This is a genomic window from Streptomyces sp. NPDC088747, assembly GCF_044751025.1.
Lineage (GTDB): Bacteria > Actinomycetota > Actinomycetes > Streptomycetales > Streptomycetaceae > Streptomyces.
Genome location: NZ_JBIVKZ010000012.1, coordinates 112728 through 169942, shown reverse-complemented (window position 1 = coordinate 169942; position 57215 = coordinate 112728). Strand labels below are relative to the sequence as shown.

The window sequence follows — 57215 nt, the reverse complement described above, 5'->3', positions numbered from 1 at the left end:
GTGCAGTGCGGAGAGAAGCCCGGCCCAGCCGCCGTCGCCGCGGCACCGCTCGGCCAGCTCCGGGACCCGCGCCGCGTCCTCGGGAATCAGCAGGTCGGCGGCGGGCCGTCCGAGCACTTCCCCGGAGGTGTAACCGAGCAGCCGTTCGGCGTCCGCGGTCCAGCTGGTCACCGCCCTGCGGGCATCGAGCAGCAGGGGCACGGCGTCAGCCATGTCGAAGCGCTGCCGGGCCGCCACATCCCGTTCCTTGCTCGAAGCCACCGCGACCCTCTCCGCTCTCCGAAGGTGGTCCTACCCCCTCGCAGCCATTCTTCACGTTGTACGACTGTCGCGCGGGCTTTAGTGAGACGCACGGTGGAGCAGATGAGGGCGGAACACGGCTTTCGCTCGGCTATCGAGGTATCCGCGCCACTCCATGTCAGTCACTCTCCGTGACTGTGTAGGGATGTGCTTGCGCGCGGCCCCCGCGTGCCCGCTGCCGAGCGCCGGGCGGAGAGAGGGGCCACGGCTGAACTCCCGTGCCGATGGCTCCGTATCTCTCCACAGGGATGGCGGGAGACCGCGCGCACGGAAGGAGAGCAGTGTGTCGACACCGCCCGAAGGCGGGCAGCCTACGCGCCGCCCGGCGCTCGAACCCACCTATGTCCAGCGCCGCCGCCGGACCGAGGCACTCGCGGACCTGCTCAGGGAGTTCCGTGAGGATCAGCAGAACGCCGACTCCGGCGAAGGCTATGAGTCGATCAAGCTGTCGCCGACGTGGGACAGCGAGACGGAGGAGTTCTCGCCGGTCCTGTCGGGCGAGGACTACACGGCCGGTGGCGAGCGGCCGAAGGCCGCGGCACGGCCGAAGCCCGCGGAGCCGAGACGTGAACCGAGCAGGCCGCGCTCACTCTCCACGGGCCTCTCCCCAGGGCAGCGCCGGGCCGCGGTCGCCGTCGCGGTGGCGGCGGCAGCGCTGACCGGATTCGGCCTGGCCATGCTGCTCCCGGGCGACGGTGGGGACGGCGGCGGTCCGTCGTCGGCCGCCGCCCCGTCCGCGACGGCGCCTGTCGCCCAGGACCCCTCCCGCGCGGCCGACCCGGACGGCCCCGGCACTCTCCGGGAGGGTGACAGCGGCCCCGAGGTGACGGAGCTCCAGGAACGGCTCCTCGGCATCCCGGACGTGTACCGGAGCGGCGGCACCAGCGGCACCTACGACCCCACGCTCACCGCCGCGGTGGCCCGTTTCCAGCTCTGGTACGGGATCCGGGGCGACGAGACGGGCGTCTACGGCAACGACACCCGGGCCGCCCTGGAATCCCGCACGTGACGACAGGGCGGCTTCACAGACTCCGGTGGAAGGCGGGGTGCGCGTCGAGGCGTCGCACGTAGTCCTGGAGGAGCGGGTACGCGGACAGGTCGTCCGTCGCCTCCAGTTGGACGAGGGCGACCCAGAGGTCCACATCCGCCGCGGTCAGGTCCTTGCCCAACGCGTACGGACCGGCGGCCAGTTGGCGATTCAGCAAGTCAAGTGCCGCCGACCGCACGGCTGATGGCGTACCCGGCGTCAGCTCCCGGTCCAGTAGGTCGCGCAGGTCGTCGACGTCCGCGGCCAGTTCCGGCGGGCGGAGCGGGGAGTTGTGGGATCCGGCCCCGTCGGTGAGGAGGTCGCCGAGGTCGCGCAGGATGTCCGGCGTGTGGTTGCTGACGACGCGTCCGCTCCACCGGTCGCACAGGGCGGGCGCGGTCAGCGGGCCGTCGTAGTGGTGCCAGGTGGCCTCGTACGCCCCGCGCAGTGCGGCGAACGCGGTGGGGGTGTCGGCGGGGAGCGCCACCAGCGTGGTGGCGACCGAGTCCCTGAGGCCCAGCAGGCCCAGAGTGATCGAGACACGCAGCGAGAGGGGACAGCGCGCCGACAGGTAGAGCTCGTAGCGGTGCGGCGCCGGGTAGAAGCCGCCGGCGAGGCCGACTCCGATGCGGCTGCGGAAGCGGTGCGGGCGGGCGGACGGCGCGGCGGAGATCCGGGGGTGGGGGATCGCCTCCAGCGAGCCGGGAACGCACGAGGTCGGGGTACAGGAGGTGCCGGTGTTTGAGGCGTGCGACATTGTCTCGGACATGACTCTCCATGGGGCGAGGAGGCCACGGCCACCTTGTGGGCACCGCGGCGGAACGGAGTGACTGCGCTGCTTACCGGTCCGGATCGCTCGGACTAGTACGCGCTGGAGACACGCAACAGATCGATGTGCAGGCGCCTCGTCAAACCGCTCTTCGTCATTCCCACCGGTTCCGCACTCGGGGCTCGCGAGACGCGAGACCACGCTTGTCCCGCCGCACCGGCGGAACCCGGTCGTCACCCGGGGCACCCCGTCGCGGTGGAAGGGTTGCCTGCCAGCGAGCCGGGGCCGATGACCTCACGGACAGGGAGAACCTGCCCGAAGGGCGCTGACAATCGTGACCGTCCCCGACAGTGTCGGCGCGCTCCGTGAGGCCGTCAAGAAGGCCTTCGCCGCAGTCTCACCAGATGGTCATCAGGTCTGTCGCAACCGCCACTTGAGAGGTGGAACAGGCGTGTCAGCGCCCTGATATGCGACGCGGAACAGATCGCGCGGCCCAGTGGTTGTCGTTGTCGAGGGCACGCGGCGAAGTGTGCGGCGAGTGTGAGAACGGGCATGATCCCCGGGCATTGCGCACCGCTGTGGCCTCCCGTAACGTCCACAGCAGGTTATGAGCGTCAGCGTCAAGCCCTGGCTTGCTGACCGGCAACCCTCCTCCGCGGCGGGGTGCTCCAGGTGACGACCAGGCGGCACCCGTCCCGTGGTTCCGCAAGCGCGACGCCGGCGCGGCCCCTGGCCCGCCGAGCCGAAAGGGTGGAGGTGACCGACGTGTGGGACGCACTCCGCCTCCATGTCATGGTCCTCGCCCCGCGTCGGCGCGTGCATCTCCACACCCGGCCGCACATCGACCTCCAGCGCGTGGCCGGCGCGCTCTGTCGTCCCTGACCCGTCACCCAGCCGCCGCACCCTCCGCACCGAGGCCCGGCGATCTCGTACGGTCGATCAGGAAGGCACCCTTCTCGTGTCCTCGTCACCTTCGTTGCCCTCGTCCTCCTCCCCTTCCTCCGCCCCGCTCCACCTGGCCGTCGCCCTCGACGGCGCCGGCTGGCACCCCGCTGCCTGGCGCGAGCCGGTGGCCCGCCCCGACGAGCTGTTCACCGCCGGGTACTGGACGGACCTCATCACCGAGGCCGAGCGCGGTCTGCTCGACTTCGTGACCATCGAGGACGGACTCGGCCCCCAGTCCGCCCGCCTCAGCGAACCGGACGCACGCACCGACCAGGTGCGCGGCCGGCTCGACGCCGTCCTCATCGCCGCCCGCGTCGCGCCGTTGACCAGCCACATCGGCCTGGTGCCGACCGTTGTCACCACCCACACGGAGCCCTTCCACACCTCCAAGGCCATCGCCACGCTCGACTACGTGAGCACCGGCCGGGCAGGCCTGCGCGTCCAGGCCTCGGCGCGGCAGAATGAGGCCGCGCACTTCGGACGCCGTTCGTTCCCGAAGCTCCGCATCGAGGACCTGGAGACCCCGGCGCTACGGGAGTTGCTCGTCGACCTCTTCGAGGAGACCGCCGACTACGTCGAGGCGGTGCGCCGGCTGTGGGACAGCTGGGAGGACGACGCGGAGATCCGCGACGTCGCCACCGGCCGCTTCGTCGACCGCGACAAACTCCACTACATCGACTTCGAGGGCAGGCACTTCAGCGTCAAGGGCCCCTCGATCACCCCCCGTCCGCCGCAGGGGCAGCCCCTGGTCACCGCACTCGCCCACGAGTCCGGGACGGGCGCGCCGTTCCGGCTCCTCGGCCGCAGCGCCGACCTCGGATACGTCACTCCGCACGACGCCGAGCAGGCACGCGCCGTCGTCGCCGCCGTATGCACGGAACAGGCGGCCGCCGGACGCGCCGAGGAGCCGTTGCACCTCTTCGGGGACCTGGTGGTGTTCCTCGACGACGACCCCGCCGCCGCGACGGCCCGCCGGGAGCGCCTCGACGCCCTCGCGGGCTACCCGTACACCAGCGACGCACGGGTCTTCACCGGAACACCCGTCCAACTGGCGGACCTGCTCCAGGAGTTGCGCGAGGCCGGGCTGACCGGCTTCCGGCTGCGCCCCGCCGTCGCCGGCCACGACCTGCCGGCGATCACCAGGGGCCTGGTCCCCGAACTCCAGCGGCGGGACGCTTTCCGGCGCTCGTACGAGGCCGACACCCTGCGCGGGCTGCTCGGACTGGCCCGCCCCGCCAACCGCTACGCCGCCCACGTCTGAGCCGGAGGGACCCCACTCATGAGCAGGTCGACCGACAAGCCGCTCAAGCAGATCCACCTCGCGGCACACTTCCCGGGCGTCAACAACACCACCGTGTGGAGCGACCCCGAAGCCGGCAGCCACATCGAGTTCAGCTCCTTCGCGCACTTCGCGCGGACCGCCGAACGCGCCAAGTTCGACTTCCTCTTCCTCGCCGAAGGCCTCCGACTGCGCGAACAGGGCGGCAAGATCTACGACTTGGACGTGGTCGGACGGCCCGACACCTTCACCGTCCTCACCGCGCTCGCCGCCGTGACCGAGCACCTCGGCCTGACCGGCACGATCAACTCCACGTTCAACGAGCCCTACGAGGTGGCACGCCAGTTCGCGAGCCTCGACCACCTCTCCGGCGGGCGCGCCGCCTGGAACGTCGTCACGTCCTGGGACGCCTTCACCGGCGAGAACTTCCGCCGGGGCGGCTTCCTCCCGCAGGAGGAGCGGTACTCCAGGGCCAGGGAGTTCCTGGCCACCGCCAACGAACTGTTCGACTCCTGGCACGGCGACGAGATCATCGCCGACCGGGGGAGCGGCACCTTCCTGCGCGACGCCCAGGCCGGGGCCTTCGTGCACAAGGGGCAGCACTTCGACATCCAGGGGCAGTTCAACGTGCCGCGCAGCCCGCAGGGCCGCCCGGTCGTCTTCCAGGCCGGGGACTCCGACGAGGGACGCGAGTTCGCCGCCGCCGGCGCGGACGCGATCTTCAGCCGGTACAGCACCCTCAAGGAGGGGCAGGCGTTCTACACGGACGTCAAGGGCCGACTGGCCCGCCACGGCCGCACCCACGACCAGTTGCTGATCCTGCCCGCCGCCACCTTCGTGCTCGGCGACACGGACGCCGAGGCGGAGGAGATCTCCCGCGAGGTGCGCCGACTGCAGGTCAGCGGCGCCACCGCCATCAAGCACCTCGAGTTCGTCTGGAACCGCGACCTGTCCGCGTACGACCCGGAAGGACCGCTCCCCGACATCGACCCGGACCTCGGCGAACACACCATCGCCCGGGGCCGCGCCCAAGTGCGCATGTACCGCGACCCGTTGGCCACGGCCAGGGAATGGCGGGAGCTCGCGGCCGCCAACAAGTGGTCGATCCGCGACCTCGTCATCGAGACCGGCAACCGGCAGGCGTTCGTCGGCTCCCCGGCCACCGTCGCCCGGACCATCGACGACTTCGTCCAGTCGGACGCGAGCGACGGCTTCATCCTCGTCCCGCACATCACCCCGGGCGGCCTCGACTCCTTCGCCGACACCGTCGTCCCGCTGCTCCAGGAACGCGGCGTCTTCCGTACGGAGTACGAGGGCACCACCCTGCGCGACCACCTCGGCCTGGCCCACCCCGACGCCGACGCGCCGTCCGAGCGAGCCGCCTCGTGAGGTTCCTCGCGATCACCCTGATCGTGCACGCGCCGGACCCGGTGACCGGCGTACGCAAGCCGACCCACGCACGATTTCGCGAAGTGATCGACAACGCGCTGCTGGCGGAGGAGCTGGGCTTCGACGGGTTCGGCGTGGGGGAGCGCCACGAGCGGCCGTTCATCTCCTCCTCGCCGCCCGTCGTCCTCAGCCACCTCGCCGCCCTCACCTCGCGCATCCGCCTGTTCACCGCGGTCACCACGCTCAGCCTGCTGGACCCGGTGCGCGCGTACGAGGACTACGCGACCCTGGACCATCTGTCCGGCGGACGACTTGAGTTGATCATCGGCAAGGGCAACGGAGCCGCCCAGCGGGAGCTGTTCCACGTCACGCCCGAGGACCAGTGGGAGCGCAACGCCGAGAGCTACGAGGTGTTCCGGCAGATCTGGCGGCAGGACAAGGTCACCGCCGCGACCCGCTTCCGCCCCGCGCTGAGCGGGGCGGAGGTGTGGCCCCGGCCGTTCCAGCAGCCCGTCCGGGTCTGGCACGGCAGCGCGACGAGCAAGGAGTCGGTGGACCTCGCCGCCCGCTACGGTGATCCGCTGTTCTCGGCGAACGTCACCAACCCGATAGAGCCGTATGCCGAGTTGATCAGTTACTACCGGGAGCGGTGGGAGCACTACGGCCACGATCCGGCCCGGATCGCGGTCGGCGCCGGGTCGGCGGGCTACTACGCCGCCCGCACCTCGCAGGAGGCGGTCGCCGCCTACCGGCCCGTCTTCGAGGGGCAGTTGGCGTTCCAGAAGGCGCTGGGCCTGGAGCCGGTGTTCCCGACCCTGGAGGACTTCGTGGAGCGCAGTTCGGCGCTGATCGGCAGTCCTCAGCAGGTGATCGAGAAGGTGCACCGCTACCACGAGCGGTTCGGGCACACCGTGCAGCACCTTCAGGCGGACGCGAGCGGCCTGACCGGGGCCCAGCACCGCGCCTCCCTCGAACTCTTCCAGTCCGACATCGCGCCCGTGCTGCGACGCGAGATTCCCGAACCGCCGTTCGCGTGGGGACCGGTGTTCGCCGAGGCGCCGCCGGCCTTGTCACCGGTCACGTCCGTGCCGACGCCGGAGCGGGAGCCGCAACAGCAGCCGCAGCCGGGGCCCCGTCCGGCGTCGTCCCCGTCCCCGTCCCGTCCCGCACCCGCCGACCGCTGAGGAGCCCCGTTCCATGTCAGACATCCCCCTCGGCGTCCTCGACCTCATCCCCATCTCGTCCGGCTCGAACGCGACCGAGGCACTGCGCAACTCCATCGATCTGGCCCAGCGGGCGGAGCGGTCCGGCTACGCCCGCTACTGGTTCGCCGAGCACCACCTCAACCCGGGCGTGGCAGGCACCTCACCGGCGGTCGTCCTCGCCCTGACCGCCTCCGCGACCTCCACGATCCGGCTCGGTTCCGGGGCCGTGCAGCTCGGTCACCGCACCGCTCTCGCCACGGTGGAGGAGTTCGGCCTGGTCGACGCGTTGCACCCGGGTCGCCTGGACCTGGGGCTCGGCCGTTCGGGCGGCCGTCCGCCGGCAGGACCGGCCACCCCGTCGACGACCGCGACACCGGTCGTCGACGGCCGGACCCCGAACGGGCTGCGGATCCCCCCGCGGTTCTCCTTCGAGCACCTGCTCGGCTCGCCCCGCGTCGCGCTCCACCAGAAGCTGCTCCAACTGCCGAACGCCGAGTCGCAGGACTACGGCGAGCAGATCGACGACGTCCTCGCGCTGCTGGCCGGCACCTACCGCTCCGCGGACGGCATCGAGGCGCACGCCGTGCCGGGCGAGGGAGCCGACGTACAGATATGGATCCTGGGCAGCAGCGGCGGACAGAGCGCCGACGTCGCGGGCCGGAACGGACTGCGTTTCGCCGCGAACTACCACGTCAGCCCAGCGACGGTGCTGGAGGCGGCGGAGGGGTACCGGGCGGCCTTCCAGCCGTCCGAGGTGCTCGACAAGCCCTACGTCAGTGTCTCCGCGGACGTCGTCGTCGCCGAGGACGACAGCACCGCACGCGAACTCGCCACGGGCTACGGGACATGGGTCCGCAGCATCCGTACGGCCGAGGGGGCGATCGAGTTCCCGACACCCGAGCAGGCCCGAGCCCATGTCTGGACCGACGCCGACCGCGCGCTGGTCCAGGACCGGCTCGACACCCAGTTCGTCGGCTCCCCGGGGCACGTCGCCGACCAGCTGGAACAACTCCAGGAGGCCACCGGCGCCGACGAGTTGCTCATCACCACCATCACCCACGGCCATGCCGACCGGGTGCGTTCCTACGAGCTGTTGGCGCAGGAGTGGCGGCGCAGGTGACACCGCCGCACAGGGTTGTCGGACCGTCCGCCGGACGGTCCGACACCAAGCCCCGCCAGGGACTTCAGCTCTCGAGAAGTTCGCTCACGAGCCCGGCGACCTGCTCGACCTCGATGAGGAAGCCGTCATGACCGTACGGCGACTCGATCACCCTGAGGTGGTCGGCGCGAGGGATGCCCGCCGCCAACTCGGCCTGTTGGGAAGGCGGATAGAGGCGGTCGGAGGAGACTCCGGCGACCAGCGTCCTGGCGGTCACCCGGCGAAGGGCGGCGCTCGCCCCACCCCGGCCGCGGCCGATGTCGTGGGTGTTCATCGCCTCGCTCAGCGCGACGTAACTGCCCGCGTCGAAGCGGTGGACCAACTTGGCGGCGTGGTGGTCGAGATAGGACTCGACCTGGTAGCGGCCACCGTCCCACGGGTCCTCCGAACCCTGCGGCGAGCGTCCGAAGCGGGCCTGTAGTTCGGGCTCGCTGCGGTAGGTCATGTGGGCGATGCGGCGCGCCAGCCCGAGTCCCGCGTGCGGGCCGAGGCCGGGCTCGGCGTCGTGGTAGTCACCGCCGTGCCAGCGGGGGTCGTCGCGGACGGCGTGCGACTGGACTTTGGCCCAGGCGATCTGCTCCGCGCTCGCCGCCGCCGTGGTGGCGAGCAGCAGCAGCGCGTCCGTGCGCTCCGGGTACGACACCGCCCACTCCAAAGCACGCATCCCACCCATGGACCCGCCGATGACCAGGGCCCAGCGGTCGATGCCCACGGCCTCGGCCAGGTCGGCCTCCACCGCCACCTGGTCACGCTGTGTCAGGCGGGGGAAGGCGCCGCCCCAGGGGCGTCCGTCGGGGCGGGGTGAGGCCGGCCCGGTGCTGCCCTGGCAACCGCCCAGCACGTTCGGCGCGATGACGAACCAGCGGTCCGTGTCGAGGGCGAGGCCCGGTCCGACGAGCCCGTTCCACCAGCCGGGCGTCGGATGACCTGGCCCGGCGGATCCGCTGACGTGACTGTCACCGGTGAGTGCGTGCAGCACCAGCACGGCGTTGGAACCGTCCGGCGCCCGCTCGCCCCACGTCTCGAACGCCACTTGTACGCGCGGCAGTTCACCGCCCGCCTCCAGCGCCAGCGGCTTCTCCCGGATGTGCCATTGCCGGCGTCCGGGCGGGTCCCCCTCCCGCCAGGCCCCGGAGGCCGGCGGGAGGGGGACCGCGGAGGGCGTCGGCACGGTGCTCAGGACGCGCCCTTGGCCGCGCGGAAGCCTGCCTCCAGGTCCGCCTTGAGGTCGGCGAGGTTCTCGATCCCGACCGACAGCCGTACCAGTCCGGGGGAGGTGCCGGTGGCCGTCAACTGTGCCTCGTCCAGCTGGCTGTGGGTGGTGGACGCCGGATGGATGATGAGGCTGCGGACGTCACCGATGTTGGCGAGATGGCTGAACAGTTCGACCGCGTCCACGAAGCGCTTGCCCGCCTCTACGCCGTCCCGCAGTTCGAAGGCAAGTACGGCACCCGCGCCGCGCGGGAGATAGCGTTGCCCGGCCTCGTACCACCGGTTGGACTCCAGCCCCGGATAGTGGACGGCGGCCACCTCGTCGCGCTGCTCCAGCCACTCGGCCAGCGCCTGGGCATTGGCGGAGTGCCGCTCGATGCGCAGGCTGAGCGTCTCCACGCCCTGGAGGAGCAGGAAGGCGGAGTGCGGCGCGATGGCGGGGCCGAGGTCTCGGAGCAGTTGGACCCGCAGCTTGACCGCGAAGGCGCCGGGACCGAGCGCCGGCCAGTACTGGAGGCCGTGGTAACTGGGGTCCGGGTCCGTGAAGTCGGGGAACCGCTCGGCGTGCGCGCCGAAGTCGAAGGTGCCTCCGTCGACGACGACACCCCCGATGGTCGTGCCGTGCCCGCCGATGAACTTCGTCGCCGAGTGGACGACGATGTCCGCGCCGTGCTCGATGGGGCGCAGCAGATACGGCGTCGGGACGGTGTTGTCCACGATCAGCGGCACACCCGCCTCGTGCGCCACGTCCGCCACCGCCCGCACGTCGAGCACGTTGCCGCGCGGATTGCCCAGCGTCTCGGCGAACAGGGCCTTGGTGCCGGGCCGGATCGCCGCCCGCCATGCCTCCAGGTCGTCCGGGTCGTCGACGAAGGACACCTCGATGCCGAACTTCGGCAGGGTGTGCCGGAACAGGTTGTAGGTGCCGCCGTAGAGAGACGTGCTGGACACGATGTGGTCGCCGGAGCTCGCCAGCGTGAGGATCGCCAGGGTCTCGGCGGCCTGCCCGGAGGCGAGGGCCACCGCCGCGACGCCGCCTTCCAGTGCCGCGACGCGCTGTTCGAGGACGTCCTGGGTGGGGTTGTGGATCCGGGTGTAGATGTTGCCCGGCTCGGCGAGTGCGAACAGGTCGGCCGCGTGCTGGGTGTCGCGGAAGACGAACGAGGTCGTCTGGTAGATCGGCACCGCCCGTGCTCCTGTCGTCGGGTCCGGGGCGGCACCCGCGTGGATCTGCTTGGTCTCGAACGACCACGCCGAGGTGTCGGGTCCCGCGGGTTCCTCGTCGGGGGTGTGGCCTGCGGTGACGGAGTCGATCGGCTGGCTCATGGGTCTCCCTTGTACGGGTGCGCGAGTGCGTCGGTACGGAGGTGCGAGGAAGTCACCGCGGGCTCTGGACCGCGCCCGGACCGGGGCAGCGGACAGCGCGAGGCGCGGTGGGAGGGAAAGGGTGATCAGGTGCCGGGGCGCGGAGTCAGCTCACGGCCGGACAACCGGTGGTGGTGACACGCGCGTGGTCGACGTGGCGACGGGTCACGAGCACGGTCGTACGGCCAGGGGACCGTACATGCGAAAGCCCCGCGAGGAAGGGGACTTCGCGGCGGTGTACGTCCCCCGGGCCGCCGCCGGGAAGCGGTGTCGTACCGCTGGTGAGCGAGTGAGCGGGGGCGATCCACCGCACATCGACGGGGCTCACCGCCGGCGACCGACGCGGGATCGGCAGGGCGATGCCGAGGGCCGGCCGGTCGAGCGGAGCCGTCACCCCTGCCGCCACGCACACCGCCGGTACGCGTGGGGCGGCGCGGTCTTCTCCCGGGAGCATGGGCCCATGGTCACACCGGTGACCGGCCCATGTCGCCGGCCGGGCCCGCCTGTTCGCAGAACGGAAACACCGCGTTCGCAAACCGGGAGGAAGGCCGCGGCCGGGGAGGGCTCAGGTGGTCCCTGCGCGTACGGCGGTCGCCGTCAGGGTGGTGTAGTTCATTGCGCCGAGCACCGCGGCCGTGAGCAAGTTCGTGACAGCGGTGACCGCCGATGCCGTGCGACGACGGCCCGACCGGTGAGTCGCCGTCGACCGCGGCTCCCCCGTCACGACGACGCCGCGACGGCCGGGCGCGCGTTCTCCAGGTCCAGGAGCCGCTGCTTTCGCTCCAGCCCGGCCGCGTAGCCGGCGAGGGCGCCGTTCGCGCCGATCACCCGGTGGCAGGGGCGCACCACCAGCAGGGGATTCGCGCCGATCGCCGTGCCCACGGCGCGCACCGCGGCCCTCGACGCGCCGATCCGCTCGGCGATCTGGCCGTAGCTGAGGGTGGTCCCGTACGGAATGACCTCCAGGGCCTTCCACACCCGCTGCTGGAACTCGCTGCCGCCACCGACGTACTCGATGTCGAAGTGGGTCAGGCCGCCCTCGAAGTAGGTGCGCAGCTGGGTGACGATCTCCTCGAACGCGGCGGCGTCCTCGGTCCAGTCGTCCCGGACGACGGCTGCGGATCCCTGGCCGGGCATCGACAGTGAGGCGAGCGCCGTGCCGCCCTTCGCCGTGGCCGACTTCTCGCCCACGAGCAGGAGTTCGCCCAGCGGGCTGTCGATCGTGGTGTAGACCGTCATCGGTCCTGTCCTTTCCATTGTTCGGGTCGATGTGTTCCACCTCCGAGAATGAGGTGTTCCGGACGCGCTTTCCGGCGGGATTCGGACGTCACGCCTCGGCGGGCACGAGTCGCTCGGCGGCGGCGTTCCAGAAGTAGTGCATGGCGTAGCTGCGCCAGGGCCGCCAGGCTTCGGCGTCGACCGGTTCGGCGCCCGCCCGGCGCATCCCGGTTCGCAGGACGGGGTCGCCGGTGAGCAGCACGTCCGGGTCGCCCAGGGCGCGCATCCTGACGTAGCCGGCAATCCGGGAGTCGACGCCGCGCAGGTCGAGCAGTGCCTTCTCGGCCTCGTCGCGGTCGGCGCCGGCGTCGAGCCCGATGGTGCCGTCGGCGAGCGCGCGGGCGACCGTACGCACGGTGTCGCGGCGTGCCTCGGACAGGGCGAGTTCTCCGAGCGGTGCCTCCGCGAGGTCCTCGACGCCGGGGAAGACGTGGGTGAGTCCGCCGCTCGGCATCGTGAGGGGGTGTCCGTACGCGCTGACAAGGGCGCCGGCCAGCTTCCGGCCGGCGGGCACCGGGACCTCGGCCTCCAGTACCGCGCGGACGGCGAGTTCGTGCGGGTCGGCGCAGCCCGGGGCGCGCAGCCCCGGCCACCGCGCGACCAGCGGCGCGAGCGCGGGATGGGAGCCGAGCCGCTCGCCGACCGCGTACGGGTCGGCGTCCAGGTCGAACAGGCGCCGGATCCGCTGGGTGGCCGTGGTGAGGTCGCGCAGGTCGTCGAGGTGCAGGTGGCAGGTGAGCCAGCCGCCCTCGCCGAGCGCCTCGCCGACCTCGGCGACACCGGTGCCGTGGGGCAGACGCAGGGTGCGCCGGTACGTACGTCGGCCGCGCTCTCCGACGAGTTCCTCGACACCGGGGACGGCCCGCTCGCCGAGGTGGTCGAAGACCTCGGCCGCCGCGTACGGGCCGCGGTGGGCGAGCCGCAGCGGTACCCCGCCCGCCCCGTCCGCCGTACCGACCGATCCGTAGCGGGTGGACCGGGCCGGTTTCGCCGCGCGCAGCCCGCTGGGGGTGACGGCGTAGATCTCCCGGACGGTGTCGTTGAACTGGCGCACGCTGGCGAACCCGGCCGCGAAGGCGATCTCCGCGGCCTGAAGTGTCGTGGTCTGGAGCAGGATCCGCGCGGTGTGGGCCCGCTGGGCGCGTGCCAGCGCGATCGGCCCGGCGCCCACCTCGGCGTTGAGCTGCCGCTGCACCTGCCGGGCGCTGTAGCCCAGGCGTGCGGCGAGTCCGGCGACGCCCTCGCGGTCCACCACGCCGTCACCGATCAGCCGCATCGCGCGGCCGACCGCGTCCGCGCGGGCGTTCCACTCCGCGGAGCCGGGCACCGCGTCGGGGCGGCAGCGTCGGCAGGCCCGGAATCCGGAGCCCTGCGCGGCGGCCGCGGTCGGGAAGAAGCGCACGTTCTGCCGCTTGGGCGTGGTCGCCGGGCAACTGGGGCGGCAGTAGATCCCGGTCGTGGACACGGCGAAGAAGAACTCGCCGTCGAACCGGGCATCGCGGCTGCACACCGCCTCGTACCTGCTGTCGTCGCTTGTCACCCTTCCACTGTGGGCCAGTACCGGGCCCCGCGCTGGCGGAAAACGGACATCACGCTCGTGGACCGGGGGAGGTGGGCGCCGTACACCGGTACCCACCTCCGCGTCACCGGATCAGCCCCTGGTCAGCCGTACGGACAGGCCCGCGGCCATGTACACGGGCACCGCCCGGTACCCGTCCGCCCGTACGGTGACGTGACCGAACCGGCCACGCAGGGAAGGCGCCGCGATCACCGGAACGGTGGTCCCCAGAGCCGGCGGACGGGAGGCGTCCAGCCGGATCGTGAGCACGCTCCCGGTATCGAGCAGGACCCGCCGGTCCACCGTGAGCGCGGGGGAGTGCCCGGCGCGCAGCGTCACGTCCAGGGTCGCGCCGGACGCCTGGACGTAGGAGCCGCGCACGCGCGCCGCCGTGCTCGCCCGCAGCGTGCCGCCCTGCACACGGACGTCACCGCGTCCCAGCGCGCCCGCGGAACCGGCGGTCAGCGTGTCGTCCTCCACCACCGTTCCGCCCGTGTGGCTGTTGGCTCCGGTCAGGGCCAGGGAACCGCTGCCGCGCTTGACGAGCCCGCCGCGGCCGGAGATGTCGTTGCGCCAGGTGTCGGCGGCGGCGAAGCCCCCGTCGGCGGCGTGCAGGGTGACGGTCACGTCGTCGTCGAAGGCCCCGTAGCCGTCGGCGGCGGCGAAGAGGTTGAGGCGTCCCCACTGCTCGAAGCCGTCGAGCAGTACGTAGCCGGACGGCAGGGCGGTGGTACGGAGCACCTCGCGCCGCTGGGCCGCGTCGAGGTAGGGCAGCCGTGTCTCCAGCAGGACCTCGGCGCCCTTGGGCACGGTGAGGGCCCGGGAGCGGCCGTGCCGGGTCAGGACGTACGTCAGACGCGGGGTGAGCGCCCGGGAGTTGGCCGACCGGTCGGCGTAGGGGTCGGTGTGGATGTCGGCGGAGTGCGCGTAGGCGTACAGGGTGTCCGCCGTGCTGCCGGTCCGCTGCTGGAAGTACGCGGCGGCCTGGGCGCGGGCGGCGGTCTTGAGGGCCGCGTACTGCGGGTCGGCCAGGGTCGCGGCGGCCAGGGCGGTGGCCATGACGCGGCCGGCGATGACGTCGACGGGGGAGTGCATGCCCGCAGTGATCCGGGTGTCGCTCAGTTCCAGGGCCCGGGTCACGAGCTCCTGGAAGCGCTCCGGCACGGCGTACGCGAGAGCCAGGGACGCCAGGTGGAACGCGTTGGTGTGGCCGCTCGGGAACCCGGCGTCGTCCACCGGAGAGGTGCTGCGCTGGCGCAGCAACTGCGTGGCTACGACGACCTCGGAGTCGTAGACCGGGTAGCCGAGCGCGTCCTTGGCGCCGGTGTCGACCACCTCGCTGTCCTCGTTCATGCGCCACGGGCGCGGGTACTGGAAGGCGTACTTGCCGGGGTTGCCGGAGGCGTACGGGCCGCGCACGGTGTCGACGAGCCTGGCGACCTGGCCGAGCTCCGAGTCGTAGGAGCCCGCGCCGAGCGCGGAGCCGGCGGGGGCGTCGGCCGGGACGGCGTCGTTGATGGTGGTCGCGGGGGTGGTGTCCGGCGCCACGGTGATGGACGTGACGGTCTTGGCGCCGGACCTGTAGAGGCCGGCCAGCGGACCGAGGGCGGCGATCATCGCGTAACTCTGGTGCTGACGGTCGTAGATGAAGGCCTCCTTCGACTGCCGCTCCGTGCGCGCCGCGGTGATCCTGGCGCAGTGGCGCATGTTGGCGCGCAGCACCTCGGGCCTGAGCGGTGTGCCGGTGTTCCAGGCGTCGCCCGTCTTCCACACCTCGGCCATGCCGCCGAGGATCCGGACCACGGCGTTGGTCTCGGGTGTCAGGTTCGTCAGGACGTTGGTCGTGTAGGCGTCCACGAAGGCGGCGGAGGTGGTGGTCGCGGCCTTCGCCTCCGTGGCGGCGAGCCAGCCTGCCAGGGTCGGCGCGGCCAGCACGCCGGCGGTGGCGCCCAGGGAGGTCTTGAGGAATCCGCGTCGGTTCACGGCGCGTTCGGTGAGCGGTGCGGGGGGCTGCTTCCCGGCGGAGGACGGCATGGGCTGCCTCTCTTGAGTTCTTCGGCCCTGCGGCCGGCGAGTCGGAGCGATCGGTACCGGCTCGTGGGGCGCCGGGTGACACGTGTGCTGAACGCGCTTTCTGCGTGCTGCCAGCGAAGATCTACTGCTGGGTGATGTCGGATCGGAGGAGGGCCGGCGGCCGGCGCGTGTCAGAGGAGTGAACGGGCCATCGCGACGGCTCCCTTGACCGGCGGCGCTCGCAGGGGCCTCGGCCGGGCCGACGGCACGGAACTCGCGAGGGACGACACGAACGCGTCGTACAGCGTCGGTTGGGCCAGGACGGTGCTGCCCGCGACCACCACGTCGTCGACGGTCACACCGCGTGCGGCGAGCCGCGCCACGAGCCCGGCCAGTGCCCGCCCGCCCTCGGCGATCACCGTGCGGGCGAGGAGCGACCCGGCCCCGGCCGCCGCGAACACGGCCGGCGCGTGACGGCCCCACTCGGCGGAGATGTCGGTGGCGCGCTCAAGGGCCGCGCACAGCAAGGGGACTTCGGGGACGTCGAACGCGGACAGCAGGCCGAGCGCGAGCGCGTCGGGCTTCTCGCCGCGGTCGTGCGCCGCCCATACGGCCCGCACCGATTCGCGGACCAGGCCGGCCGCGCCGCCCTCGTCGCCCAGTACGGCGCCCCAGCCGCCGACCTGTACGGGGCCGCCGTCGGCGAGTCGGCCCACTGCCACGGAGCCGGTGCCGGCGACCAGCCCGATGCCGCTGTCCAGTCCCGCTGCGGGGACGAGGAGTTGGGCGTCGCCGACGACCAGGACGGGGGCGTCGAAGTGGAGTTGGAGTGCGGTGCGCAACTGCGCGCACTGGCGGGGGGTCTCGCAGTCGTGTCCGCCGACGGCGAGTGCGGAGGGGCGCACGCCCGCTGGAAGGGTGTCGGCGAGCAGTGCGGCCAGCCATCGGGCGGCGGCCACGGGGTCGTGCGGCCGCCAGCCGCCGCTCGTGCGGACGCGGTCGGCCACCAGGGTGTCGCGGGCGAGGGCGCGCAGATGGGTCTTGGTGCCGCCCACGTCGAAACCGACGACCAGGGGCGCGGATTCCTGCACGGGTTCTCTTTCGTCGTTGCGCGCTGCTGCGACGGCGGGCGAACCGCGCCTGGATGAAAGGGATGTGGAGGATCTAGGGAAGCCCCGGGACGGGCCTCTGGCGGAGCACGGCAGGCGAGTACCGTGACCTTCGTTAGGAAGTTAACTAACGAAGTACAGTGCGTCAAGAGGTGTCGCCCACCCGCCCGCCCGGCGCGGAAGGTGCGTGACGCCGACGCCTTCCGTCGCCGCATCCGGCAGAGCCGATCGACCCGGCACCGCGGCCCGTTACCTGTGGGGGAACTGTGGAACTCGACGTGGCGAACACCCCCCGTCTGACCGAGAGCGCGAGCGCCGTCTTCGCGGTGCTCGCCCAGGCGGGCACCGCGACCCGGCCGCAGCTCGCGAGCCTGGCAGGCCTGTCCAAACCGACGGTGTCCAGCGCCGTCGCGGAACTGGAGGGCGCCCGGCTCGCCGCCCATTCCGGCACGGCCTCCGGCGGCACCGGGCGCAACGCCGCCGTGTACCGGATCGGGCCGGCCGCCGGCACGGCGCTCGCCGTCGATCTCGGCCCCGCCCTCACCCGGGTCCGCGGCTGCGGCCTGGACGGCACCCTGCTCGCCGAGGCGACGGGCTCACGGGCCGACGCCGTGGACGTCGTCCGCGAGGCCCTCGCGGTACTGGCGGCGGACGCGCCGCTGCGCAGCATCGTCGTAGCGGTCGGCGACGTCACCCCGCCGGCGCGCGAGGGTGACGGGACCCGGCCCGCGACCGACAAGGCCGGACCCCTCTTCGACGCGGTGGCAGTCGCGTTGCCGCCGGGCGTTCCCGTGCACCTGGAGAACAACGTCAACTGCGCCGCGCTCGCCGAGCTCCACGAGGGTGCTGCCCGGGGCCGCGACACCTTCGGCTATCTGCGGGTGGGCGTCGGCATCGGCCTCGGTGTCGTCATCGGAGGCCAGGTGCTGCGCGGCGCGAACGGAGCCGCGGGCGAACTCGCCCGGCTGCCCTACCCGTGGGACGACGGCCTGGAACCGCGCCAAGAGGCCCTGGAGGAGTACATCGGCGCCCGCTCCCTGCTCCGACGGGCCGCCGAGGCCTGGCAGGACGGCGACGGACCGTGCCCGCGCACCGCTGAGCGGCTCTTCGCCCTCGCCGGTGAGGGGAGACCCGCGGCCCGCGCGATCGTCGACCGCCATGCCGTCGACGTCGGCCGCCTCGCCGCCGCCGTGACCGCCGTACTCGACCCTGGACTGCTGGTCCTCGGCGGCAGCACGGGCGCGGATCCCCAGGTTCTGCCCGGTGTGCGGGCCGAACTGGCCCGGCTCAGCTGGCCCACCGAGGTGATCAGCAGCACCGTCGGTGACCTGGGCACCGTCGTGGGCGCGGCCCGGCTCGCGGTCGCCCGGGGAGTCCGAACCGTGACCGAGGCCGCGCGAACGAAGGATTGACGGTTTCCGACTCGGTCTGCCAATGTCCGGACAAGCGCTTTCTAGGTCGGCCGGGACGCCGACCTGGGGTGAGCGTCCCGCCTGTGCCCCGAGAGGCACGGCAGCCACGTGAGGGCGTGCTCGCGTGACGACGGCCATGGCGGCCGGGGATCCCACCCGTCGGATGGCGCGGCCGGGCGAGGCCGCGCCACGGAAAGTGCCCTTCCCAGCAGAATGCGCCCCTGCCGTTCGACCGGCCGGGACATTCCCTCACGCACATCAAGGAGGACCCGGTGGGTCACCAGATCTCGCGCAGAACCCTCTTCCGCACCGCGGGCGGGATCGCCGTCGCCGGCGCGCTCGGCAGTGCGCTCAGTGCCTGCGCAGGCGGCACCGGCGCAGGCTCCACCAGCGCGAAGCTGACCATGACGTGGTGGGGCAGCGACGACCGGCACAACGCCTACAAGAAGGCGCTCGCCACCTTCCAGAAGAACAACTCGAAGATCAAGATCCAGGAGACCTACTCCGGGTACGACGGTTACTTCGACAAGTTCAACACCAACATCGCCGGCGGCAGCGCCCCCGACCTGCTCCAGATGGACACCGCGCTGGTCGCCCAGTACGCCCGCAAAGGTGTCCTCGCGCCCCTCGACTCCTACGTCGGCAAGACCCTGGACCTGACCGGCTTCAGCAAGACGCTCCTCGCGGCCGGCACCGTCGACGGCAAGCTGTACGGCGTCCCGTCCGGCATCGGCGTCAACCAGCTCACCGTCAACCGCAGCGGCCTGGAGAGCCTCGGCCTGGAACTGCCGGACCGCGAGTGGACCTGGGCCGACCTGAAGAAGATCTCCCAGGACGTCCACAAGAAGAGCGGCGGCAAGACCTACGGCGTCGACGACGGTGGCGGGGGCACCCTCCAGTGCTTCGAGATCTTCGCCCGGGAGAAGGGCGAGACCTTCTTCTCCGACGACGGCAAGAAGCTCGGCTTCACCTCCGCCACCCTCCAGGAGTGGTGGGAGTACTGGGCCGAGATGCGCGAGACCAACGCCTCCCCGCCCGCGGCGATCACCTCCGCCGCGCACAACGACCTCACCAAGAACGCGGTCGTCATCGGCAAGACCCTGTTCACCTTCGACTCCGGCGTCTACGGCGCCGGCGGTTCGATAACCGACGCCCAGCTCGACTTCCTGCCCACCCCGCAGGGCGACTGGTCCGGCGCCCGCGAGGGCAACTTCGTCAACGGCGGCGTGCTGCTGAGCGCCACCAAGGCCAGCAAGAAGGTGGCCGACTCCGCGAAGATCATGTCGTTCTTCGCGCAGGACGACACGGCGATCAAGGACATGCAGCTGCTGCGCGGCATCCCGCCGACGGAGAAGGCCCGCGACCTGATCGCCTCCGGCCTGACCGAGACGGACAAGCTGAACATGTCGACCGCCGACTACATCTCCCAGCGGGTCGGCAAGGCGACCGACGCCCTGGCCGCTCCCGCGCCCCCGCCCCAGGGCGCCGACCAGATCTGGGACCTGCTGTTCCAGTCGAACCTCGCCGTCGCCTTCGGCAAGAAGTCGATCAAGGCGCAGCTGGGCGAGTTCTTCGACCAGGCCGCGGGAGTCCTGGGCGCCTGACGCGCGCCGACGCACCACCGAACACCGGGAGAGGGCCAGGAAGATGAGTGTGACCACCGCCAAGACCGACGAGGTCGCGAAGGAGACGCCGGCCGAGGCGACTCCGTCCGACCAGCGGGAGCGTGAGCGTATGCGCCGCCGCCTCGCCAGACGGCGGGGCGGGGGCTGGTGGCCGTACGCCTTCCTGGCCCCCTGGTTCATCGGCCTGTTCGGGCTGACGATCTACCCGATGCTCGACTCGCTGTACCTGTCGTTCACCGACTTCGACCTGCTGACACCGGCGCAGTGGGTGGGGACCGGCAACTACGAGCACATGTTCGCCGACGACCCGGTCTTCTGGGACTCGGTGCACGCCACGCTCGTGTACGTCGTGGTCTCCGTGCCGCTGAAACTGGCGCTCGCGCTCGGCGTGGCCATGCTGCTCAACCGCGACCTGAAGGGCATCGGTCTCTACCGGGCGGCCTTCTACCTGCCGTCGCTGCTCGGCGGCGCGGTGGCCATCGCCATCGTGTGGCGCCAGGTGTTCGGCGGCGACGGCCTCTTCAACGACTTCCTCGGCTGGTTCGGCATCAAGGGCCAGGACTGGATATCCAGTCCCGACACCGCCCTCTACACGCTGGTCCTGCTGGCCGTCTGGCAGTTCGGCACCCCGATGGTCATCTTCCTCGCCGGTCTGAAACAACTGCCCAAGGACGTGTATGAGGCGGCCGCCATCGACGGTGCCTCGCCGGTCACCCGGTTCTTCAAGATCACGCTGCCGCTGCTCACGCCGATCGTGTTCTTCAACGTCGTCCTCCAGATCATCGACGCGTTCAAGACGTTCACGCCCGCCTTCGTGATCAGCAACGGCTCGGGCGGACCCCTCAACTCGACGATGCTCTACTCCCTGTACCTGTACAAGAAGGGCTTCACCGACCTTCAGATGGGGTACGCCTCCGCGTTGGCCTGGGTGCTGTTCCTGGTCATCGCCGGCTTCACGGCGGTCAACTTCATCGCCAGCCGCTACTGGGTCCACTACGACGACTGAGCGAGGAGTCCCCACCCATGTCCGCCATCACCCCTGCCCAGTCCCCGAAGTCGCCGCTCCAGAAGCTGCGTTCGGCCACCGGTGCCCGCCGCGTCTACATGCACACCCTGCTCATCGGTGTCGCGGTCGTCATGCTCTACCCGCTGCTGTGGATGCTCAGCAGCTCGCTCAAGCCCGACACCGAGATCTTCACGCACCCCGGCCTCATCCCGAACGCGCTGCGCCCGGAGAACTACTCCGAGGGCTGGAGCGGCTCGGGCAACTCCTTCTCCCTCTACATCACCAACTCGCTGATCGTCACGATCGGCGCGGTGACAGGCAACGTCATCACCTGCTCGCTGGCCGCCTACGCCTTCGCGCGCTTCGAGTTCCGCGGCAAGAAGATCTGGTTCGGCCTGATGCTCGGCACGCTCATGCTGCCCACCCAGGCGGTCCTGATCCCGCAGTACACGATCTTCTACAACCTGACCTGGATCAACACGTATCTGCCGCTCATCGTGCCGAAGTTCCTGGCCACGGACGCGTTCTTCATCTTCCTGATGGTCCAGTTCATCCGCTCCATCCCGCGTGAGCTCGACCACGCGGCCATGATGGACGGCGCCAACCCCTTCCAGATCTACTGGAAGATCATCCTGCCGTTGATGAAACCGGCGCTGATCACCACGACCATCTTCACCTTCATCTGGACGTACGACGACTTCCTCCACCAGCTCGTCTACCTCCAGCAGAACGACCGCTTCACCGTGCCTCTCGGCCTGACCCTGTTCATGGACCAGACCAGCGGCTCCTCCTATGGCGCGATGTTCGCCATGTCGACACTCGCCCTCCTGCCGACGCTCATATGCTTCCTCATCTTCCAGAAGAGGCTGGTAGAAGGCCTGGCGACCTCCGGCATGAAGGGCTGACACCATGCATCTCCCGCACCAGCGCGGCCCGTTGCACGACCTTCCGGACGACCCCGCCGCGTACGACGCCGTCCTCGCCGGCGTCACCGAGGAGGCCCTCACCCGCCTCACCCCGGAAGGCGGCCTCGAACACCCCGCCGCCCGCGACGACATCGGCGACACCTCCCTGGGCATCACCTCCCTGCTCGCCCTCGCCTGGCAGCGCACCAAGGACCCGCGGCTGCCGGAGGCGGTGCGGCGCAGCCTCGCCTTCCACCTCCGTGAGCGGGTGTTCACCGAGGACAACCCCGGCTACCCGAACCTGCGGTCGCGCGACTCCGGTCTGCCGTACGCCCGTTACGTCCTGGACGCGGGCGCCCATCCCATCGGCGACTGGCCGAGCACGGTGTGGGCGCTGCTCCAGGCGGTCAACGTCCTGGACGCGGCCGACGGCCTCATCGACGACGAACAGGTCCATGAGCTGCGGGAGTTGGCGAGCGGCTACTGGAAGTGGCTGACGGAGGCGACCTTCTTCAACCCGCAGGAGGCCGGCAACCAGGCCATCGGCTGCGTGGTCGGCGGGTTGCAACTCGCTCGCCATCTCCCCTCCGAGGAGGGGGAGCCGATCCGCGCGAAGGCGATCGGCCTGTACGTCGACGAGATCCGGGCTCGTCGCGTGCGCGGCCGGGGTGCCCTGCTGCCCCCGGAGCACGGCGGCGCGTACGACAACAACTACGGCCCGATCTCCCTCTCCTTCCTCGCCCGCGCGCACCTCGTCAGCGGCGAGGAGATCTTCGCCGAGGACGGTGACGCGCTCGCCCGCTACATCGACGCCCGGCTGACCGTCGGCGGCTTCGACAACGGCGGCCCGCGCTACAGCGAACAGCACTCCGGGTTCGAGTCCGTCCTCGGGCTGCGCTACTTCGGCCGGCGGATCGGCGCCGACCTCGGCCGCTACCGGGGCGACACCCGCTGGGGCCGGCACGCGGTCCAGCGGGACGGCGGCATCGACGGCCACTTCGCCTTCATGCTGTGCTGGCAGATCCAGGACACCACACCCTGGCACCGCGACCCCTCCAAGGACCCCCTGCGGCACCAACTCCGCGCGGGCACCGTCTCGGTGGCCTTCGAGGACAGCATGACTCCGTCACTGATCGAGGCAGCGGGCACGTACTACCTGCCCGCGGCCGTCGACCGGCAGCACGGCTTCGGCCCGGTCACCGACGGTTTCCTGCTGTGCCGCCCGATGGGCGAGACCCGGGTGCGCGACCTCCGTACCGACGCGCTGACGGCCAAGCTCGTCACCAAGCCGGTCGTCGGCCGCGACCACGTCCTGCGCCACGTCCGGTCCCTGTACGTCACGGACGGCACCAGCCTGTGGGTGACCGTCGCCGTGGAACGGCTCGACGGGACGCCGTACCTGCTGGCCGGGATGCCGTACGCGGCCGACGACGGCGACCGCGTGCGCAGGACCGCGGAGGCCGACGTGGTCTCGGCGGGCGACCTGCGCCTGACCCACCCGCCGACGGAGAGCGTGGACCACTTCGACACACGCGCGGAGCGGACCCAGGAACAGGCGGCCTTCGCGCTGGCGGCCGACCCGCGCGGCTACGGCAACCCGGACGACGGCTGGCGCCGCCTCGTCACCTCCTCCGCCCTCGAAGCGGACCCGGCGCCCGGCGCACCGGAGGAACAGCACGTCTTCGCCGTCCGCTACGGACCCGGCGGCCCCTTCGCCCCGTCCTTCGAGTCCACCCCGGCAGGACTCACGGTCCGCACCGAGGCGTTCACCGCCCTGATGGGAGACCCCGCGGGCGACACCCACGGGGAACCGGAACTGGAGCTCACTCCCCGCTGAACACCGCCTCCCCGACCACCAGGTCCGCGCGGTCCCGGGTCGCGGCGACCAGGTCGGCGTTGCGCTGGTCCGTGCCGAGCACCCAGGCCAGGGCCGTCTCGTGGTCCTTGCCGAACTCTTCGTGCCGGGCAACGAGACGGCGCAGGCGCTCGGCTTCGTCGAGTTCGCGGAACCAGACCTCGTCGAGCTGGCAGCGCACCCGGGTCCAGGCGGCGTCGCGGAGGAGGAGGTAGTTGCCCTCGGTGATGATCAGGCGGGCGGTGCGGGGCACGGGGACGGCGGCGGCGAGGGGCTGTTCCAGGGTGCGTTCGAAGCCGGGCGCGTAGACCAGGTCCTCCTCGTCCTCCCGCAGCCGGCGGAGCAGCGCCGCGTATCCCGCCGCGTCGAACGTGTCGGGCGCGCCCTTGCGGTCGCGGCGGCCCAGCCGGTCCAGCTCGACGTCCGCCAGATGGAACCCGTCCATCGGCACCTGGGCGGCCCAGGCGGGCCCGTCCCCGTTCAGCTCCCGGACCAGCCGCTCGGCGAGCGTGGTCTTGCCCGATCCCGGGCTGCCGGCGATGCCGAGGAGGGCGCGGTGCCCGGGACATACGAGGGAGGCGGCCCGCTTGAGGAGGCCGGTGAGGTCACGCGGCTCGCCGAGGGTCACGGGCGCTCCGGCCGTGCGGTGCGCGGCATCCGGACGACCGCCGTCCGGCCTCTCGGACCGACCGTCGTCCGGTTCGGCGGTGCGCCGTCCGCCTCCATCGGCACCTGGTCGAGGAACACTGGCGGGGTCCGCGAAATGACCGGTCCGGGCAGGGGCGTGAAGACGGCGAATTCCATGACTTCAGTATCCCGGCCAGAAGGTGAATTCCGGCCAGTCACGCGGCGCCCGGAGCCGATCGGCGGTGGATTCGGCTTATGCTGACGCGACTGTTGAATTCTGGTCAATATCTGGCACGGCAGCGGCCACGCACGGGGAGAACACCATGTCGCAGCAGGGCCCCACGCTCGCCCCCCACAGCTACCGGCTGTACTTCGACCATCTGCTCGGCTGCCAGAAGTGCGGCACCCCGCCGAGACGTTGCGACGCCGGCGCGGCGCTGTACCGCGCCTACCGCGCGGACCTGAAGAAGTCCTAAGTCACCCGTCCGCCGGGCCGGAAACGTGTGGCGTGCGCCACCCCGTGGGCGCGGCCGATCGGGGCACACTGCCCGTATGACAGAGCAGCTCGGTCTTCCCGAGGAAATCCAGGCCTGCCTCTTCGATCTCGACGGGGTCATCACCAAGACCGCCGTCGTCCACGCGGCCGCCTGGAAGCGGACGTTCGACGAGTTCCTGCACCGCCGAGACGGCGAGGGCTTCCGACCCTTCGAAGACGCCGACTACAACGCCTACGTGGACGGACGCCCACGCGCCGACGGCGTCCGCGCCTTCCTCGCCTCCCGCGCCGTCGAACTCCCCGAGGGGAAACCCGACGACTCGCCGGACGAGGAGACCGTCCAGGGCCTCGGCAACCGCAAGAACAGCCTGCTCCTGGAACTGATCCGCAGCGGCGGCGTCGAGGCGTACGACGGCACGCTGCGCTATGTCGAGAAGGTCCGGGCCAGTGGCCTGCGGACCGCGGTCGTCTCCTCCAGCACCAACTGCCGTGACATTCTGCGCGCGGTGGGAGCCGAGGCCCTGTTCGAGGTCAGGATCGACGGCGTGGTCGCCACCGAACGCGGCCTGCCCGGCAAGCCGCGCCCCGACACCTTCCTGGCCGCCGCCCGCGACCTCGGGGTTGAAGCGTCGCAGGCCGCCGTCTTCGAGGACGCGCTGGCCGGCATGGACGCGGGCCGCTCGGGCCACTTCGGATACGTCGTCGGGATCGACCGCGTCGGCCAGAGCGCCGAACTGCGCGCGCACGGCGCGGACATCGTCGTACAGGATCTCGCGGAACTGGGGGAGAGCGCGTGATCACTCACACGTCGTACGCCGTCGAACCGTGGACGTTGCGCGAGCACGTCCTCAACCTGGACGTACTGCCGCAGAGCGAGTCGGTGTTCGCGCTCTCCAACGGCCATGTCGGCTGGCGCGGAAACCTCGACGAGGGCGAACCGCACGGCCTTCCCGGCTCCTACCTCAACGGTGTCCACGAGGTCCACCCGCTGCCGTACGCCGAAGCCGGGTACGGCTACCCGGAGTCCGGCCAGACGGTCATCAACGTCACCAACGGCAAGGTCATCCGGCTGCTCGTCGACGACGAGCCGTTCGACCTGCGCTACGGACGGCTCCGCTCCCACCAGCGCGTCCTGGACCTGCGCACCGGTCTGCTCACCCGGACCTGCGAATGGACCTCACCGGCGGGCGACACCGTCCGCGTCCGCTCCACCCGGCTGGTGTCCTTCACCCAGCGCGCGATCGCCGCCGTCTCCTACGAGGTGGAGGCCGTCGACTCCCGCGTCCGTGTCGTGGTCCAGTCGGAACTGGTCGCCAACGAACAACTGCCGGGCCGCAACGGCGATCCGCGGGCCGCGATCGTCCTGGAGTCGCCGCTGGAGGGGGAGGAGCACTTCGCGGAGGACGGCCGCCTCAAGCTCGTGCACCGCACCCGGCGCAGCGGACTGCGGGTCGCCACCGCCGCCGACCACGTCGTGACGGGACCCGAACCCACCACCACGAGCAGCGAGAGCAGCAGCGACGTCGCCCGCCTCACCGTCACCTCCGTGCTGGACCCCGGCCAGAAACTGCACGTGGAGAAGCTCGTCTCCTACGGCTGGTCGAGCACCCGGTCCCTGCCCGCGCTGCGGGCCCAGGCCGACGCGGCGCTCGCCTCCGCCCAGCACGGCGGCTGGCAGGGTCTCGTCGACGAACAGCGTGCCTACCTGGACGACTTCTGGGCGCGCGCGGACGTCGAGGTGGACGGCGACGAGGAGATCCAGCAGGCCGTACGGTTCGCGCTCTTCCACGTCCTGCAGGCCGGGGCCCGCGCCGAACAGCGCGCGATACCGGCGAAGGGACTCACCGGATCCGGCTATGACGGGCACGCCTTCTGGGACACCGAGACCTTCGTGCTTCCGCTGCTCACCTACACCGCGCCCGGCGCGGTCGCCGAGGCGCTGCGCTGGCGCCAGAGCACCCTGCCCGCCGCCCGCGAGCGCGCCACCCAACTGGGCCTGCGCGGGGCCGCGTTCCCCTGGCGGACCATCGCCGGCGAGGAGGGCTCGGCGTACTGGCCGGCCGGGACCGCCGCGTTCCACGTCAACGCCGACATCGCCGACGCCGTCGTGCACTACACGACCGTCACCGGCGACAAGCGCTTCGAACGCGACACCGGGGTCGAACTGCTGGTGGAGACGGCCCGTCTGTGGCGCTCCCTCGGACACCACGACCACCAGGGCGGTTTCCACATCGACGGGGTGACGGGTCCCGACGAGTACAGCGCCGTCGCCGACGACAACACGTACACCAACCTGATGGCCCGGGCGAACCTCCTGGCCGCCGCGGACGTCGTCGAGCGGCACCCGCGCCAGGCGGCGGCGCTCGGCGTCGACGACGAGGAGAGCGCCGCCTGGCGCGACGCCGCGGGGGCCATGCACGTCCCCTACAACCACGAACTCGGGGTGCACGAACAGAACGCGGGGTTCACCCGCTACCAGCGCTGGGACTTCGCCGCCACCCGCCCCGACCAGTACCCGCTGATGCTGCACTTCCCCTACTTCGACATCTACCGCAAGCAGGTCGTCAAACAGGCGGACCTGGTGCTCGCCATGTACAAGTGCAGCCCCTACTTCGACGACGAGCACAAGGCCCGCAACTTCGCCTACTACGAGCCCCTCACCGTCCGCGACTCCTCCCTGTCCGCCTGCTGCCAGGCCGTGATCGCGGCCGAGGCCGGACATCCGGGGCTCGCCTACGACTACCTGGTGGAAGCCGCGCTGATGGACCTGCGGGACCTGGAGAACAACACCCGGGACGGCCTGCACATCGCCTCGCTCGCCGGCACCTGGATGGCCCTGGTCGCCGGGTTCGGCGGCCTGCGCCACCACGGCGGCACCCTGGAGTTCAAGCCCCGGCTGCCGGAGCGGTTCCACCGGCTCGCCTTCAACCTGGAACTCCTGGGCCGCCGCCTGCGCGTGGAGATCGCCCCCGCCAGCGCGACGTACACGATCCTGAGCGGCGAACCCCTGGAGATCCGCCACTACCGCGAGACCGTCACCGTCGACGCCGACAAGCCCCACAGCCTGCCGATCCCGGCTCCCAGGCTGCGCCCCGCCCCCGACCAGCCGCCGCACCGGCGGCCGAACAGTCAGGGGTGAGGCGCGGGGTCCCGGACGTCAGTCGCGGGCGATGCTCGGCGCGACGTCCTCGTACCGCTCCACCGGCTGGGCGGCCGCCGTGCTGCGCGCGGCGGCCGTGGTCTGCGGCTTACCGCAGAACGCGGACTCCAGGGTGCCGGCCATCGTGGTCAGCACCGTGCCGTTGTTCGAGGTGTTGGCGAGTGCGGTGACGCTGCGCTTGCCGTCCTTCGAGGTGAACGCGTACGTGTAGTAGCCCTGGACGGTGCCCGTGTGACCGTAGACGGACACCCCGCAGGACAGGTCGCGGCGGCGCAGACCGAGGCCGTAGCCCTGGGTGCTGTTGACCGGCGTCCACTGCTGCATCTGCGCGAGCTGCCCGGCGGACATGAGCCTTCCGCCGAGCAGCGCGGAGAAGAAGGTGTTGAGGTCACGGGTGCTGGAGATGACCGCGCCCGCGCTCTGCGCCCAGGAGACCGTCTGCTCGGTGGCGTCGACCATCGGGAGGGCGGGATCGTCGTCCGGGAGGTAGCCGTTGGCGTGCCGGCCGGCGATCGCGGTGTCCGGGTGGACGTACGAGGTGCTGCTCAGCTTCAGCGGCTTGATGATGCGCTTCTGGTACTCCGTGCGGACGGACTTGCCGGTGAGCTTCTCGATGAGCATGCCGCCGACGACGAAGTTGGTGTTGGAGTACGAATAGGCGGCGCCCGGCGCGTTGTTGAGCGGCTTCGCCAGGGACAGGTCCACCAGTTCCTGGTAGCTGAACACCTTGTTGCGGACGGACTCGAAGCCCGGGACGGTCTGCGCGAACATGTCGTTCGTGTAGTCGTACAGACCGCTGCGGTGGCTCATCAGGTGGCGGACGGTGATCCGGTCGTCGGGCAGCAGCCCCGGAAGGTAGCTGTTCACCGAGGTGTCCAGGTCGAGCTTGCCCTCGTCGACCAGTTGCAGCAGCACCACGGCCGTGAAGCTCTTGCTCACGCTGCCGACGCGGAACCGGTCGGCGGTGTTCAGGGCACGCCCGGTGACCCGGTCGGCGTCTCCCTCGGACAGCCGGTGGACGGTGCCGTTGTCGTCCACCCGCACCATCGCGCCGGGTGCCCCCTGGGTCAGCGCCGTACGCAGCACCTGGCGCAGCCCCGCGTCGTCCGGTGCCGCCAACTCCTCTGCGGCGACGCCCGCTTCACGCTCGGCGCCCGCGGGGGCCGCCTGTGCGGGCACTGCCAGGAGGGACACCAGAACCGCGCCCAGTGCCGTACCCATGCCGACCGTTCCTGAGACCATCTGAATTCTTCTCCCGAGTTGTTTCTGCCGGTGCGCAACTCCGGCTCGAACAGCGCCGCGGATGCGAACGCCGCAACTCTTTCTACGCACCAGAGGTCACACGGGTTGCATCGCCGCTGGAGAAATCGGAAAAAGGTGCCTCGAAAGCGGTGAGTTGGCGCAATCGGGAGGGTCAGGCGCCGAAGAGCTGCGTCCAGTAGGTGCCCGCCTTACCGCCTCCGGCCAGGCCCGTTCCGATGTGGGTGAAGGCGGGTTTGAGGATGTTGGCGCGATGGCCGGGGCTGTTCATCCAGCCGAGGACGACCTCGGCCGGGGAGCGCTGGCCGCAGGCGATGTTCTCCCCGATGGTGCGCCGGGTGCTGCCCGCGGCGGCGGCACGGTCCCAGGGCTGGGCGCCCCCGGGGGAGGTGTGGGAGTAGAACGCGCGGGCCACCATGTCGTCGCTGTGCCTCTGCGCCGCGTCGGCCAGCAGCGGGTCGACCGACAGGGGCCGCAGTCCCGCCGCGGTGCGTTCGGCGTTGGTGAGCGCGACGACCTCGCTCGCCGTCCGCGCCAGGCCGCCCTGGCTGAAGGGCCGCGCCCACAGCGCCGTCCAGTACAGGTGGCCGGAGCGGTCGGCCACGTACGCGAGACCGGCCTGGTCGAACGCGGGCTCGCACAGCGTGCGCCGGGTCTGCTCGGACGACAGGCAGTACTTCACGAAGTCGCCCGGTGTGCGCGGGCCGGAGACCAGGTGTTCGCCGATGGTGAGATACGCGTATCCGGCCGCCGTGACGCGCTGGTACACGGAGGTGCCGTCCGGCCCCTCGGCACCGAGGGCGCCGCGAGCGGCCATCACACCGGCGTGGGCACGCGCGGCGGACGTCAGCCGCGCGTCGAGGGAGACGGGCGGCGAACCGGCCCGTGCGCGTGCGGAGTTCACCAGGCCGAGGAATCCGTCTGGGGCGGGTTCGGAGGCCGCACCGCCGGCTGGTCCGTGGGTCCGCGGTGCGTAGGTGGACCGGCCGGCCGGTCCGCGGGCCTGTGGTGCGGAGGCCGTCCGGCTGCCGGGCCCGCCGCCGTGCGATGCGGTGTTCACCCGTCCGGTCGGCCCGTTCCCGTGGGGCACGCCGCCCGGCGCGGTGTCCTCGGCGACATCGACCCCGAAGTCCCTGGCCAGGCCCGCGAGTCCGTCCGCGTACCCCTGGCCCAGCGCGCGCAGTTTCCACCCGCCGCCGCGCCGGTAGATCTCGGCGAGCAGCAGCACGGTCTCCCGCTGGGGGCGCGACGGAGTGAAGCGGGCGAGGGTGTGCGAGCCCGGTCCCGTCACGTACAGCGTGGGTGCGGGCAGTCGCGCCAGGGGCGTGGCGGGGTCGGCGGAGCTGACGACCACCGTGACGCGGCCGGCTCCTGGCCTCAGCCCGCGGGGATCGATGACGAGCTCCTGGCCCTGGAGCCGGGCGCCGGACGCGCTCGGCTGGTTGTAGAAAACGAAGTCGCTGTCGCCACGGACCTTCCCGCCGTCATCCGTGATCAGCGCGGAGACGTCGAAGGGGCCCGGCACCCGGAGAGTCAGGACGTCGCCGGGAAGGGGCACATTGCCCCCGGGAACCAACTCGGTCATGGTGCCGCCCCGTCGACGTAGCGATCCGAAAACGGCCTTCGACGAGGGCATTCACGCCGAGGGCCGTCGGACGGTCAACGCTTCGTCGGTGCGCCCGGGTTCCCGTCGAGGGCCGCGCGGTCACCCGCCGAGGGCCGCATGGACCGCAGGGCCATCAGCAGTACGCCGATGTCGTCCAGGTAGATGGGATCGGGCAGCAGATCGGTCGGCAGCACGAGATAGGCGACGGCGCCCCAGAAGACCCAGCGGGGGCCGGACGGCAGCCCTGCCCGGCGCAGCTCGCTGCGGGCGCGGACGAGCCTGACCAGCAGGGAGATCGCGAGGCCGAGTGCGACGGCACCCAGGATCGCGACGATGACGATGACCGTCCAGGTCGTGGAATCCATGTGTCCGTCCAGGGCTCTCGGCGGGCCGTTGCTGCCTCACGTGTTCCCGCTCAGACCCTTCCTACCGCACCGGATCGGGCCGGACTCAACTCCGCGGTACGTGGTTGTCGACGAGCGCCTGGCTGACGGCACGGATGCTGCGGGCGATGTGCTGGAGCTGGAGTACCTCCGCCGCGTACAGCTTGATGGTGTGTTCGATGACTCCCTCGTGCAGACCGAGCGCGGGCAGTTCGGCGCGGGCGGTCTGGAGTGCGGTGCGGGCGACACGGATCTCGTGCTGCACCTGGATCTGCGCGTGGCGGGCCAGCAGTACCGGGTGCTTGATCAGCGTGGGGTAGCTGGCGTAGCGGGCCGGCACCAGCTCACGCAGCCATCTGACCGCCGATCGCTCCCAGTCGAAGCTGCCGGGAGTCTTGACCTGGCACGGCCAGTCCGAGGTGATCGGGGAGTACGTCGTCAGGGCCATGTTCGTCGCTTCCGGGTCACGTCGGCGGGGGAGTTGGGGGCGGCCCCGGCCTAGGGGATGGCCGGGGCCGCCACCGCGGCCACCAGGGACCCGGAGCGGGTAGGAGCAGGGGGCCCGGGTGGACTCGAGAAGTATTTATATATACCGCCGGATACGCAAGAACATGAAAACATTCATGCTGTATTTCGTGTGAACAATCCACAGATGTGGCGGTATAGGAAGGAGTGGGGAAACCCCGGGGTGATTCCTCAGTCCCTGAGGAAGAACTGGTGCTCGTCGGCGACCTGCTCGTACTCCTCCAGGCGGGCTTGGGTCCGCTCCGGATCGTCGTCGGTCATGGCCTGGAGCAGCGCCGCCGACATCACGACCGGCGCCGCGTAGGAGTCGAAGACCAGCCGCGATCCGGTGCCCGTGGCGAAGGTGACGTCCGCCTCGTCGGCCACCGGGCCGAGCGCCAGGTCGGTGATCAGGGCCACCCGCAGGCCCGCGCTGCGCGCCACCCGTACCGCGGTAAGCGTCTCCTGGGCGTGCCGGGGCATGTCGAAGGCCAGCACCCAGGTGCCGCCCGCCGCCCGGGACTGGAGCAGCGCGTCGTAGGCGACGCTGCCGCCCCGGGTCACCAGCCGCACATCCGGGTGGATACGCCGCGCGGCGTACGCGAAGTACTCGGCCAGCGACACGGAGATCCGCAGGCCAAGGACCGTCAGCGGCGTCGATTTCGACAGGGCCCGGCCGACCCGGATCACCTGGTCGGGATCGGCGAAGTCCCGGCGCAGGTTCTCCAGGTTCTGGATCTCGGCGTCCACCGCGGCCTGGAGTTCGTTGCTCGTGGCCTCCGCGGCGGTGCCCGGCGTGCTGCCGAGGGTGCTGAGCGCGATGGACTGGAGCGTCTCCCGTAGCGCGGGGTAACCGCTGAAGCCGACCGCCGCGGCGAAACGGGTCACGGAGGGCTGACTGACGCCCACGCGTTCGGCGAGGTCGGTGATCGACAGGAACGCCGCCTCGGTGATGTGCTCGATCAGGTACTGGGCGATCCGGCGCTGTCCGGGGGAGAGCCGGGGCCCGTCGAACAGCTCTCTGAGCTGGGACGTGGGAGCGGCGCCCGCCTCCGGGGCCGTCTTCCCCGAGGTGATCGCGGATGCCTGTGCGCGTGCCTGCTGCGGCGATGGCACGGATGTGCCTCCTTCGTGTCCCACAAGCACTCAACATAGCTCACGGTCAGTGGCCGCCCCGGTGGACGGCGGCGGAGGTCACACGCGTGGTTTCCGTTTCAAGAACGGCTTCGGGGTAACCCGCGCAACACCACAAGTTGCCTGCTCGAAGGCGGATTTCTCAGATGAGTAACGGTGCGATGGTCCGGAAGGGTCGGCTCCGTGCGCGTAACGCCGCGACGGGCACGGCACGGGAGGGCGCGGCCAGGGCTGGACTGGTCGCACGCGGTGTGATCTACGCGCTGGTGGGTGTACTGGCCCTGCGGATCGCCTTCGGGGACAGCGGGCCTGAGGCCGACCGGAGCGGTGCGCTGGAGGAGATCTCCTCGAAGCCCTTCGGGGCCGTCCTGTTGTGGGCACTCGGTGCCGGACTCGTCTGCATGGCGCTGTGGCGCCTGTCCGAGGCGCTCTTCGGCGCGGCCGGGCCCGACGGAGGCAAGGCTAAGAAGCGGCTGATGTCCGCCGCGCGCTTCGTCTTCTACGGCTTCGTCGCCTACTCCGTCCTCGCCTTCGCCGCGGGTTCCGGTGGATCGGGCTCCAGCGACGACCAGTCCCGGGACGTCACGGCGAAGGCTTTGGAATGGCCCGCGGGCCAGTGGATAGTCGGCGCCGGCGGGGCGGCCCTGGTCGCGGCCGGCGTCTGGATCGCCGTTCGGGCCGTGATGCGCAAGTACCACAAGCACCTGAAGCTCGGTGAGATGTCGCGGCGCGCACGTCAGGCGGTCGACGTCGCCGGAGTGGGCGGCGGAGTGGCGCGCGGCGCGGTGTTCGCGGCGGCGGGGGTCTTCGCGGTACGGGCCGCGATCGACTACAAGCCCGACAAGGCCAAGGGGATGGACGACACGCTCCGGTCCTTCGCCGAGACCCCGGCCGGCCCCTGGCTGCTGGCCGTTGTCGCCGCGGGCCTCGTCCTGTTCGGGGTGTTCTCCTGGGCGATGGCGCGGTGGCGCAAGGTGTGAGTACGGCATCCCGCCCCCGGTCATGAGGGTGCCCCCGCCGCTGGATCGCGGCGGGGGCACCCTTACGTACGGCTCGGTCAGGGCTGTGCGGTGAGCGTGAAGCTCTGCGCGGTCGAGCCGTCACACGCGCGCTGGGTGAGCTGCACGCTGTTCGTCGCCGCGCCGGCCGCGGTCAGGCACTTGCCGCTGTGGCGCGCCGTGAAGTGGTAACGCCCGGTGCTCTCCTTCACCGGCAGCCACTGCTGGTTCTGGCCGCCCGAGTAACTCCACAGCTGCAGCGGCGCGTTGTCGGCGGCGGAGACGCCGGTCACGTCGATGACCTGCTGCGGAGCGCTGCGGATGGCGGCCTGCCGGTACCCGCTGTCCGTCGAGCGGAACTGGAACTGCTGCGCCTGCGTGCCGTTGCAGGCGTACTGCTGGATCGCGGTCCCGTTCGCCGTGGCGGCCGAACGGGCGTCCACACAGGTGCCGTTGCCCACGTTCGACAGCGAGTACCAGGCGGTCTCCGAGATCGAGTCGGCCGGAGGGGTCGACGTGTCCGCCCCGCCGAGCCACTTGAGCCCGTCCAGCACGAACTGGTTCTGCGTCGCGCTCGCGAACGTCGACGACAACCGCGTGTTGGTCGTGTAGTTCATCGCGTTGTGGCCGAAGTTCGCGTACAGCATCTTGTACTGGGTGTTGGTCCAGACGATCGGGTAATAGCCGCTGTACCAGCTCTGGTCGGGGTCCGTGCCCAGCGGGAAGCTGCTGGGGTCGACCGAGGCCAGGACCTTGATGTTCGGGTTCTGTCGCAGGTCGTTGGACCAGCTGTACCACTCGCTGACGGACGAGGTGAACGCGGCAGGCAGGTTCTTCGTCGACGGCTGCGTACGGTCCTCCACCTTCAGCACGGCTGTCGTGGGACCCCAGGTGTTCGTCGCGAAGTTGCCGCTTCCGAGGAACGTGTTGTGGTACCACGGCCACGCCGACGCGTTGGTCGTGAACGCCGAGACATGGAAGCCGAGCCAGGCGCCGCCGCCGCGCATGTACGCCTCGAACCCGGCGCGTTGGGCGGACGTCTGCGGCGAGTCGTCGAGGAACAGCACGACCTGGTAGGCGTTGACGCCGCCGTTGGCGAGCAGGTCCCAGTTGTTGCTGGCCGTGTAGGTGAAGCCGTTCGCCGCGGCCTGCCTGGGGAACCAGTCGTTCGCGTCCTTCACGAAGTCGATGTGCGCGGCGTCCCAGGTTCCGCTGTAGAGGGCCAGCACCTTGAAAGGCGCCGCCGCGGTGCTCCCCTGGGCGGCGGTGCTCGCCTGCGCGGCGGGTGGCGCCGCGAGGCCGAGCACCGTCGCCAGCAGGAGCAGCACCCTCAGGGCCGCACGAGCCGGACCGGATCTGCTGATGTGCATGACGATCCCTTCCGCAGGCGTCAGGGGTAACTGACGAGGTTGGCGACGTTGGTCGAGGAGTTGGACGGCCCGCCGCTGTTGTTGACGACATGCCGGATCGTGCCCGTGCCGCCCAGCGAGACCGTCACCATGTTCGTGAGCCGCGTACCGCCGTTGCTCGGCACCTCGTAGGCGCGCTCCGCCGCGACGGCCGGGTTGACGTTGAAGTAGCAGTAACTGCCGAGGCCCCAGGCCTGATGGCTGGTGACGGAGTCGGCGACCTTGTAGGCGGCGTAGCCCTGCGTGCCGCCGTTCATCCAGGCCGCCTGGTTGGGCGGGTCGTACGGCATCTCGTTCTGGTAGAAGTACGTGCGCCCGCCGTTGCCGTTCCAGATCGTCTGGTACTTCTGGTAGTGCTCGACGAACAGCCCGTACATCGTCACGTTGTCGCCGTTGACGACGAGCCCGGTGTCGGCGGTGTTGGTGTTCCAGCCGACGCCGCTCCCGTGGTCGGCGCGCCAGATCCACATGTGGTCGCCGATGACGTTGTCGCTGTTGACGACCAGGCTGGTGGTCGCCTTGCCGACGGCCGCTCCGCCGACGCGGAAGTACACGTCGTGCAGGGACGTCGGGTTGGCGGAGTGCGACGCGGACGAGCCGCTCGGTCCGACCTCCACCAGCGTCTGGGAGTTGGTCGTTCCCGCGTCGAACAGAACGCCCGCGATCTTGACCCCGTCGACGTCGGCGACCTTCATCGCGGTGATGCCGTTGTCCGGGATGAAGGTCGCGAGGCCGAGACCGAGCACGACCGTGTCCGGGCGGTTCACCTGAAGGGTCTGGTCCAGGTGGTAGACGCCTGGAGTGACCAGCAGGTTCTTGCCCGCGGCCAGCGCGGCGTTGATCTGCGAGGCGGTCGCGCCGGGCTTGACGACGAAGAACTGGTCGATCGGCAGCGAGCTCCCCGCGGCGTTGCCGCTCGCCCAGCTGGTTCCTGTCGAGTTCGCGCGCAGGCTCGGCACGAACACCTGGTAGCCGCCGGCGCCGTCGACGTACAGGAAGGGCTTCTCACGCGTGACCGGGCTCTGCGCCACCGTGGTGTACGGCGGGTTGGGGAAGCTGGTCCCCGGCACGCCCTGGCTGCCGACGAAGACCATGTTCCAGTTGGAGCCGGTCCAGCTGCCGAGCTGCGAGTTGCGCGTCAGCCACTGCTGCTGGCTGCCGGAGTTCACCTGACCGTCGATCTTGGTGTCGGCCATGTAGCCGCCGCTCGACCAGCCGCCGTCGTCCAGGGCGAGATTGCCGCGCACGTGCATGCGCCGGTACGACGAGGCCTGGGACACGGCCCAACGGTCGCTGCCGCCCGTCGGGTTGACCGAGAGGTTCTCGGCGCCGCGCCAGAAGTTCTGGGTGGCGTTGCCCTGGAACCAGTCGGCCTCGGCGTGCACCGCTCCGTTGATCGTCACCGAGTCGGGGGACAGGCCGAGGCCGGCGACCTGGGTGTAGAAGCCCACGTTGACGTCGTTGCTGTAGGTGCCCGGCTTGAACAGCACGGAGTAGCGCTGGGAGCCGAACTGGTTGGTCTGCTGCTGCTGGAAGATGGAGTTCAGCCGGGACTGGATGGTCGCCGCCGGCATCGACGGGTCGAACACGACCACGTTCGGGCCGAGGTCGACGCCGCCCGTCGGCGGGGCCACCGCCGCCACCTGGAACCGCTGGGCCGCCGAGTTGTTGCAGGTGTACTGGACCAACTGCACGCTGTCCGCTGTCGAGGCGCTGGGGACGTCCAGGCACTTGCCGCTGTTGCGGTTGACGAAGTGGTAGTTGCCGCTGCCCTCGTAGACGGGCAGCCACTGCTGGTTGGTGCCGCCACCGTAGGCCCACAGGTGGACGAGTGCGTTGTCGGCGGTGGACACGTCGCTCACGTCGACGGCCTGGCCGGTGTTGTTGCCGTTGTTGATCCGCACATAGCCGTCGCTGGTGGTGGTGAGACTCCACTGCTGGGCCGTCGAACCGTTGCAGGTGTACTGCTGGACCGCGGTGCCGTTCGCCGTCGCGGCGGACCTGGCGTCCAGGCACTTGCCGCTGCCCGCGTTGACCACGGTGGCCATCCCGGTGGGCAGCGCGGCGACCGCCGCGACCGCCTGGTCCTGCGAGGCGACCGCGATTCCGGTCACCGTGCTCGCCATCAGGGCGAGTGCGGTCACGAGTCTCGGTATCCGACGGCGCCCGGAATCTGTGCTGCGTCTGAGCACGACTTCTCCTGAGGAGGGTGGGGGTTGAAGAAGGAGGAGCGGGGACGGACGGTGTCCGTCAGCCGGTGTACCGGGCGAGGATGCTGGTGAACTGCCAGGGGGTCTGGGAGACGCCCGAGCAGGTGTCGTCGTTCGGATAGCCGCCCGCGCAGGGACGGTCGCGGTTGACCGACCAGAACGTCAGCCGCGCCAGGTGGTGCTGCTGCGCGTAGGCGAGGATGGTCTCGAAGTCGGCCGGGGTGACCGTCTCGTTGACGTCGGTGATCCCGTTCATGGACGAGATGCCCATGCCCCGGTACGCCTGGTCGTCGGTGTAGCCGTACGCGTTCTTGAGCGCCGTCTTCAGCCCTTCGGCGGCCCGAACGGTGAGCGTGCCCATGTTCTGGCCGGCTCCGCCGAAGTCGAACGGCATGATCGTCCAGCCGTCCACGGTGAGCCCCGACGCCGCGGCCCGGTTGATGAGGCTCGTGTCGGGGCCGCTCTGCCCGGTGCCGATGGTGACGTACACCTTGATGCCCGGGTTGTTGGCCTTGACGGTCTTGAGCGCGTCCACGGTGCGCTGCTGGACCGTCCCGTTGCTGTAGGCGTCCGCCTCGATGTCGATGTCGATGGCCTTGAGCGCGTAGGCGTTGATGACCTTCTGGTACGCGGCCGCCAGTTCACCGGCGGTTGAGCAGGAACTCTCCAGCTTGTTGCCGCTGTAGCCGCCGAACGACGGGATGACGTCGCCGCCGTTCGCCCGCACGGTGTTCACGGTGCTCTGGTCGACGCCGCCGGTGAGCGCACGGCCGCCGTCCCACTGCGGGTTGCAGTAGCCGTTGCTGAGGACGAAGGCGAGGGTGAACCACTTGACGCCGGTGGCGTTCATGACCGTGGCCGGGCTGGGCGGGTTGCCCCAGCCGTTGTAGAGGTACGGCGCGACAGCCATCGGCGCGGCGGTGGGAGGCGGAGTCGTGCCCCCGCCGGCGGCGGGCGCGGTCCACTTCTGGTTGGCGGCTCCCGTACAGGTCCAGATCTGCACGCCGGTGCCGTTGGCCGAGGTGTTGCCCACGACGTCGGCGCACTTGCCGGACTGCGTACCGACGAGGTCGCGGGCCGCGGAGACCGTCCACTTCTGGTTCGCGCTGCCGGCGCAGTCCCACAGCTGGAGCCTGGCGCCGTTGGCGGTCGAATTGCCTGTCACGTCAAGGCACTTGCCCAGGGCGCGTATGGTCCCGTCGGAGCCGACGGTCCACTGCTGGGCGGCGGTGCCGTTGCAGTCGTAGAGCTGAACGGCCGTACCGTTCGCGGAGCTCGCACCGGCCACGTCGAGGCACTTGCCTCCGAGGCCGGTGACGGTTCCGGTGGCGGCAGCGGCGGAGGAGGCGCTGAGCGCACTGGCCGAGAGGGCCAGCACCGCCGTGGTCAGAGTGGCGCGTAGCGCGGTGGAGTGCAGAAAGGATCGTCCGGACATCACGGCGATCACAGCCCTTCACATGTGGCTGATCAGTGGGGGGTTCACGTCCGTGAACGCTGAGCGCATTCAGGGACGCTGGTGATCGGTGAACTTATTGGTCTGCACCAAACACGTCAAGATGTGAAGCGATGAATGCCGTGGGTCGACGCGCGGGCACAAGGAGTTGAAGGATTCACAGCCGCCCGTGATATCTCATGGCCGCACCGAGGTTTCCCCGGGCCCCGGTTCGACTTCGCCGCGTTTCCACCGGCTCACCCACCCGCCGACTACCCCCAGTGGTGCTTGCCCCATGAACTTCCGCTCGCTCCGACCCCACAGCCGGGCAACCGTGATCACCGCGGAACGCCTTCTCCTCTTCGGCGACGCGGTGTTCGCGATCGCCATCACCCTGCTGGCCCTCGACATCACCGTCCCCGACGGTCTCGCCGACTCCGAGGCCGGTGCGGCCCTGCGCGACGCCCTGCCCAAGGTGGGCTCGTACCTGCTGAGTTTCGCCGTGATCGGCACGCTCTGGCTCTCCCAGCACGCACTGTTCAGCCGGGTGGCCAGACTCGACTCCTGGCTGCTCAACCTCTACCTCGGGCTGCTCGCCGTGGTCGCCGCGCTCCCGTTCCCCACCCGGCTCATCAACGAGTACGGCGGGACGGTCGCGGCGACCGTCGTCTACGCCATGACGATCACTCTGGCCGTCGGGCTGCTCGCCGCGATGGCGGGTCGGCTGCTGGCGCGCTCGTCCCTCGTGGTGGAGAACGTCGACCCCAGGCGTCTCAAGGACTCCCTCTGGCGCAGTCTGTCGACTCTGGGAGTCTTCGCCACGTCGATTCCGGTGGCCTTCCTCTCGCCCACGGCCGCCAAGTACTGGTGGCTCCTGGTGATCCCGGCCCGACGGCTGTTCCCGGGGCCGAAGGAGCCGGACGAGGACACCGGGGGAGTCACGGGAACAACCGCTTGAGGAAGGCGTTGTCGTACACCCGGTGCGGGTCGAGCCGTTCCAGCACGGCGGCGGCCTGCTCCCAGTCCGGTCCCGCGCCGTCGTCGAAGGAAGCCGGCACGGCGGCGCCCAGCACCTCCTGATCGGCCCACGCTGCCTCGTCCGTGTAGGCCCAGCCCTTGGACCACTCGACGCGGGTGAGCGCGTACCCACCGTCGTAGGCCGTGAGCAGGAATTGCTCCAACTCCCGGTAGAACGCCTCCGCGTCGGGCGTTCCGGGCAGCGTCAGGACGTCCAGCCATACGGCGGTGTCCCACTCGGGGTGATCCGCGCGGGGACGGAGAGCGGAGAGCGCCGGAACGCGGGCGCCGGGCCTCCCGACGTCGGACGGCTCGTCGAGGCCGGTCACCCGGATCTCGACCTGGCCGTTGACGGGGAAACGGCCCTGGGCGGCGTACGCGGTCAGTCGCTCGCGGAAGAAGGCCGTGAACTCGGCGACGACACGCTGCACTTGGGCGCGCGAGGTGAGCACGGCGTACCCGTTGGCGGTCACCCGCAGGGTCGTGGGCCTGAGATACAGGAGCGTGTTCTTGGACGGCCCCCAGATGTCGCGGGACAGCGTGGCGGTCAGTCCCAGCGTGGCCGCGGTGAACTGCGCGGCGCCCAGAGCCGGAGCCAGGTACCAGGCCGCGCCGGACAGGATCCGCCCGGCGAGGTCGGCCACGACCGTGGGAACGTTGTCCGAGAAGGGGTAGTTGTACGGCGAGGTCACACGGCGTGAGGTCAGCGGCCGGTCGGGCGTCACGCTCCACACCTTCAGCCAGGGATACTCGGTGAACGCGAACCAGATCGCCTCCACCCTCCCGGACTTGTCCAGGAAACTCGCGAACGTACGCCCGTCGTCTTCGCCATTGCCATTGCCGTTGTCGCCGGGCGCGGCGAAGAGCTCGGCGGCGGAGATGTCCGTACGGCTGACGCACCGCAGATCGGTGTTCACCCCCACGCGCAGCACCACCTCGGTGATCAGGGCGCGGCCCAGATGCGCGAGCAGCACCGCGCCGTCCGCGTCCTCGCGGTCGTAGGTGCGCAGCACGTAGCTCCCACTGCCGGTGTCCCAGACCACCGCCGTCAGCGACAGGACGAGATTGCTCAGTGAGCCGTACGTGTGTCCGGGCAGCCGGCTCTCGCCCACGGCGGGCACCGCTGTGCCGTGGGCGTCGACGGCCAGCGCGCCGCCGAGCGTGAGATCGCCCGGCGCGGGTGTCGCGGTGAGCCCGAGGCCGCGGTCCTCCAGGAAGCCGAGCAGCGTTTCGAGGGTGACGCCCGCGCCGGCCCGGACGGCGGCGGGGTCGCCGGACTCCAGCGAAAGACCGGTCAGACCGGGAACCGTGTCCACCAGCAGTACGCGGGCGCCCGCCCCCGTCCCCTCGGGGATCGTCAGCGGCGACCAGCCGTGGGAGGAGCCCCGCGCGCGCACGGTCCAGCCCTGCCGCCAGGTCCAGTTGACCACCTCGGCCACCTGGTCCGGCTCGCGGGGCGCACAGGCCCACAGCCCGGCGGCGGTGATCTCCCCGACCCAGTTGCGGTAGAGCGACCGGTGGACGTCGACATCCGCAGGGAATCCGGGCAGATCGGCGGCGGCCTCGGCACGGCCCTGGGCCAGGGCCTGGGACCCGGCGGTGAGCGCGGCGGCGGTCAGCAGGAAGCCGCGGCGCGACCAGGCCGAGGCCCCTTCACTTCTTGGACGGTCGGTCATGCGCGCCACGCTAGGCGGGAGTTGACACGAATAAGCTTCCGTCCGCCAGCTTCACTCATTCGAGTGACGTGACCTCACAGGGAACCCTTTGCCTGTGCACAGGGCGGGTCGCGTGGGCGGCGTCCTGCGCGAGGCCGGGATGGTGTCAGACTGACGGCATGGACGAGCGCGAATTCAGCAGGTCAGGTCAGCATGCTTCGGTCGTCGGTCTCGGCACGTGGCAGTTGGGCGCGGACTGGGGCGACGTGAGTGACAAGGACGCCCTGGCCGTACTGGAGGCGGCGGCCGAGTCGGGCGTCACCTTCTTCGACACCGCCGACGTGTACGGCGACGGACGGAGCGAGCAGACGATCGCGACCTTCCTGACCGGCAGGCCGGACCTGCATGTGCTGGTCGGCACCAAGATGGGCCGCCGCGTCGACCAGATCCCGGAGAACTACGTCCTGGACAACTTCCGCGCCTGGAACGACCGCTCCCGTCGCAACCTCGGCGTCGACCGTCTCGACCTGGTGCAGCTGCACTGCCCGCCCACGCCGGTCTACTCCTCCGACGAGGTGTTCGACGCCCTGGACACCCTGGTCGAGGAGGAGCGGATCGCCGCGTACGGCGTGAGTGTCGAGACGTGCGAGGAGGCGCTGACGGCGATCGCCCGCCCGAACGTGGCGAGCGTCCAGATCATCTTCAACCCGTTCCGCATGAAGCCCCTGCGGCAGGTGCTCCCGGCGGCCCGTGCTGCCGGCGTCGGCGTCATCGCCCGTGTTCCGCTGGCCTCCGGTCTGCTGTCCGGCAAGTACACCAAGGACACGGTCTTCGCGGCGAACGACCACCGCACGTTCAACCGCCACGGCGAGTCCTTCGACCAGGGGGAGACCTTCTCCGGCGTCGACTTCGCGACCGGTGTGGAGGCGGCGGCCGAGTTCTCCGAGCTCGCCCCGGAAGGCTCCACCCCGGCCCAGCTGGCCCTGCGCTGGATCGTCCAGCAGCCCGGCGTGACCACGGTGATCCCGGGCGCCCGGACCCCTGAGCAGGCCCACGCCAACGCGGCGGCGGCGAAGCTGCCCGAACTGCCGCAGGAGACCCTCGACGCGATCGAGGGTCTCTACGAGCGGCGGATCAAGGAGCAGGTCGAGGGGCGCTGGTAGTCGTCGGGGCGGGCTCCGGGGCGGGTCCTACGGGGGGCTCCGGGGCCTGCCCCACGGGGAGGCTCAGGGGTAGCCCACGGCGCCGGCTCCGAGGCGGTGCTCCGGAGCGTGCTCCACGGCGGGCTTCGAGGCGGGGCTCCGTGGCGGGGTTCCGAGACAGGACCCGAAGCGGGCGCGGCGCGCCGACGGCGAGTATCCGTCGGGGCGCCGCTCGGCCGGCGGTCATCGGGAAGCGAACGGTCCAGCGGACCAGGGTGCCGTTCGAGTCGGTGACCGCCGTTCGGCCGTCACCCGATCAGCCCCAACTCCGTTGCCGGGGGCGGCTGCCGCTCACCGGAGGGGCGAGCCGTGACCCTCGCGGGCGCACACCCCGGCCGTCGCTCACCGTGGGAGCCCTGACATCGCGGGGCCCTCCCGGCCGTCGCTCACCCCTGGTGTGAGCCCTCACCTTCGCGATCTGACACCGCCGCGAGCCCGCGCAACTGCCTGTCGTGCAGCCGGCTCAGCACCAGCACCGAGACGGTCGCGCCGATCAGCGCACAGAACATGTCCCACTGGGTGTCCCACACATCCCCCTGGGTGGCCAGGAAGTCGTCCGCCGCGCTTCCGCCGATCAGCGCGGCCGCCCACTCGAACATCTCGAAGACCGCGCTGAAGGCGAGGCACGCGCACACGGTCAGCGGCGCCAGCCAGCGACTGCCCCGCAGCGGTGAGGTCCGGCTCAGCAGTTCGCGTACCAGGACGGCGGGCACGAAGCCCTGCATCAGGTGCCCGAACCGGTCATAGGGATTGCGGTCGAGCTCCAGCCAGTCCCGCACCCAGTCGCCCAACGGCACCTGCGCGTAGGTGTAGTGCCCGCCGAGGGCCAGCACCAGCGCGTGCGCCGCCAGCAGGCAGTACAGCAGACTTGTGAGCGGAAACCGGCGTCGGTACAGGACGAGCAGGGGCAGCCCGACCAGCACCCACACGATCTCCAGGAACCAGGTCATCCGGTCGTGCGGATCCCAGGCGGAGACGGCCAGACCCGCGACCACGACCAGGAGGAGCGCGACCGGAAGGAACCTCCGCGGGACGCGCTCCGGAGCCTGGTCGCCGAGTGCGGGCGGGCCCTCGGGCATCGGGCGACGGACGAGCGGGGCGGGGCGAACTCCGGTCATCTGAGGTCTCCTTGGTCGAGGTGGCCCCATGCTGGTGGAGCGCGCCGCCGAGGGCATGAGTACGCCTACTCACTTCCCGGCGCGGCTCATCCGTGGTGCCCACGGGTCGACGGCCGCGTCACGCAAGGACTGACTCCCGCGGCCCCGGAGGGAGTTGTCCGTCCCCCGGAGCCGCGGGTACGGCTCACTCCTTGGGAGCCGCGCCCCGGAGAGCCGCGATACAGGTGCCGATCGCCTGCTGGAGCTCCTCCAGACGCTGCACCATGTCGTCCTCGTAGATGTCGTCGGCGTCGTCGAAGGTGAGCTCCTCGAACACCTTCGTGGCCTTCTGGAGGCTGCTGTAGAACTTCGTCCGGCGTTCCTGGACGCGTAGTTCGGGGTCGGCCTGCACGGTCTCGACCACCATGTTCCTCATGGTGTCGTACGCCTCGGTCGCCCACTCGCCGGTGTCCTCGCCCTCCTCCAGCTCGTCGAGGAGCGAGAGGTGCCGCTCCGCCTCCGAGCGCAGTTCGGCGGGCGCGTCCAGGGTCTGGCCGGCAGGGGTCTTGATCTGGCCCTTCTCCGCGATCTGGCGCACATAGCCGATCCGGTCGGCCGCCCTGCTCTCGGTGGCGACCGCCTTCTTGAGGTCGTCGGTGCGGGCGATGTCGCGGGCCAGCTCGGTCTGGAGCGCGGGGTCCTCCTTCAGCCGGTCCAGGAGGGCGTGCCGCGCGGCCTGGGCGGTCGAGGGGTCGGCGAGGATCGCGGCCCGCAGCGCGGTGGGGTTCTCGGCGACCTCAAGGGCCTTGGTGGGCCGGATGCCCTCGGCCTGCGCGGCCTGCACGATGGCGGTGCCGCGCTCGGAGGAGGCGCTGGAGCGGGCGACATAGTACGTGTGCCACACGTCGGCGTCCGGCAGCTCGATGTCCTCACCCGGTGTCAGCGCCTCGAAGAGCGGGACGAGCCCGTCGTCGGCCGCCTTGTCCCACGCTTTGTAGTACCGCATGACGCGCTCGGGCGAGCACCCGGCCAACTCGGCGAACTCCTTCGCGGAGACCTTCGGTGTCTCGTCCGCCGCCTGCCCGCCGGGGCGCACGCTGCGCGCCACCTTGAGGGCGAAGCTCCATCCGCCGTTGCGCGCGTAGGCGCCGAAGTCGCGTGCGTCACGCGAGACTTCGGGGTCCGGAGCGTCGGGGCGCACGGCGGATTCTTCGGACGGAGCAATAGCTACGGTCACCGGGAACTCTCCTGGGTCGGTACGGCGTTCAGATCACTGAGGATGAAGCTTTGGCCGAAGCTTCACCCGGTAAAGCAAGCAGAGCCACGAGTAAAACGGAAACAAGCGGACACACAAGTAAAACCGAAACGAGCAAGCCGGAATCGACGCGATGTGATGACCTTCACCCCGATGTGGCGGAAAGTGATGAATTCCTTACGGTCGAGACACGTACGGGTGGGCGCAGATCATCGTGAGACCGCGGGAGGATCTTTCGTGCGACCGTTCACCCTCAACTACGCCCTGCCCACGGGGCCGTCGGCTCTGACAGCCGCGTACCATTTCGATGTGTCACTCCAACTGAACGTGCTGCCCGACGGCAGACCGGCCGTCAGTGATCGTGCGCTTCTGCTGGCCTCCGGAACCACGACCTCCACCGCGGGCTCCCAGACGCACTTCGACGACTGACGGCAGCCCAGCGCATGACGGTACTCATTCTCACAGCCGAGCAGGACGTCACCGCCGACATGGTGGTGGCCAAACTGCATGAACAGGGCGTGCCCATGGTGCGCCTGGACCCCGCCGACGTGCCCGGCAAGGCGGTGCTGTCCGCCGACTACGCCCACGGGGACTTCGACGGGTATCTGTCGGTCAACGGCCATGTGCTCAGCATGGGCGGCCTGCGCTCCGTGTGGGTGCGCAGGCCGGGCGAGCCGGCGGCGCACGCCGCCGATCCCTCGCCGTGGCTCACGGCCGAGACCCGGCAGGCCCTGTTCGGAATGCTCTACTCCGCCTCGACCCGTTGGATGAACCACCCGCGCAGTGCCGAGCAGGCCCGGCACAAGCCCTGGCAGTTGAGGATCGCGCACACCAGCGGCTTCGCGGTACCGCCCACCATCATCACGACCGCTCCGCGGGTCGCCCAGCAGTTCGTCGAGCAGTATCGGGAGGTCGTCGTGAAGTCGGCCTCGGGACCGCCGCCCGGCGATCCGCCGGTGGCCCTGCCGACCACACTGATCGGACCCGACACGGACTTCTCCGGCGTGGCGGCCGGGCCCGCGCTGCTCCAGCAGTACATCCCCAAGCGTGCCGACATCCGGCTCACCTCGATCGGCTCACGCCTGTTCGGCGCCCGCAAGACAGCGGAGCCCGAGCAGATCGACGGACGGTTCGGCGACACCGGACACACCTGGGAGCCCGTCCCGGTGCCCGGCGGTATCGCCCGCGCCGTCCATGAGTACCTGACCTTCACCGGACTCGCCTACGCCGCTTTCGACTTCGCCGAGGACAGCGAGGGGGTCTGGTGGTTCCTGGAGGGCAACCAGGGCGGCCAGTTCGGCTTCGTCGAGCTGGAGACCGGCCAGCCCATCGCCGAGGCGGTCGCCCAGTGGCTCGCGCAGCGAAGACCCGATGGCCTCACCCCCCGCAGGACGCAGATGAGTTGATTCCCTCGACACGACACGACACCACAGGTACGACGGGCACGACTCCCCACCCGGGTCAGTCGGACGGCTCCCGGAAGGTCTTGAGGAGGACGTCCAGTGCCTCCTGGTTGGCGTCGTCGTCCCAGTCGTCGGCCGGCGTCGTCCAGCGCAGTGAGAAGCCCCGGCCGTCACCGATGAGGAAGCCCCGGCCGAGGGTGCGCTCACGGACACCCTCCGACACGGAGAGCCACTCCATGTCGGCTCCCTCGTAGCCGCGTTGGGTCACGGCCCGGATCTCACCCACCCGCTCGTAGCCGCCCTCGGAGCCAGCGCGCAGTGACGGCTCCAGATCAGCCCAGATCTCGACGGGATCCGGCCCCAGCCGGGTGCTGTAGGTGACCGTCAGCGTGCGCGGATCCCCGCTCGCCCCGAGGGTGACGCGGTAGGAGAGATCGTCGGCCTCGTCGGTCCGCAGCGGCTTGAAGCCCTTGGGGAGGTCGATGGAGAAGCCCTCGGGCGCGTTGTACGTCGAGAAGACGGGCGTCGGTTTCTCCGCGACGGGGGAGGAGGGGGCCGGTGAGGTCGGAGTGGGCGTCGGCTGGGTCGCCTTGGTCGCCTGAGGAGCGGTGTCCGTCTCGGTCGGTGACGCCGCCGGGCTGACGGAGGGAGCCGGCGAAGGGTCACCCGTACTGGTGGCGCTCGGCGACGGGGCGGCTCCGGTCGCGGAGGTCTCCCCGTCGGGCAGCCCGCCCGCCGTGGTGAGTACGGCGAAGCAGACCACGGTCGTGGCCAGCACCCCGCCCACCAGAACGGGCCTGCCGAACCGGCGTACACCCCCCGTCCGCTTCGCGGCCCACGGCTCGGAGTACGTGTCCCGGAAGTGAGGCAGGGTCGCCGTGGGTGTCCCGTCCTCCTCGTCGTCCTGCCTGAGGATGCGCGTGAGGGCCTCGCGCACGACGGGCTCGGGCACTCGTTCGTGCGGATCCCTGCGCAGGAGTCCGCCGATGGCGGGGCTGAGCGCCCCGGCGTTCTGCGGCGAGCGGATGGGCAGCCGCTGCACGGCGCGGAGCGTGGCGTCGAGCCGTCCCCGGTCCTTGAAGGGCGGCCTGCCCTCGACCATCGCGTACATGATCGCGCCCAGTGCCCACAGATCCGCGGCCGGCCCGGTGCTCTCGCCGCGAGCCTGCTCCGGGGAGGCGTACGACGGCGCGGTGACGCGCACGGAGGAGGTTTCCCCCGTCATCCCGAAGCCGCTCACCGTGATGTCGCCCTGCTCGTCCACGTGGACCTGGCCGGGACTGAGGTCGCCGTGGGTCTGCCCGTGCCGGTGGGCCGCGGAGAGCACGTCGAGGAGTTTGAGGCCGATGCGGGCCGCCCGGAAGTAGTTCAGGGGACCGCCTGCGAGGAGTTCGCTCAGCGGGGCGCCGGCGGGCCGCTCCGTGACCGTCCAGAGGAAATCGTTGTCCTCGATCACATCGACGACGGTGGCCACCTTGCCCGGACAGACCAGCTCCATGCGCTCGGACTCGCGCAGGACCCTGGTGGCGGTGCGGTGCCCGGCCCGCTCGCGCGGATGGCCGGGGAGCCGCGTCCGGGTCAAGGCGACCGGACGCCGGAACTCGAGGTCCTGGCCGTGCCAGCCGACACGGCCCTCCTCCCGGTGGACGATCTCCACGAGGCGGTATCTGTCGGCGACCAACTCGTCCGTGGGGTCTTGCACCTTGACCATGCTCATCCCTCGCTGCGCACCGGAGTCTCGCCTTTCCCGGAAGTACGCAGGGCGTGACGGTGGGTGTTCAAAACGAAGCGGCTTCGGACTGAGCCATTTTCTGGCGGCCCCTCACCGGTTCGAAATCCCGGCCACCTGTTCGGCGGGTCCTCCTCGCGGAGCGGCGGCACGACACGGGCGCGTGCCGGGCACCCGGCACCTCAACGGGGGCGCTCACCTGCTCCGACGCCGATGTAGGAGTCCGCGAAGGCGGCCGACGCCGCGGGCGATCCGAGGATCCTCCGCAGCCGGGCACCGGCGGATCCGGCGCGGAAGGGATCGCCCGACGTCGGGCCGTGCAGCAGCTCCGCGAACCACTGGGAGAACTCCTGGTACTCCCAGACACGGGTGAGGCAGGCCGCCGAGTAGCCGCGCAGCGCACCGTCGTCGCCGCTGCCGAGGTACGCGATGAGCCCGTCGGCCAGGAGCAGCGCGTCGTGGAGCGCCAGGTTCATGCCCTTCGCGGCGATCGGCGCCACGAGATGCGCCGAGTCGCCCGCCAGGAAGAGCCGGCCGTGCGTCATCGGCTCCACGACGTAACTGTGCATGTCGAGGACCCGCTTCTCGATCAGAGTGCCCTCGGTGAGCGGCTGGGCGCCGGTCGCCGACAGCCTGGCGTGGAGCTCCGACCACACGCGGTCGTGGGGCCAGTTCTCCGGGTCCTCGCCGGGCGTGACCTCCAGGTAGTAGCGGGTGACCTGAGGGCTACGGGCCATGTGGGCGGCGAATCCGCGCGGATGGACACCGAACACGACACAGTCGCAGGACGGCGGCGCCTCGGCGAGGAGCGCGAGCCACCCGACGCCGTAGTCGAACCGGGCGACGGTGCCCCGCCCGGGGGTCACACAGGCGCGGGTCACCCCGCGCGCGCCGTCGCAGCCGGCGATGAACTCGCAGTCGACACGGCGCCGTTCGCCCGACACGGGGTCCGTGTAGAGCACCGACGGCCGGTCACCGTCGATGCCGTGCAGCGCCACGTCCCGTACGCCGAAACGGATGTCGCCGCCCCGCACGTCCGCGTACTCGCGCACCAGGTCGGTCACCAACAGCGGCTGCGGATAGACGAAATGGTGGTCCCCGGTCAGCTCCGCGTACCGGAGCCGGTGCCGTTCGCCGCCGGTCCGGAACTCGCACTCGCCGTGCGTCTGCGCGCGCTCCACCAGCCGGTCGGCCAGACCCCGTTCGCGCAGCGCGCGCACCGCCCACTCCTCGATGAACCCCGCCCGAGGCCGCTGTTCGATGAACTCACGGCTCTCGGTCTCCAGGACCACGCAGTCGACGGACGCGGCCCGCAGGATGTTGCCGATGGTGAGACCTGCCGGTCCCGCGCCGACGATGACGACGGGGACGCGCTGGACAGGGGTGGGCGTGGGGGAGATCACCCGAACATTATGACGGTGCTCCGTCAGCTCGGGACACCTCCCCCGAGGGCCGCTCGGGAACGCTCTCTACCCGTCGGCCCGCGCCACGAAGTCCCAGGCGCCGTGCGGCACTTCGTACACGACGAACCCCCGGTCCGACCGTACGAACACCGCCCCGTCCGGAGCCCTGACGGCCGCACGGGTGGCCGCCGGTACATGCACCTCCGCCGTCGACCCGACCGGCACCCCGACCGAGAGCCGGGTCCTCCCGTCGACGAGGGACCAGGCGGCCGTCGCCTCACCGCGCACCGTGTGCACCGACGTACGCGCCCAGTCCACTCCCGTACGGCCGTCAGGCCGGACCGTGAAGGTGCGGTAGCCCGCGTCGCCGGGGCGCAGCCCCGCCACGTTCTCGTAGAGCCACTGGACGACCGTGCCCTGGAAGTAGTGGTCCCGGGAGCGGGAGTCGAGGGGCCACATCTCCCACATGGTGTCGGCGCCCTGGTCGAACCAGTACCCCCAACTCGGGTACGTGCGCTGGGTGGCGATCGCGTGCGCCACCTCGGGGTGCCCCTGTGCGGACAGTTCCCGCAGCAGCACGCTCGTGCCCAGCGCCCCGGTGTTGAGATGGTTGCCGCGCTGCTCGATGTCGGCGAGGAGCGAGTCGACTACGGTCGCCCGCGCACCCGGCGGCACAAGACCGAAGGCGAGGGGGACGCAGTTGTTCGTCTGGCGGTAGCCGGGGTCCTTCGCGGTGCGGTAGTGCCCGTCGGGGCCGAGGAACGCCGTGTTGAACGCCTCCTTCAGGCCGCCCGCGACCTCGCGGTAGCGCGTCGCGACCCCGTCCTCGCCCAGCAGGTCCGCGAGTTCCGCCGTCCCGGTCAGCGCCCGATGCAGATAGGCGGTCGCGGTCAGCCGGGTGTCCTCGGGCGGGTTGCCGCCGTAGCCCGGTGGCAGATAGTCGCCGAGCGCGGTCACCGCGAGTCCGTCCCGGAGCCGTGAGATCTCCCAGTCGAGGTAGCGGGTGAGCGGCGCCCAGTGGTCGCGGGCCAGCCGCTCGTCGCCGTACACGCGGTACATCTCGCGTACGAGGAAGGGGTACACGGTCGTCCACTCGGGCGACGGGCCGAGATCGCCGTAGCCCCAGCCGCCGCTCGGCACGATCACCGGCAGCTGCCCGTCGGCGTTCTGACTGTCCCTCAGGTCGCCGAGCCACTTCGACAGGAACCGGTGCACCCCGAAGGCGTAGGCCATCACGGGCGCGCCCAACTGGGCGTCGCCGGTCCAGCCGTTCTTCTCGTACATCGGCGTGTCGGTCGGGATGCCGTGCAGGTTGTTGAGGAGGGTGCGCCGCATCGCCCGCTCCAACTGCTCGTAGAACGGCTCGGAGCAGGCGAACGTGCTCGTCGCGGCCACCCGCGTGTGCACGACACGGCCCAGCACCTGGGACGGCTCGGGCTTCGAGGGCAGACCACTGATCTGCACGTAACGGAAGCCCTTGTAGGAGAATCTCGGCTCCCACACCTCGTCCCCGCCGCCGCCCGCGCACACGTACTCGTCCGTCTGGAACCGGCCCGGCACATGCCCGGTCTCCGCGGACACGCTGCCGTCGGACTTCAGCTTCTCGCCGTGCACCAGGCGGACCGTGGTCCCCGCCTCGGCCCGGACGGTCAGCCGGGACCAGCCCGCCATCGTCCGGCCCATGTCGACGACGTAGACCCCCTCGCTCAACTCGTCGACGGCGACCGGGCGTACGGTCTCGATGACCTCGATCGGGTCGTGGGCCTGCGCGTGCAGGGTTCCCTTCGGCGCGGTCTGCCGCTGTGCCTCCTGCCAGCCCTCGTCGTCGAATCCGGGGCGCGTCCAGCCCGCGGGTGCTGTACGTGCGTCATAACTCTCGCCCGCGTAGAGGGAGTTGGAGCGGGTCGGGCCCTCGGTGATCCGCCACCTCCCGTCCGTCGCGACGACGGTGCGTGAGCCGTCCGGATGGTCGACCTCCAACTGGGCGAGCAGCCGCGGCTCGCCGTGCCAGGGCGGTCGATGCCAGTTCCAGACGTTCGGTGTGGTCATCCCGAAGAAGCCGCGGCCGAGTGTCACCCCGATCGCGTTGACGCCCCGCCGGACCTGCTCCGTCACGTCGTGCACCGCGTACAGCACCGTCTCGTCGTAGTCGGTGAAGCCCGGGTCGAGCACCTGCCGGCCGACGCGTGCGCCGTTGATCTCGGCGTCGTAGTAGGCGAGTCCGCTGATGTGGAGCCGGGCGCGGACCACCTTCCGCGACAGGGTGAACTCGCGGCGCAGCAGGGGAGCGGGCTGTTCGGGCACCGCGATCGACACGCCGCTGCCCCAGGGCCCCTGTCCGTACGGCGCGAGCACGGCCGCCTCGGGCCAGTCGGCGTCGTCGAACCCGGCCTGCTGCCAGCCCTGTTGCTCGCTCTCGGCGGAGCGCCAGCCCGCTCCCGTGACCAGCTCGACCGTGCCTGAGGCGGTTTCGACGAGCAGGCGGACGAGGAGCCCGCCCGGATTGACGGAGGCGTTGCCGCGGTTGGTGGCCAGCGCCGCGACCACGATCCGCCCGCCGGCCGCCCCACGTACCTGTTCGGTGACGTCGGCGAGTTGTCCGGTGCGCCAGGCGTCCGTCTGCTCCGGCCGGCGCAGTACCTGCCGGCCGTCGAGGTACAGGGTGAAGTCGTCGTCGGCCGTGGCCACCAGGGTCGCCCTGCGGATCTCCGCACCCGCGGGGAGGGAGACCGCTCCGCGGAACCAACGGGGCCCGACAGGGGCGGAGTTCGCGGTCGCGCCGGGCGACCAGATCCAGGACGCCCCGTCGAGGCCGGGCGGCTCCGGCGCGGCCGCCGCGCCGATCCAGAACCCCTCCCAAGCGTCCTTTGGCAACGTTGTCTCCCACCAGCGCCGAGCGCTCCATGCGGACGGGCGGCCCTCGTGGTCCCAGACCCTGACCTGCCAGTGGTAGCGGGTACGGGGTCGCAGCGCGGGGCCCGCATAGACGACGCCGACCGTTCGGTCCGACTCGACCCGGCCCGAGTCCCAGACCAGGTGCCGGCCGCGGACCAGGTCCTTCTCGGTGGTCGCCACCCGCACCCGGTAGGCGGTCTGCCGGGCACCTCGGCCCGGGGCCGCCAACTCCCAGGTGAGTCGGGGATGTTCGACCTCGGTGCCGAGGAGCGTCTCGGCGTACTCGACGGTCGTGCGCTCCACGCGCAGTCCGTTCCCGGGGCGGTGGGCGACACCTGCGGGCGGCGACGCGGACGCGGTGCCGGTGGCGGATCCCAGTGCGATGGACGCGCCCGCTCCCGCGACGGAGCCTCGCAGGAAGACGCGTCGGTTCCAATCCTTGGCCATGTGTCGCCCTTCAGTGATTGAAACGTTTCATTCGGCTGTCAACGATCCTATGAGGCCCCGCTGTCGGGCCTCAAGAGGCGTGCAGGCACCTCATGGAAAGGAGGGGAGTGCAGGCGCCTCAAGGAATGGAGGGGCGGGCGAGAGAGGATGGCTCAGGCGCTGCGTGTCCCATGACGGTCACCGTCGCCGACCCGCTCCCGAGCCGCCCGGAGGCCACCCGCATGAGCGCCCGCCCCCTGCCCGCCAGCACGCCCGCCGAACAGGGCGTCGACGCGTCCGGCATCCACGCCTTCTTCGACGCCGTCGAGTCCGCGCCCGACATCGAACCGCACAGCCTGATGATCCTGCGCCACGGTCACCTCGTGGCCTCCGGCTGGTGGGCACCGTACGCTCCCGAGCGCCTCCGGCTCCTCTACTCGCTCAGCAAGAGCTTCACCTCGACCGCCGCCGGATTCGCCGCCGCCGAGGGGCTGTTGCGCCTCGACGACCCGGTGATCTCGTACTTCCCCGAGTTCGAGGCGGACATCACCGACCCGCGCAGCCGCGCCAATCTCGTACGCCATGTCGCCTCCATGGCGAGCGGCCACCTCGTCGACACCTATGAGGCGGCCTTCCGGCTCGACCGAGGGGAACCCGTACGCGGCTTCCTGATGACACCGCCGGACCGCGACCCGGGCACCGTCTTCGCGTACAACCAGCCCGCCACCTACACGCTCGCCGCGATCGTCCAGCGCACCAGCGGGCAGCGGCTGACCGACTATCTGCGGCCCCGCCTGCTCGACCCCCTGGGCATCGGCGAGATCGCCTGGCAGCAGCACCCGGCGGGCCGCGACATCGGTTTCAGCGGCCTGCACGCGGCGACCGACGCGATCGCCCGGCTCGGCCAGCTGTATCTCCAGGACGGCGTCTGGGAGGGACGGCGGCTGCTCCCTTCCTCGTGGATCGCCGAGGCCACGGGCGTCCGGGTCCCCAACGCCGACGGTACGGCCGAGGGCGCGCTGTCGGACTGGCAGCAGGGGTACGGGTTCCAGTTCTGGACGTCCCGGCACGGATACCGCGGTGACGGGGCGTACGGGCAGTTCTGTCTCGTGCTGCCCGAGCACGACGCGGTGATCGTGACGACCGCCGCGACCGAGCAGATGCAGGAGTTGCTGAATCTGGTGTGGCGGCACCTGCTGCCCTCGTTCGGCTCCGCGCCGCTCCCCGGCCACGAGGACGCGGTCCTGCGGGACCGGCTCGCGCGACTCGCGCTGCGGCCGGTCACGGCGCCCGCCACGCCCACGGCGGAGGCCGAGGCCTGGGCGGGCGCCGAGTTCGTCCCGGCGGGCGGCTCCTGCGCGCAGCAGCCGAGTCTGACGGGAGCGACGGTCACGGCGGGCGAGGACGGCTGGTCCATCTCGCTCGCCGAGGGCGTCGACCGCCTCGACCTGCGCTTCGACGGGTCCGGTTGGACCACCGCTTCGGCCCCGGTTCCCACGGCCGTGAGCGGCGGATGGACCGCCCCCGACACCCTGCGCGTCGACGTGATCTTCCTGGAGACCCCGCACCGCCTGACCGTGACCTGCTCACTGTCCGACCGCACCCTCACGGCCCACTGGCACACGAGGCCGCTGCGCCCCGGCCGGCTGCGCTTTCTCCGGGCGCCGCGTGACGGGGATGCCGTACGCCGGAGGTGAGCCGTACGCCCGGGGTGAGCCGTACGACGGAGGTGAGCCGCGGGGCGGCGGCCTTCGCGTGCATCGGGTGTCGGGCGCATCGGCGAATCGCCCCAGGAAGGGTGATCGCCGATGATCGTATGGGAAGAAGATGTCCGGACCCGCCGACTACGCAGTGGAGTGTGCTGATGCAGCTGAACCTCGAAGGACGGACCGCGTTGGTCACCGGCTCGACGCAGGGCATCGGCGCGGCGATCGCCGTGGGCCTGGCCCGCGCCGGTGCGCGGGTGGGCGTCAGCGGCCGGGACGAGGGCCGGGTGGCGGAGGCCGTCGCGCGGTTCGCGGAAGAGGTCCCACAGGGGCGGTTCGTCGAGGTAGCCGCCGACCTCGGGACCGAGGAAGGCGCGGCGACGGCCCTGGAACTCCTCCCCGACGTGGACATCCTGGTCAACAACCTCGGGATCTTCGGCGCGGCACCGGCGCTGGAGATCACCGACGACGAGTGGCGGCGCTACTTCGAGGTGAACGTCCTCGCGGCCGTCCGCCTCACCCGCGCCTGCCTCCCGGCGATGATGGACCGGGGCTGGGGACGCGTGCAGTACATCGCCAGCGACTCCGCGGTGGCGATCCCCGCCGAGATGATCCACTACGGCATGTCCAAGACCGCGCTGCTCGCCGTGAGCCGGGGGTTCGCGAAGGAGGCCGCCGGGACGGGCGTCACGGTCAACTCCGTCATCGCCGGCCCCACGCACACGGGAGGTGTGGAGGACTTCGTCTACGACCTGGTGGACCGTTCCCTGCCGTGGGACGAGGCGCAGCGCGCCTTCATGCGGGAGCACCGGCCGCAGTCGCTCCTCCAGCGGCTCATCGAGCCCGAGGAGATCGCGAACATGGTCGTCTACCTGAGCTCGGACCAGGCGTCCGCGACGACCGGGGGAGCGCTGCGGGTGGACGGCGGTTACGTCGACTCGATCCTTCCCTGAGGCGCTTGCCCTTCGTGAAGCCGCGTCTGCGGATCGCTTCGTCAGAGGTGCTCCGTGAGGGTGTGCGGCAGTTGCCCCCGGCTGGTGATCCCGAGTTTGGGGAAGATCCGGTAGAGGTGCGCGCCGACGGTCCTGTGCGACAGGTGGAAGTGCCGGCCGATCTCCCGGTTCGTCATCCCGCGTGCCGCCATGCCGGCGATCTGGAGTTCCTGGGCGGTGAGGGCGGCGGGCCCGGGGGCGTCCTCGGGCGAGGACTGTCCGGCGGCGCGGAGTTCGCGACGTGCCTGCTCGGCCCAGTGACCTGCGCCGAGTTCCCTGAGGAGATCCAGCGCCAGGCGCAGGTGGCCGCGGGACTCGGTGTGGCGCCGGCGACGACGTAGCCACTGGCCGTAGGCGAGGTGGAGGCGCCCGCGGTAGTGCGGCCATGCCGTCAGGTCGACGGCCAGCGCGGCCGTGTAGTGCTTCTCGGCATCGAGGTCGCCCGCGAGGAGGGCGCGGGCGTGGTTCAGGCCGATGGCGACGGCCGCCGCCGGCTCGCGGGCAGCCGTCGGCTCAAGGTCGCCGAGCAGGACGCGGGCCTCCTCGACGCGGTCCGCGGCCCGTGCCGCGTCGGCGAGGTCGGCGAAGGTGAACGGCGTGACGGCGTAGTGGTGGACGGGGTCCGCGGGGTCGAACAGCCGGCTGAGACGCTCGTAGGCTTCCGCGCCGCGCCCGGCGTTCAGGGCGTTGATCCCGAGCGCGCGGTGGGTGATGGACCTGAGGTAGTGCGGCGTGCGCGGATCGGAGAGGATCTCGGCGGCGAGCGCCTCGGCGTGCTGGGTCTCCGCCCTCAGGGCGGCCACCCCGAGCCGGTGTCCCAGTGCCATCAGCCGCCACACCGGCTCGTCGGTGGCGGTGGCGAGCCTCTCGCATTCCAGGCTGTTAGCGATGGCCCGGTCCCAGGCGCCGCCCCAGACGTCCGAACCGGCCCACACGCTCAGGTACTTGACCGTCTGCGCGACCCGCCCCTGGGCGCGGACGGCGCTCGTCGCCGCCGCGATGTGGTCGACGGTGTCGGGGAACTCACCGAGCAGCCCTTTGACGGCGACGGCGTAGAGCAGCGCGGCGTCGCCGTCGGCGGCCGGGAGCCGGGTGAGGCGCTCCAGGATCGCCCGGCCGCGCTCGACGGGCAGCAGGTAGGCCAGGGTGTACACGGTGCCGGGGTGCTCCATACGGGGGTCCAGTGTGTCCAGGACACCGGCGAACCAGGTTCGGACCTCGATCCCGGCGCCGTCCATCCAGCAGCGCGCCGCCGCGGTCCACAGCAGCTGTCGGGCGAGCTCCCGCTCCCCGATGCCGTGGACGGCGAGCGCGTGCCGGACGAGGGTGCGTACGAAATGCGGGTCGCCGGAGGGTCGCAGGCCGGCCAGTTCCTCCAGCAGCGCGCGCCGGGCCTGGTTGGCGGTGTCCAACCGGCGGAGCCTGGTGCTGTCGAGGAGCGCGGCGGCCCTGGCCTTGCCCTCGGGCAGTTCGCAGGCGGCCTGGGCGGCGTGCAGGATCAGCGTGGTGCGGTCGTTGTCGTCCTGGGCGAGGGCCGCGGCGCGTTCGAGCGCCTCGACGGCGGCGGACGTCGCGCCCCGGGCGACCGCGCGTTCGCCGAAGTCACGCAGTTCCTCCATGAGTTCGCGGTCAGGGCCCGGCGCGGCGGTGGCCCGGTGCCAGACCGCGCGGTTGGGCTCCGCCGCCAGGAGGCCGCCCAGCGCGCGGTGCACCGCCAGGCGGTCGCCGAGGGACGCGCGCTGGTAGACGGCGGAGGCCACCAGAGGGTGGCGGAACCGCACCGCGGCCCCGTCGCACTCCACGAG

General features: G+C 71.1%; 48 protein-coding genes and 2 riboswitches (2 of these 50 cut by a window edge). Of the genes, 21 read left to right on the top strand and 27 right to left on the bottom strand.

The genetic code is table 11. The features are described from left to right. Positions 1-213: the 5' end (the start) of a SpoIIE family protein phosphatase gene (locus tag ACIP79_RS26805; protein WP_401227360.1), read on the bottom strand. The gene continues 2202 nt to the left of window position 1, outside the view; the window shows 213 of its 2415 coding nt (coding positions 1-213); the start codon lies at positions 211-213; the stop codon falls past the left edge of the window. Positions 214-583: 370 nt separating this feature from the next. On the opposite strand from ACIP79_RS26805, the gene ACIP79_RS26800 reads away from it, so the two are divergent. Then, the gene (locus ACIP79_RS26800; protein WP_401227217.1) at positions 584-1309 is read left to right on the top strand and encodes a peptidoglycan-binding protein; all 726 of its coding nucleotides are present in this window, start codon (positions 584-586) and stop codon (positions 1307-1309) included. Positions 1310-1322: 13 nt separating this feature from the next. Here ACIP79_RS26800 and ACIP79_RS26795 read toward each other — a convergent pair whose 3' ends face one another. Together ACIP79_RS26795 and ACIP79_RS26790 are read right to left on the bottom strand one after the other, a co-directional pair. Continuing rightward, positions 1323-2096 carry a glutathione S-transferase family protein gene (locus tag ACIP79_RS26795; RefSeq protein ID WP_401227216.1) on the bottom strand — a complete coding sequence of 258 codons (774 nt, stop codon included), beginning with the start codon at positions 2094-2096 and terminating at the stop codon, positions 1323-1325. Between the two features lie 92 nt (positions 2097-2188). Then, a complete protein-coding gene (locus ACIP79_RS26790) occupies positions 2189-2254 on the bottom strand; it encodes a putative leader peptide (protein ID WP_353962418.1) in 66 nt (21 codons plus the stop codon). 36 nt (positions 2255-2290) lie between these two features. Next, positions 2291-2436: riboswitch (SAM riboswitch) on the bottom strand. A 263-nt stretch (positions 2437-2699) separates the two neighbouring features. Further along, positions 2700-2814, top strand: a riboswitch (SAM riboswitch). A 74-nt stretch (positions 2815-2888) separates the two neighbouring features. Between ACIP79_RS26790 and ACIP79_RS26785 the strand changes: the two genes are divergently transcribed. The 5 genes from ACIP79_RS26785 (at position 2889) to ACIP79_RS26765 (ending at position 8034) form a co-directional block, all read left to right on the top strand. Beyond that, on the top strand, positions 2889-2978 hold the full coding sequence (locus ACIP79_RS26785; RefSeq protein ID WP_401227359.1) for a putative leader peptide: 90 nt from the start codon (positions 2889-2891) through the stop codon (positions 2976-2978). Positions 2979-3054: 76 nt separating this feature from the next. After that, complete coding sequence (locus ACIP79_RS26780) at positions 3055-4302, top strand: LLM class flavin-dependent oxidoreductase (protein WP_401227214.1); 1248 nt, start codon at positions 3055-3057, stop codon at positions 4300-4302. Between the two features lie 18 nt (positions 4303-4320). Beyond that, a complete protein-coding gene (locus ACIP79_RS26775; protein WP_401227213.1) occupies positions 4321-5709 on the top strand; it encodes an NtaA/DmoA family FMN-dependent monooxygenase in 1389 nt (462 codons plus the stop codon). Further along, positions 5706-6893 (top strand): LLM class flavin-dependent oxidoreductase, encoded by a 1188-nt coding sequence (locus ACIP79_RS26770; RefSeq protein WP_401227212.1) that lies wholly within the window; start codon positions 5706-5708, stop codon positions 6891-6893. The genes ACIP79_RS26775 and ACIP79_RS26770 overlap by 4 nt, the downstream gene beginning before the upstream one ends. Before the next feature lie 13 nt (positions 6894-6906). Beyond that, a complete protein-coding gene (locus tag ACIP79_RS26765) occupies positions 6907-8034 on the top strand; it encodes an LLM class flavin-dependent oxidoreductase (protein WP_401227211.1) in 1128 nt (375 codons plus the stop codon). A gap of 64 nt (positions 8035-8098) precedes the next feature. On the opposite strand, the gene ACIP79_RS26760 is transcribed toward ACIP79_RS26765, so the two are convergent. From ACIP79_RS26760 to ACIP79_RS26730, 7 genes are all read right to left on the bottom strand, one after another. Then, positions 8099-9244 (bottom strand): homoserine O-acetyltransferase, encoded by a 1146-nt coding sequence (locus ACIP79_RS26760; RefSeq protein ID WP_401227210.1) that lies wholly within the window; start codon positions 9242-9244, stop codon positions 8099-8101. Positions 9245-9249: 5 nt separating this feature from the next. Then, positions 9250-10611, bottom strand: coding sequence for a bifunctional o-acetylhomoserine/o-acetylserine sulfhydrylase (locus tag ACIP79_RS26755; RefSeq protein WP_401227208.1), 1362 nt, complete (start codon positions 10609-10611; stop codon positions 9250-9252). A 145-nt stretch (positions 10612-10756) separates the two neighbouring features. After that, positions 10757-11104: a hypothetical protein gene (locus ACIP79_RS26750; protein ID WP_401227207.1), complete on the bottom strand. Its 348-nt coding sequence runs from the start codon at positions 11102-11104 to the stop codon at positions 10757-10759. 266 nt (positions 11105-11370) lie between these two features. Then, a complete protein-coding gene (locus tag ACIP79_RS26745) occupies positions 11371-11889 on the bottom strand; it encodes a methylated-DNA--[protein]-cysteine S-methyltransferase (RefSeq protein ID WP_401227206.1) in 519 nt (172 codons plus the stop codon). Positions 11890-11977: 88 nt separating this feature from the next. Then, complete coding sequence (locus tag ACIP79_RS26740; RefSeq protein WP_401227205.1) at positions 11978-13468, bottom strand: DNA-3-methyladenine glycosylase 2 family protein; 1491 nt, start codon at positions 13466-13468, stop codon at positions 11978-11980. A 111-nt stretch (positions 13469-13579) separates the two neighbouring features. Further along, positions 13580-15520 carry a phosphatase PAP2 family protein gene (locus ACIP79_RS26735; RefSeq protein ID WP_401227204.1) on the bottom strand — a complete coding sequence of 647 codons (1941 nt, stop codon included), beginning with the start codon at positions 15518-15520 and terminating at the stop codon, positions 13580-13582. Positions 15521-15690: 170 nt separating this feature from the next. Continuing rightward, positions 15691-16590, bottom strand: a complete 900-nt coding sequence (locus tag ACIP79_RS26730) for an N-acetylglucosamine kinase (RefSeq protein WP_401227203.1) — start codon at positions 16588-16590, stop codon at positions 15691-15693. Between the two features lie 296 nt (positions 16591-16886). Between ACIP79_RS26730 and ACIP79_RS26725 the strand changes: the two genes are divergently transcribed. The 5 genes from ACIP79_RS26725 (at position 16887) to ACIP79_RS26705 (ending at position 23393) form a co-directional block, all read left to right on the top strand. Continuing rightward, positions 16887-18020, top strand: a complete 1134-nt coding sequence (locus ACIP79_RS26725) for an ROK family transcriptional regulator (RefSeq protein WP_401227202.1) — start codon at positions 16887-16889, stop codon at positions 18018-18020. Between the two features lie 272 nt (positions 18021-18292). Then, on the top strand, positions 18293-19624 hold the full coding sequence (locus ACIP79_RS26720; RefSeq protein ID WP_401227201.1) for an ABC transporter substrate-binding protein: 1332 nt from the start codon (positions 18293-18295) through the stop codon (positions 19622-19624). A gap of 49 nt (positions 19625-19673) precedes the next feature. Next, a complete protein-coding gene (locus ACIP79_RS26715; protein WP_401227358.1) occupies positions 19674-20651 on the top strand; it encodes a carbohydrate ABC transporter permease in 978 nt (325 codons plus the stop codon). Between the two features lie 17 nt (positions 20652-20668). Further along, entirely contained in the window at positions 20669-21556 is an 888-nt protein-coding gene (locus ACIP79_RS26710) for a carbohydrate ABC transporter permease (RefSeq protein WP_401227200.1), read from the top strand. Positions 21557-21560: 4 nt separating this feature from the next. Beyond that, a complete protein-coding gene (locus ACIP79_RS26705; protein WP_401227198.1) occupies positions 21561-23393 on the top strand; it encodes a hypothetical protein in 1833 nt (610 codons plus the stop codon). On the opposite strand, the gene ACIP79_RS26700 is transcribed toward ACIP79_RS26705, so the two are convergent. Together ACIP79_RS26700 and ACIP79_RS26695 are read right to left on the bottom strand one after the other, a co-directional pair. Beyond that, complete coding sequence (locus tag ACIP79_RS26700) at positions 23380-24039, bottom strand: nucleoside/nucleotide kinase family protein (protein ID WP_401227197.1); 660 nt, start codon at positions 24037-24039, stop codon at positions 23380-23382. The two genes, ACIP79_RS26705 and ACIP79_RS26700, sit on opposite strands and share 14 nt — an antisense overlap. Further along, on the bottom strand, positions 24036-24215 hold the full coding sequence (locus ACIP79_RS26695) for a hypothetical protein (protein WP_401227196.1): 180 nt from the start codon (positions 24213-24215) through the stop codon (positions 24036-24038). Before ACIP79_RS26695 ends, ACIP79_RS26700 begins: the two co-directional genes overlap by 4 nt. Positions 24216-24361: 146 nt before the next feature. Between ACIP79_RS26695 and ACIP79_RS26690 the strand changes: the two genes are divergently transcribed. The 3 genes from ACIP79_RS26690 (at position 24362) to ACIP79_RS26680 (ending at position 27673) form a co-directional block, all read left to right on the top strand. Then, the gene (locus ACIP79_RS26690; protein WP_401227195.1) at positions 24362-24514 is read left to right on the top strand and encodes a hypothetical protein; all 153 of its coding nucleotides are present in this window, start codon (positions 24362-24364) and stop codon (positions 24512-24514) included. Positions 24515-24590: 76 nt separating this feature from the next. Further along, positions 24591-25331 carry an HAD family hydrolase gene (locus tag ACIP79_RS26685; RefSeq protein ID WP_401227194.1) on the top strand — a complete coding sequence of 247 codons (741 nt, stop codon included), beginning with the start codon at positions 24591-24593 and terminating at the stop codon, positions 25329-25331. Further along, complete coding sequence (locus tag ACIP79_RS26680) at positions 25328-27673, top strand: glycoside hydrolase family 65 protein (protein ID WP_401227192.1); 2346 nt, start codon at positions 25328-25330, stop codon at positions 27671-27673. Before ACIP79_RS26685 ends, ACIP79_RS26680 begins: the two co-directional genes overlap by 4 nt. An 18-nt stretch (positions 27674-27691) precedes the next feature. Here ACIP79_RS26680 and ACIP79_RS26675 read toward each other — a convergent pair whose 3' ends face one another. From ACIP79_RS26675 to ACIP79_RS26655, 5 genes are all read right to left on the bottom strand, one after another. Then, entirely contained in the window at positions 27692-28936 is a 1245-nt protein-coding gene (locus tag ACIP79_RS26675) for a serine hydrolase domain-containing protein (RefSeq protein ID WP_401227191.1), read from the bottom strand. A gap of 172 nt (positions 28937-29108) precedes the next feature. Next, positions 29109-30539, bottom strand: a complete 1431-nt coding sequence (locus ACIP79_RS26670) for a CAP domain-containing protein (RefSeq protein ID WP_401227190.1) — start codon at positions 30537-30539, stop codon at positions 29109-29111. A 74-nt stretch (positions 30540-30613) separates the two neighbouring features. After that, positions 30614-30925, bottom strand: a complete 312-nt coding sequence (locus tag ACIP79_RS26665) for a YkvA family protein (RefSeq protein WP_383690404.1) — start codon at positions 30923-30925, stop codon at positions 30614-30616. Positions 30926-31010: 85 nt separating this feature from the next. After that, a complete protein-coding gene (locus ACIP79_RS26660) occupies positions 31011-31391 on the bottom strand; it encodes a hypothetical protein (protein WP_383690405.1) in 381 nt (126 codons plus the stop codon). A gap of 248 nt (positions 31392-31639) precedes the next feature. Further along, positions 31640-32563, bottom strand: a complete 924-nt coding sequence (locus ACIP79_RS26655; RefSeq protein ID WP_401227187.1) for a MurR/RpiR family transcriptional regulator — start codon at positions 32561-32563, stop codon at positions 31640-31642. Positions 32564-32727: 164 nt separating this feature from the next. On the opposite strand from ACIP79_RS26655, the gene ACIP79_RS26650 reads away from it, so the two are divergent. Further along, on the top strand, positions 32728-33561 hold the full coding sequence (locus ACIP79_RS26650; RefSeq protein ID WP_401227185.1) for a DUF1206 domain-containing protein: 834 nt from the start codon (positions 32728-32730) through the stop codon (positions 33559-33561). Between the two features lie 77 nt (positions 33562-33638). Here ACIP79_RS26650 and ACIP79_RS26645 read toward each other — a convergent pair whose 3' ends face one another. From ACIP79_RS26645 to ACIP79_RS26635, 3 genes are all read right to left on the bottom strand, one after another. Beyond that, positions 33639-34949, bottom strand: coding sequence for a ThuA domain-containing protein (locus tag ACIP79_RS26645; protein ID WP_401227184.1), 1311 nt, complete (start codon positions 34947-34949; stop codon positions 33639-33641). Positions 34950-34969: 20 nt separating this feature from the next. Further along, the gene (locus ACIP79_RS26640) at positions 34970-37114 is read right to left on the bottom strand and encodes an RICIN domain-containing protein (protein WP_401227356.1); all 2145 of its coding nucleotides are present in this window, start codon (positions 37112-37114) and stop codon (positions 34970-34972) included. Between the two features lie 124 nt (positions 37115-37238). Then, positions 37239-38633: a ricin-type beta-trefoil lectin domain protein gene (locus tag ACIP79_RS26635; RefSeq protein WP_401227183.1), complete on the bottom strand. Its 1395-nt coding sequence runs from the start codon at positions 38631-38633 to the stop codon at positions 37239-37241. A 292-nt stretch (positions 38634-38925) separates the two neighbouring features. On the opposite strand from ACIP79_RS26635, the gene ACIP79_RS26630 reads away from it, so the two are divergent. Next, positions 38926-39588: a TMEM175 family protein gene (locus ACIP79_RS26630; protein ID WP_401227182.1), complete on the top strand. Its 663-nt coding sequence runs from the start codon at positions 38926-38928 to the stop codon at positions 39586-39588. Here the strand turns inward: ACIP79_RS26630 and ACIP79_RS26625 are convergent. After that, positions 39569-41323 carry a cholesterol oxidase substrate-binding domain-containing protein gene (locus ACIP79_RS26625; RefSeq protein WP_401227180.1) on the bottom strand — a complete coding sequence of 585 codons (1755 nt, stop codon included), beginning with the start codon at positions 41321-41323 and terminating at the stop codon, positions 39569-39571. The genes ACIP79_RS26630 and ACIP79_RS26625 overlap by 20 nt on opposite strands. A 158-nt stretch (positions 41324-41481) precedes the next feature. Here ACIP79_RS26625 and ACIP79_RS26620 point away from each other — a divergent pair, with 158 nt between their 5' ends. Further along, entirely contained in the window at positions 41482-42465 is a 984-nt protein-coding gene (locus ACIP79_RS26620; protein WP_401227178.1) for an aldo/keto reductase, read from the top strand. 425 nt (positions 42466-42890) lie between these two features. On the opposite strand, the gene ACIP79_RS26615 is transcribed toward ACIP79_RS26620, so the two are convergent. Together ACIP79_RS26615 and ACIP79_RS26610 are read right to left on the bottom strand one after the other, a co-directional pair. Further along, positions 42891-43583: a DUF2238 domain-containing protein gene (locus ACIP79_RS26615; protein WP_401227355.1), complete on the bottom strand. Its 693-nt coding sequence runs from the start codon at positions 43581-43583 to the stop codon at positions 42891-42893. A gap of 223 nt (positions 43584-43806) precedes the next feature. Continuing rightward, positions 43807-44838 (bottom strand): hypothetical protein, encoded by a 1032-nt coding sequence (locus ACIP79_RS26610; RefSeq protein ID WP_401227177.1) that lies wholly within the window; start codon positions 44836-44838, stop codon positions 43807-43809. Positions 44839-45093: 255 nt separating this feature from the next. Here ACIP79_RS26610 and tgmA point away from each other — a divergent pair, with 255 nt between their 5' ends. Both tgmA and tgmB read left to right on the top strand, forming a co-directional pair. Further along, positions 45094-45285: a putative ATP-grasp-modified RiPP gene (gene tgmA / locus ACIP79_RS26605; RefSeq protein ID WP_401227175.1), complete on the top strand. Its 192-nt coding sequence runs from the start codon at positions 45094-45096 to the stop codon at positions 45283-45285. A 14-nt stretch (positions 45286-45299) separates the two neighbouring features. Continuing rightward, complete coding sequence (tgmB, locus tag ACIP79_RS26600; RefSeq protein ID WP_401227173.1) at positions 45300-46262, top strand: ATP-grasp ribosomal peptide maturase; 963 nt, start codon at positions 45300-45302, stop codon at positions 46260-46262. Positions 46263-46317: 55 nt separating this feature from the next. On the opposite strand, the gene ACIP79_RS26595 is transcribed toward tgmB, so the two are convergent. From ACIP79_RS26595 to ACIP79_RS26585, 3 genes are all read right to left on the bottom strand, one after another. Further along, positions 46318-47970, bottom strand: a complete 1653-nt coding sequence (locus tag ACIP79_RS26595) for a serine/threonine-protein kinase (RefSeq protein WP_401227172.1) — start codon at positions 47968-47970, stop codon at positions 46318-46320. Positions 47971-48170: 200 nt separating this feature from the next. Continuing rightward, positions 48171-49391, bottom strand: a complete 1221-nt coding sequence (locus ACIP79_RS26590; RefSeq protein WP_401227171.1) for a 4-hydroxybenzoate 3-monooxygenase — start codon at positions 49389-49391, stop codon at positions 48171-48173. 66 nt (positions 49392-49457) lie between these two features. Continuing rightward, entirely contained in the window at positions 49458-52733 is a 3276-nt protein-coding gene (locus tag ACIP79_RS26585; RefSeq protein WP_401227170.1) for a family 78 glycoside hydrolase catalytic domain, read from the bottom strand. Between the two features lie 221 nt (positions 52734-52954). Here ACIP79_RS26585 and ACIP79_RS26580 point away from each other — a divergent pair, with 221 nt between their 5' ends. Continuing rightward, positions 52955-54409, top strand: coding sequence for a serine hydrolase domain-containing protein (locus ACIP79_RS26580; protein ID WP_401227353.1), 1455 nt, complete (start codon positions 52955-52957; stop codon positions 54407-54409). Positions 54410-54576: 167 nt separating this feature from the next. Beyond that, positions 54577-55371 (top strand): SDR family NAD(P)-dependent oxidoreductase, encoded by a 795-nt coding sequence (locus ACIP79_RS26575; RefSeq protein ID WP_387182840.1) that lies wholly within the window; start codon positions 54577-54579, stop codon positions 55369-55371. Between the two features lie 41 nt (positions 55372-55412). Here ACIP79_RS26575 and ACIP79_RS26570 read toward each other — a convergent pair whose 3' ends face one another. Further along, on the bottom strand, positions 55413-57215 hold the 3' portion of the coding sequence (locus tag ACIP79_RS26570) for an AAA family ATPase (protein ID WP_401227168.1). The gene runs 915 nt beyond the window's last position; 1803 of the gene's 2718 nt are visible here — the last part of the coding sequence; the start codon falls outside the window, past its right edge — the gene reads right to left on this strand; it ends in the stop codon at positions 55413-55415.

What these genes read in the sequence shown, in the direction of transcription:
- ACIP79_RS26795 (WP_401227216.1), bottom strand. Translation starts at nt 2,096, where the DNA reads ATGTCCGAGACAATGTCGCACGCCTCAAACACCGGCACCTCCTGTACC.
- ACIP79_RS26785 (WP_401227359.1), top strand. Translation starts at nt 2,889, where the DNA reads ATGGTCCTCGCCCCGCGTCGGCGCGTGCATCTCCACACCCGGCCGCAC.
- ACIP79_RS26775 (WP_401227213.1), top strand. Translation starts at nt 4,321, where the DNA reads ATGAGCAGGTCGACCGACAAGCCGCTCAAGCAGATCCACCTCGCGGCA.
- ACIP79_RS26765 (WP_401227211.1), top strand. Translation starts at nt 6,907, where the DNA reads ATGTCAGACATCCCCCTCGGCGTCCTCGACCTCATCCCCATCTCGTCC.
- ACIP79_RS26755 (WP_401227208.1), bottom strand. Translation starts at nt 10,611, where the DNA reads ATGAGCCAGCCGATCGACTCCGTCACCGCAGGCCACACCCCCGACGAG.
- ACIP79_RS26750 (WP_401227207.1), bottom strand. Translation starts at nt 11,104, where the DNA reads ATGCTCCCGGGAGAAGACCGCGCCGCCCCACGCGTACCGGCGGTGTGC.
- ACIP79_RS26745 (WP_401227206.1), bottom strand. Translation starts at nt 11,889, where the DNA reads ATGACGGTCTACACCACGATCGACAGCCCGCTGGGCGAACTCCTGCTC.
- ACIP79_RS26735 (WP_401227204.1), bottom strand. Translation starts at nt 15,520, where the DNA reads ATGCCGTCCTCCGCCGGGAAGCAGCCCCCCGCACCGCTCACCGAACGC.
- ACIP79_RS26710 (WP_401227200.1), top strand. Translation starts at nt 20,669, where the DNA reads ATGTCCGCCATCACCCCTGCCCAGTCCCCGAAGTCGCCGCTCCAGAAG.
- ACIP79_RS26705 (WP_401227198.1), top strand. Translation starts at nt 21,561, where the DNA reads ATGCATCTCCCGCACCAGCGCGGCCCGTTGCACGACCTTCCGGACGAC.
- ACIP79_RS26695 (WP_401227196.1), bottom strand. Translation starts at nt 24,215, where the DNA reads ATGGAATTCGCCGTCTTCACGCCCCTGCCCGGACCGGTCATTTCGCGG.
- ACIP79_RS26690 (WP_401227195.1), top strand. Translation starts at nt 24,362, where the DNA reads ATGTCGCAGCAGGGCCCCACGCTCGCCCCCCACAGCTACCGGCTGTAC.
- ACIP79_RS26685 (WP_401227194.1), top strand. Translation starts at nt 24,591, where the DNA reads ATGACAGAGCAGCTCGGTCTTCCCGAGGAAATCCAGGCCTGCCTCTTC.
- ACIP79_RS26675 (WP_401227191.1), bottom strand. Translation starts at nt 28,936, where the DNA reads ATGGTCTCAGGAACGGTCGGCATGGGTACGGCACTGGGCGCGGTTCTG.
- ACIP79_RS26670 (WP_401227190.1), bottom strand. Translation starts at nt 30,539, where the DNA reads ATGACCGAGTTGGTTCCCGGGGGCAATGTGCCCCTTCCCGGCGACGTC.
- ACIP79_RS26665 (WP_383690404.1), bottom strand. Translation starts at nt 30,925, where the DNA reads ATGGATTCCACGACCTGGACGGTCATCGTCATCGTCGCGATCCTGGGT.
- ACIP79_RS26660 (WP_383690405.1), bottom strand. Translation starts at nt 31,391, where the DNA reads ATGGCCCTGACGACGTACTCCCCGATCACCTCGGACTGGCCGTGCCAG.
- ACIP79_RS26650 (WP_401227185.1), top strand. Translation starts at nt 32,728, where the DNA reads ATGAGTAACGGTGCGATGGTCCGGAAGGGTCGGCTCCGTGCGCGTAAC.
- ACIP79_RS26645 (WP_401227184.1), bottom strand. Translation starts at nt 34,949, where the DNA reads ATGCACATCAGCAGATCCGGTCCGGCTCGTGCGGCCCTGAGGGTGCTG.
- ACIP79_RS26640 (WP_401227356.1), bottom strand. Translation starts at nt 37,114, where the DNA reads ATGGCGAGCACGGTGACCGGAATCGCGGTCGCCTCGCAGGACCAGGCG.
- ACIP79_RS26635 (WP_401227183.1), bottom strand. Translation starts at nt 38,633, where the DNA reads ATGTCCGGACGATCCTTTCTGCACTCCACCGCGCTACGCGCCACTCTG.
- ACIP79_RS26630 (WP_401227182.1), top strand. Translation starts at nt 38,926, where the DNA reads ATGAACTTCCGCTCGCTCCGACCCCACAGCCGGGCAACCGTGATCACC.
- ACIP79_RS26625 (WP_401227180.1), bottom strand. Translation starts at nt 41,323, where the DNA reads ATGACCGACCGTCCAAGAAGTGAAGGGGCCTCGGCCTGGTCGCGCCGC.
- ACIP79_RS26620 (WP_401227178.1), top strand. Translation starts at nt 41,482, where the DNA reads ATGGACGAGCGCGAATTCAGCAGGTCAGGTCAGCATGCTTCGGTCGTC.
- ACIP79_RS26615 (WP_401227355.1), bottom strand. Translation starts at nt 43,583, where the DNA reads ATGCCCGAGGGCCCGCCCGCACTCGGCGACCAGGCTCCGGAGCGCGTC.
- tgmB (WP_401227173.1), top strand. Translation starts at nt 45,300, where the DNA reads ATGACGGTACTCATTCTCACAGCCGAGCAGGACGTCACCGCCGACATG.
- ACIP79_RS26595 (WP_401227172.1), bottom strand. Translation starts at nt 47,970, where the DNA reads ATGGTCAAGGTGCAAGACCCCACGGACGAGTTGGTCGCCGACAGATAC.
- ACIP79_RS26585 (WP_401227170.1), bottom strand. Translation starts at nt 52,733, where the DNA reads ATGGCCAAGGATTGGAACCGACGCGTCTTCCTGCGAGGCTCCGTCGCG.
- ACIP79_RS26580 (WP_401227353.1), top strand. Translation starts at nt 52,955, where the DNA reads ATGAGCGCCCGCCCCCTGCCCGCCAGCACGCCCGCCGAACAGGGCGTC.
- ACIP79_RS26575 (WP_387182840.1), top strand. Translation starts at nt 54,577, where the DNA reads ATGCAGCTGAACCTCGAAGGACGGACCGCGTTGGTCACCGGCTCGACG.